The sequence below is a fragment of the Pseudomonas sp. B21_DOA genome, from assembly GCA_030544685.1.
Classification (GTDB): Bacteria; Pseudomonadota; Gammaproteobacteria; order Pseudomonadales; family Pseudomonadaceae; genus Aquipseudomonas; species Aquipseudomonas fluorescens_AO.
Map to the genome: position 1 here is coordinate 2,191,516 of CP086683.1, position 57,671 is coordinate 2,249,186.

General features: G+C 60.1%; 38 protein-coding genes and 15 pseudogenes (2 of these 53 only partly in view). 34 read left to right on the forward strand and 19 right to left on the reverse strand.

The features are described 5' to 3' along the window. The 3 genes from LJU32_09930 to LJU32_09940 all read left to right on the forward strand — a co-directional run. A protein-coding gene (locus LJU32_09930) for a flavohemoglobin expression-modulating QEGLA motif protein (protein ID WKV91076.1) crosses the window boundary here: on the forward strand, nt 1-404 show its final stretch. Its footprint begins 847 nt before the window's first position; 404 of the gene's 1,251 nt are visible here — the last part of the coding sequence; the start codon falls outside the window, past its left edge; it ends in the stop codon at nt 402-404. 151 nt (nt 405-555) lie between these two features. Next, a complete protein-coding gene (locus tag LJU32_09935; protein ID WKV90447.1) occupies nt 556-1,461 on the forward strand; it encodes an alpha/beta hydrolase in 906 nt (301 codons plus the stop codon). Then, nucleotides 1,458-1,787, forward strand: a complete 330-nt coding sequence (locus tag LJU32_09940; protein ID WKV90448.1) for a hypothetical protein — start codon at nt 1,458-1,460, stop codon at nt 1,785-1,787. The genes LJU32_09935 and LJU32_09940 overlap by 4 nt, the downstream gene beginning before the upstream one ends. A 173-nt stretch (nt 1,788-1,960) precedes the next feature. Here LJU32_09940 and LJU32_09945 read toward each other — a convergent pair whose 3' ends face one another. The 3 genes from LJU32_09945 to LJU32_09955 all read right to left on the reverse strand — a co-directional run bounded on the left by LJU32_09945 (nt 1,961) and on the right by LJU32_09955 (nt 3,920). Further along, the gene (locus LJU32_09945) at nt 1,961-2,749 is read right to left on the reverse strand and encodes an OmpA family protein (protein WKV90449.1); all 789 of its coding nucleotides are present in this window, start codon (nt 2,747-2,749) and stop codon (nt 1,961-1,963) included. A 55-nt stretch (nt 2,750-2,804) separates the two neighbouring features. Continuing rightward, nucleotides 2,805-3,209: a DUF4398 domain-containing protein gene (locus tag LJU32_09950; GenBank protein WKV90450.1), complete on the reverse strand. Its 405-nt coding sequence runs from the start codon at nt 3,207-3,209 to the stop codon at nt 2,805-2,807. Nucleotides 3,210-3,575: 366 nt separating this feature from the next. Then, the gene (locus LJU32_09955) at nt 3,576-3,920 is read right to left on the reverse strand and encodes a pilin assembly protein (protein WKV90451.1); all 345 of its coding nucleotides are present in this window, start codon (nt 3,918-3,920) and stop codon (nt 3,576-3,578) included. Nucleotides 3,921-4,132: 212 nt separating this feature from the next. On the opposite strand from LJU32_09955, the gene ppc reads away from it, so the two are divergent. The 7 genes and pseudogenes from ppc (at nt 4,133) to LJU32_09990 (ending at nt 11,469) form a co-directional block, all read left to right on the forward strand. Beyond that, on the forward strand, nt 4,133-6,763 hold the full coding sequence (gene ppc / locus LJU32_09960) for a phosphoenolpyruvate carboxylase (protein ID WKV90452.1): 2,631 nt from the start codon (nt 4,133-4,135) through the stop codon (nt 6,761-6,763). Between the two features lie 300 nt (nt 6,764-7,063). Further along, the gene (adk, locus tag LJU32_09965) at nt 7,064-7,714 is read left to right on the forward strand and encodes an adenylate kinase (GenBank protein WKV90453.1); all 651 of its coding nucleotides are present in this window, start codon (nt 7,064-7,066) and stop codon (nt 7,712-7,714) included. A 94-nt stretch (nt 7,715-7,808) separates the two neighbouring features. After that, nucleotides 7,809-8,305, forward strand: a pseudogene (tsaB, locus tag LJU32_09970) (tRNA (adenosine(37)-N6)-threonylcarbamoyltransferase complex dimerization subunit type 1 TsaB). Between the two features lie 434 nt (nt 8,306-8,739). Next, entirely contained in the window at nt 8,740-9,048 is a 309-nt protein-coding gene (locus LJU32_09975) for a hypothetical protein (GenBank protein WKV90454.1), read from the forward strand. After that, complete coding sequence (locus LJU32_09980; protein ID WKV90455.1) at nt 9,048-9,908, forward strand: DUF72 domain-containing protein; 861 nt, start codon at nt 9,048-9,050, stop codon at nt 9,906-9,908. Before LJU32_09975 ends, LJU32_09980 begins: the two co-directional genes overlap by 1 nt. 29 nt (nt 9,909-9,937) lie before the next feature. Then, a complete protein-coding gene (locus LJU32_09985) occupies nt 9,938-10,774 on the forward strand; it encodes an isocitrate lyase/phosphoenolpyruvate mutase family protein (protein WKV90456.1) in 837 nt (278 codons plus the stop codon). A 2-nt stretch (nt 10,775-10,776) separates the two neighbouring features. Continuing rightward, complete coding sequence (locus LJU32_09990) at nt 10,777-11,469, forward strand: extensin family protein (protein ID WKV90457.1); 693 nt, start codon at nt 10,777-10,779, stop codon at nt 11,467-11,469. Between the two features lie 3 nt (nt 11,470-11,472). Here LJU32_09990 and LJU32_09995 read toward each other — a convergent pair whose 3' ends face one another. After that, nucleotides 11,473-12,093, reverse strand: a complete 621-nt coding sequence (locus LJU32_09995; GenBank protein WKV90458.1) for an energy transducer TonB — start codon at nt 12,091-12,093, stop codon at nt 11,473-11,475. 92 nt (nt 12,094-12,185) lie between these two features. On the opposite strand from LJU32_09995, the pseudogene LJU32_10000 reads away from it, so the two are divergent. Further along, nucleotides 12,186-12,967 (forward strand): annotated as a pseudogene (locus LJU32_10000) (class I SAM-dependent methyltransferase). A gap of 110 nt (nt 12,968-13,077) precedes the next feature. On the opposite strand, the pseudogene LJU32_10005 reads toward LJU32_10000, so the two are convergent. Beyond that, nucleotides 13,078-13,704: pseudogene (locus LJU32_10005) on the reverse strand (TetR/AcrR family transcriptional regulator). Nucleotides 13,705-13,798: 94 nt separating this feature from the next. Between LJU32_10005 and LJU32_10010 the strand changes: the two are divergent. From LJU32_10010 to LJU32_10025, 4 genes and pseudogenes are all read left to right on the forward strand, one after another. Beyond that, the gene (locus tag LJU32_10010; protein ID WKV90459.1) at nt 13,799-14,899 is read left to right on the forward strand and encodes an efflux RND transporter periplasmic adaptor subunit; all 1,101 of its coding nucleotides are present in this window, start codon (nt 13,799-13,801) and stop codon (nt 14,897-14,899) included. A 6-nt stretch (nt 14,900-14,905) separates the two neighbouring features. Continuing rightward, a pseudogene (locus LJU32_10015) lies at nt 14,906-17,971 on the forward strand (efflux RND transporter permease subunit). A 697-nt stretch (nt 17,972-18,668) separates the two neighbouring features. Next, a complete protein-coding gene (locus LJU32_10020; GenBank protein ID WKV90460.1) occupies nt 18,669-19,319 on the forward strand; it encodes a hypothetical protein in 651 nt (216 codons plus the stop codon). Continuing rightward, nucleotides 19,303-20,058, forward strand: coding sequence for a Fic family protein (locus LJU32_10025; GenBank protein WKV90461.1), 756 nt, complete (start codon nt 19,303-19,305; stop codon nt 20,056-20,058). Before LJU32_10020 ends, LJU32_10025 begins: the two co-directional genes overlap by 17 nt. On the opposite strand, the gene LJU32_10030 is transcribed toward LJU32_10025, so the two are convergent. From LJU32_10030 to plsB, 3 genes and pseudogenes are all read right to left on the reverse strand, one after another. After that, a complete protein-coding gene (locus tag LJU32_10030; GenBank protein WKV90462.1) occupies nt 20,055-20,744 on the reverse strand; it encodes a DUF4197 domain-containing protein in 690 nt (229 codons plus the stop codon). The two genes, LJU32_10025 and LJU32_10030, sit on opposite strands and share 4 nt — an antisense overlap. A gap of 26 nt (nt 20,745-20,770) precedes the next feature. Continuing rightward, nucleotides 20,771-21,169 carry a YbaY family lipoprotein gene (locus LJU32_10035; protein ID WKV90463.1) on the reverse strand — a complete coding sequence of 133 codons (399 nt, stop codon included), beginning with the start codon at nt 21,167-21,169 and terminating at the stop codon, nt 20,771-20,773. Nucleotides 21,170-21,288: 119 nt separating this feature from the next. Next, nucleotides 21,289-23,789, reverse strand: a pseudogene (gene plsB, locus LJU32_10040) (glycerol-3-phosphate 1-O-acyltransferase PlsB). Between the two features lie 237 nt (nt 23,790-24,026). Here plsB and LJU32_10045 point away from each other — a divergent pair. Next, a complete protein-coding gene (locus LJU32_10045; protein ID WKV90464.1) occupies nt 24,027-24,236 on the forward strand; it encodes a cold-shock protein in 210 nt (69 codons plus the stop codon). Nucleotides 24,237-24,326: 90 nt separating this feature from the next. On the opposite strand, the gene LJU32_10050 is transcribed toward LJU32_10045, so the two are convergent. The 4 genes from LJU32_10050 to LJU32_10065 all read right to left on the reverse strand — a co-directional run bounded on the left by LJU32_10050 (nt 24,327) and on the right by LJU32_10065 (nt 29,543). Beyond that, entirely contained in the window at nt 24,327-24,704 is a 378-nt protein-coding gene (locus LJU32_10050; protein ID WKV90465.1) for a hypothetical protein, read from the reverse strand. Between the two features lie 75 nt (nt 24,705-24,779). After that, nucleotides 24,780-25,589, reverse strand: coding sequence for a methyltransferase domain-containing protein (locus LJU32_10055; GenBank protein ID WKV90466.1), 810 nt, complete (start codon nt 25,587-25,589; stop codon nt 24,780-24,782). Further along, nucleotides 25,589-26,740 carry a succinyl-diaminopimelate desuccinylase gene (gene dapE / locus LJU32_10060; protein ID WKV90467.1) on the reverse strand — a complete coding sequence of 384 codons (1,152 nt, stop codon included), beginning with the start codon at nt 26,738-26,740 and terminating at the stop codon, nt 25,589-25,591. Before dapE ends, LJU32_10055 begins: the two co-directional genes overlap by 1 nt. Nucleotides 26,741-26,951: 211 nt before the next feature. Continuing rightward, on the reverse strand, nt 26,952-29,543 hold the full coding sequence (locus LJU32_10065) for a glycosyltransferase (GenBank protein ID WKV90468.1): 2,592 nt from the start codon (nt 29,541-29,543) through the stop codon (nt 26,952-26,954). A 220-nt stretch (nt 29,544-29,763) separates the two neighbouring features. On the opposite strand from LJU32_10065, the pseudogene tcdA reads away from it, so the two are divergent. Further along, nucleotides 29,764-30,575 (forward strand): annotated as a pseudogene (gene tcdA, locus LJU32_10070) (tRNA cyclic N6-threonylcarbamoyladenosine(37) synthase TcdA). Between the two features lie 117 nt (nt 30,576-30,692). Here the strand turns inward: tcdA and LJU32_10075 are convergent. The 4 genes and pseudogenes from LJU32_10075 to LJU32_10090 form a co-directional block, all read right to left on the reverse strand. Then, nucleotides 30,693-31,097, reverse strand: coding sequence for a SufE family protein (locus LJU32_10075; GenBank protein ID WKV90469.1), 405 nt, complete (start codon nt 31,095-31,097; stop codon nt 30,693-30,695). Continuing rightward, a pseudogene (locus LJU32_10080) lies at nt 31,094-32,296 on the reverse strand (cysteine desulfurase). The gene LJU32_10075 and the pseudogene LJU32_10080 overlap by 4 nt, the downstream one beginning before the upstream one ends. Nucleotides 32,297-32,426: 130 nt before the next feature. Continuing rightward, on the reverse strand, nt 32,427-33,461 hold the full coding sequence (dapD, locus tag LJU32_10085; protein ID WKV90470.1) for a 2,3,4,5-tetrahydropyridine-2,6-dicarboxylate N-succinyltransferase: 1,035 nt from the start codon (nt 33,459-33,461) through the stop codon (nt 32,427-32,429). Nucleotides 33,462-33,492: 31 nt separating this feature from the next. Beyond that, nucleotides 33,493-33,855, reverse strand: coding sequence for an ArsC family reductase (locus tag LJU32_10090; GenBank protein ID WKV90471.1), 363 nt, complete (start codon nt 33,853-33,855; stop codon nt 33,493-33,495). Between the two features lie 291 nt (nt 33,856-34,146). On the opposite strand from LJU32_10090, the pseudogene LJU32_10095 reads away from it, so the two are divergent. Next, nucleotides 34,147-35,779: pseudogene (locus tag LJU32_10095) on the forward strand (Na+/H+ antiporter). Between the two features lie 44 nt (nt 35,780-35,823). Here LJU32_10095 and dapC read toward each other — a convergent pair. The 3 genes and pseudogenes from dapC to map form a co-directional block, all read right to left on the reverse strand. Then, nucleotides 35,824-37,022: pseudogene (dapC, locus tag LJU32_10100) on the reverse strand (succinyldiaminopimelate transaminase). Nucleotides 37,023-37,241: 219 nt separating this feature from the next. Next, nucleotides 37,242-39,941, reverse strand: a pseudogene (locus tag LJU32_10105) ([protein-PII] uridylyltransferase). A gap of 40 nt (nt 39,942-39,981) precedes the next feature. Further along, the gene (map, locus tag LJU32_10110; protein ID WKV90472.1) at nt 39,982-40,764 is read right to left on the reverse strand and encodes a type I methionyl aminopeptidase; all 783 of its coding nucleotides are present in this window, start codon (nt 40,762-40,764) and stop codon (nt 39,982-39,984) included. Nucleotides 40,765-41,136: 372 nt separating this feature from the next. Here map and rpsB point away from each other — a divergent pair. The 16 genes and pseudogenes from rpsB to dnaE all read left to right on the forward strand — a co-directional run. Further along, nucleotides 41,137-41,873 (forward strand): annotated as a pseudogene (gene rpsB, locus LJU32_10115) (30S ribosomal protein S2). 189 nt (nt 41,874-42,062) lie between these two features. Further along, nucleotides 42,063-42,925: pseudogene (gene tsf, locus LJU32_10120) on the forward strand (translation elongation factor Ts). A gap of 210 nt (nt 42,926-43,135) precedes the next feature. After that, the gene (gene pyrH, locus LJU32_10125) at nt 43,136-43,879 is read left to right on the forward strand and encodes a UMP kinase (GenBank protein WKV90473.1); all 744 of its coding nucleotides are present in this window, start codon (nt 43,136-43,138) and stop codon (nt 43,877-43,879) included. Beyond that, complete coding sequence (gene frr / locus LJU32_10130) at nt 43,876-44,433, forward strand: ribosome recycling factor (protein ID WKV90474.1); 558 nt, start codon at nt 43,876-43,878, stop codon at nt 44,431-44,433. The genes pyrH and frr overlap by 4 nt, the downstream gene beginning before the upstream one ends. Nucleotides 44,434-44,447: 14 nt before the next feature. Beyond that, nucleotides 44,448-45,203: a di-trans,poly-cis-decaprenylcistransferase gene (gene uppS / locus LJU32_10135; GenBank protein WKV90475.1), complete on the forward strand. Its 756-nt coding sequence runs from the start codon at nt 44,448-44,450 to the stop codon at nt 45,201-45,203. Next, nucleotides 45,203-46,009 carry a phosphatidate cytidylyltransferase gene (locus LJU32_10140; protein WKV90476.1) on the forward strand — a complete coding sequence of 269 codons (807 nt, stop codon included), beginning with the start codon at nt 45,203-45,205 and terminating at the stop codon, nt 46,007-46,009. Before uppS ends, LJU32_10140 begins: the two co-directional genes overlap by 1 nt. Beyond that, nucleotides 46,006-47,196, forward strand: a complete 1,191-nt coding sequence (ispC, locus tag LJU32_10145; protein WKV90477.1) for a 1-deoxy-D-xylulose-5-phosphate reductoisomerase — start codon at nt 46,006-46,008, stop codon at nt 47,194-47,196. The genes LJU32_10140 and ispC overlap by 4 nt, the downstream gene beginning before the upstream one ends. Before the next feature lie 55 nt (nt 47,197-47,251). Beyond that, nucleotides 47,252-48,604, forward strand: a complete 1,353-nt coding sequence (gene rseP, locus LJU32_10150) for a sigma E protease regulator RseP (GenBank protein WKV90478.1) — start codon at nt 47,252-47,254, stop codon at nt 48,602-48,604. 74 nt (nt 48,605-48,678) lie between these two features. Further along, a complete protein-coding gene (bamA, locus tag LJU32_10155) occupies nt 48,679-51,069 on the forward strand; it encodes an outer membrane protein assembly factor BamA (GenBank protein ID WKV90479.1) in 2,391 nt (796 codons plus the stop codon). A gap of 45 nt (nt 51,070-51,114) precedes the next feature. After that, nucleotides 51,115-51,618, forward strand: coding sequence for an OmpH family outer membrane protein (locus LJU32_10160; GenBank protein ID WKV90480.1), 504 nt, complete (start codon nt 51,115-51,117; stop codon nt 51,616-51,618). Nucleotides 51,619-51,621: 3 nt separating this feature from the next. Continuing rightward, nucleotides 51,622-52,676 (forward strand): annotated as a pseudogene (gene lpxD / locus LJU32_10165) (UDP-3-O-(3-hydroxymyristoyl)glucosamine N-acyltransferase). A gap of 104 nt (nt 52,677-52,780) precedes the next feature. Further along, nucleotides 52,781-53,221: a 3-hydroxyacyl-ACP dehydratase FabZ gene (gene fabZ / locus LJU32_10170; GenBank protein WKV90481.1), complete on the forward strand. Its 441-nt coding sequence runs from the start codon at nt 52,781-52,783 to the stop codon at nt 53,219-53,221. Beyond that, nucleotides 53,218-53,994, forward strand: a complete 777-nt coding sequence (gene lpxA / locus LJU32_10175; protein WKV90482.1) for an acyl-ACP--UDP-N-acetylglucosamine O-acyltransferase — start codon at nt 53,218-53,220, stop codon at nt 53,992-53,994. The genes fabZ and lpxA overlap by 4 nt, the downstream gene beginning before the upstream one ends. After that, the gene (gene lpxB, locus LJU32_10180; GenBank protein WKV91077.1) at nt 53,994-55,127 is read left to right on the forward strand and encodes a lipid-A-disaccharide synthase; all 1,134 of its coding nucleotides are present in this window, start codon (nt 53,994-53,996) and stop codon (nt 55,125-55,127) included. Before lpxA ends, lpxB begins: the two co-directional genes overlap by 1 nt. A gap of 11 nt (nt 55,128-55,138) precedes the next feature. Further along, nucleotides 55,139-55,764 (forward strand): annotated as a pseudogene (gene rnhB / locus LJU32_10185) (ribonuclease HII). Between the two features lie 76 nt (nt 55,765-55,840). Further along, nucleotides 55,841-57,671, forward strand: a pseudogene (gene dnaE / locus LJU32_10190) (DNA polymerase III subunit alpha) (it continues 1,690 nt past the right edge of the window).

Below are 57,671 nucleotides of genomic sequence, written 5' to 3' on the forward strand. Positions count from 1 at the left end.
CGGACTTCTTGCAGATCTACGAATTCTTCCGCGAGCAAGGTTTCGAAATGGCCGAAAGCTACGGCAACGCCAGCCGGGTGTTCCGTGGGTCGACGCCGACCGGTCTGCCATTCACCAAAGACTTGTCCTACCTCAAGGGCTTCATCATGGTTTACAACTACATTCAGTTGGCCGTGCGCAAGGGCAAGCTTGAGCAGATCCCGCTGTTGTTCTGCGGCAAGACCACCCTGGAAGACATGCGTACCCTGCGGCAACTGGTGGATGAAGGGCTGGTGGTGCCGCCCAAGTATCTGCCGGATCAGTTCCGTGACTTGAATGCGTTGTCGGCGTGGATGTGTTTCTCCAACTTCCTCAACCATTTGAGCCTGGACCGGATTGAGGCGGACTACTCCAATATCCTTTAACCCCAACCCGTATATCCCCTGTGGGAGCGGGCTTGCTCGCGAAAGCGGTCTGACATTCAAAAAAGGTGTCGACTGACACACCGCCTTCGCGAGCAAGCCCGCTCCCACATTTGATCTGCGTTGGTCTCACGTTTTTGCGAGGTTTCACCGGATGAGAATCCTCGGCATTCTTTGCCTGCTCTTGACCCTCGGCGGTTGCAGTTCGCTGCTGTTTTATCCCGAACCGGGTCAGGTCTTCACCCCGGACAAAGCCAAGCTCGAATACCGCACCGTCACGCTGGTCACCGCGGATGGCTTGAAACTCAACGCCTGGTGGCTGCCGGCCAAACCTGGGGTCGAGGTCAAAGGCACGGTCCTGCATCTGCACGGCAACGGCGGTAATCTGCCGATGCATCTGGGCGGCAGTTGGTGGTTGCCGAAGAACGGCTATCAGGTGCTGCTGGTGGACTATCGCGGCTACGGTTTGTCCGAAGGCAAGCCGAGCCTGCCGGCGATCTATCAGGACATCGACGCGGCGTTCGCCTGGCTCGACAACGCGCCTGAGGTCAAAGGCAAACCGCTGGTGCTGCTCGGGCAGAGTCTGGGCGGCGCGATGTCGGTGCATTGGCTGGCGCAGCACCCGGAGCGGCAAAAACAACTCAAGGCTTTGGTGCTGGATGGCGTGCCGGCCAGTTATCGCAGTGTCGGTCAATTCGCCCTCAGCACTTCGTGGCTGACCTGGCCATTGCAAGTGCCGCTGTCGTGGCTGGTGCCGGACGGCGACAGCGCGATCAACTCAATGGCGCAGCTGACGGGCGTGCCCAAGCTGATCTTCCACAGCATCGACGATCCGCTGGTGCCGATGGCCAACGGCATACGCCTGTATCAGGCAGCGCCGCCGCCGCGCGTGTTGCAGCTGACCCGTGGTGGTCATGTGCAGACCTTCGGCGACCCGGTGTGGCGGCAGGTCATGCTGCGCTATCTCGACGATCCGGAACACTTCGACGGCCTGCGCCGCCTCGGCGAAATCCCCAACTATCCGCCGCCCCCGAATTCTGAAGATGAGACCCCGCAATGACTGAAGAACGTAATGCCATCCCGCTGATCATCACCGGTATCTGCAGCATCCTCGGCACCGTCGGGGCGCTGTGGTACTACGGCTACCTGCACTTTGCCAAGCCGGAGGATGCGCTGCTGCTCAATGAATTCACCATGCTCAAGACCGTGCCCGGCGAAGACTACAAAGTCTCGCTGACCCCCGCGCCGCAAGTGGCGCAGTGCATTGATGGCGTGCTGGTGTTGTTTGATACCGAGCAGAAAGGGTTGACCGGGGTGTTGGTCAATGCGCAGAAGAAAGCCGTGCGTTGCATGGGTGAAGAGACCCCGCAGAAGCTTGAGCAGTAACCCCATCAAATGTGGGAGCGAGCCTGCTCGCGAATACGGTTTCACCTTCAACATTGATGTGTATGACACTCCGCTTTCGCGAGCAGGCTCGCTCCCACAAGGAATTTCTGGTCGCGCATGAAAAAGCCCCGCCTGATCAAGTCAGGCGGGGCTTTTGCGTCACCAGGTGAAGCTTAGTTCGAGCTCACCGAAGAACGCGGTGCTACTGGCTGGTTGTCGTTGGAAATGGTCACTTCCACACGACGGTTCATCGCACGGCCCGAGACGCTGCCGTTATCCGCTACCGGGTATTCCTTGCCATAACCCTGAGCGACGATGCGCGAAGGATCGACGCCCATCTTGATCAGAGCCATCTGCACGGAAGTCGCGCGGCGCTCGGACAGCGACTGGTTGTAGCTGGCGGTGCCAGTGCTGTCGGTGTAACCCTCGACGATCACTTTGCGATCCGGGTTTTCCTGAAGGAATTGCGCCAGTTTGTTGATGTTCACCAGACCGCTGGATTTCAGATCAGCCTTGTTGGTGGCGAACAGCACGTCACCGAAAGTTACCAGCGTGCCGCGATCGGTCTGCTTGGCATTGAGGCTGTCCTGCAGCTGTTTGATCTGCTGGTCACGCGCGTCCAGGCGAGCCTGAGCTCGTTGGGCGGCGGCGTTTTTCAGATTGTTTTCAGCGGTGCGCAGAGCGATGGTCTGCTTGGCCACTTCCACGCGCTGGTTGGTCAGGTAAGCCAGTTGATCAACCTTGGCTGCGTCTTCTTTGTCCAGATAAGCCTTGTCGGCCTTGTCCAGGTAATCGCTGGCGTCTTTGGTTTCCAGTGCTGCGACTTTGCTCGCCTGTGGGTTGGCCTGCAGGCCGGCATAGTTGGTGCGCGCCTGTTCCAGGTTCGGGTTAGGCGGGGTGGAGCAGGCAGCCAGGGCAACGCTTGCGGCCAGAAGAGCGGGAATCATCAGTTGCTTACGCATAATTTGTCGTCCTTTCTATCGGTAAGAGTTTCAGCTTTGCGGTCGGGATGCGCGCTTACTGCACGGTGCGCTGGCTTTCCTGACGCAGTTCCTGAACACCTTTCTGGGAATCCTTCACAGCCTGTTCGGCCTTGGCGGCCTGAGCCTTGCGTTCAGCGACGCGAGCGTCCCATTCAGCCTGTTCGGACAGGCGACGGGCTTCGTCATACTTCTTGTCGTGCATGGCGATTTCAGCTTGTTTCAGTTTGTCCTGAGCCTGCTTCATTTCCACCGCGGCGAACTCGGTACCGCCAGCGCTGACGGCGCTGTTTACGGCCGATTGGGTCACGGCGTACTGCTCGGTCGGTGGGTTACCGGCGCAACCGGCCAGTACGAAGCTGGTGCCGATGGCCAGAGCGGCCAGTTTCAGACCGCGCAGGTGGGAAAACGAGGTTTGGGTTTTCATGGTCTTCAACTCCATTAGGCATCTCCTGAAAATACAACTGAATCCATCCTGGCAGAGGAGCCGAAAGCATCGCTTGTTGACGCGAATTGAAACGCTCGTTCCAGGCGTGGTTACCTGTTCCGACCGGCGGCATTTTTGAAAAGTTCAGAAAAGATGGCCTATCGCCAAAAATTAAATTGACCGTTTGGACAAGGCTCTGGGACGGGAACTTTGGCGATTTGAAGCGGTACGCGCGGGTGAGTTTTAAGGTGATATCAGGGATGATCAGCACCCTGTGGGAGCTGGCTTGCCAGCGATGAGGCCATCATGCTCAGCACATCTTTGACTGAACTGCCGCCATCGCGGGCAAGCCCGCTCCCACATTTTTCTCGGTGTCAGGAATCAGTGCTTCTGCTTGTTCTCAGCCGAGGACAAATCATGCAAATGCCGCCGCGACAACGCCAGAAAACGCGGCGTCGGGCCGACATCCTCGTACAACGGATCACCTTCCTCATCCGTCGCCACCACCGTCGAACCCTTCACATACGGCAGGCTCGCTTCGAACTCCTCGAGCGCGGCGCCGATCAGTTCGCCGAGCAGTTCTTCGGGATGGCGCTTGGGATACATCTCGGCAATCGCCGCCAGCCTGGCGGCGGATTCCACATCCAGATGAATCGTGTAGCCGGTGTCGGTCAGGCGACCTTTGGCGTTTTCTTCCCAATGCTGGGCGAGTTCACGAATTTTCATGATGACCTCATTTAGCGCCTGCGGATGGCAGGCCTGGGTGAATGGCCGGCAGCGCCGGCAGCGGGCCGTCGTACGGCTTACTGTTGAGACTGGCTTTCGCGCGCAAGGTTTAAGTCGATTCGTCGCCTGCTTGTAAGAAGCGGCGCAGAGCGGCACTCTCTGGCAAAGCATTCATTTCTGCGCTGTCCCCGATTACCGCTGGAGAACTGCTGATGACCGATATTGATGCACGCTTGCGCGAAGACGTTCACCTGCTCGGAGAGCTGTTGGGCAACACCATTCGAGACCAGTACGGCGAGGCGTTCCTCGACAAGATCGAGCAGATCCGCAAGGGTGCCAAGGCCGACCGGCGCGGTTCGATGGACGCCGAACTCAGCGCCAGCCTCAATCAATTGAGCGAAGACGAATTGCTCCCGGTCGCCCGGGCCTTCAACCAGTTTCTCAACCTGGCCAATATTGCCGAGCAATATCAGTTGATCCATCGCCGCGAGGAGTCACAACCGGCGCCGTTCGAATCGCGGGTATTGCCGGAACTGCTCGCGCGCCTGCGCAGCGAAGGCCACAGCGCCGAATCCCTGGCCCGGCAACTGGCGCGGCTGGAAATCGAACTGGTGCTGACCGCGCACCCGACCGAAGTGGCGCGACGCACGTTGATCCAGAAATACGACGCGATCGCCGCGCAACTCGCCGCGCAGGATCATCGCGACCTGACGAGCGCCGAGCGCGAGCAGATCCAGACCAGGTTGCAGCGCTTGATCGCCGAAGCCTGGCACACCGAAGAAATCCGCCGCACCCGCCCGACGCCGGTCGATGAAGCCAAATGGGGCTTTGCGGTGATCGAGCATTCTTTGTGGCAGGCGATCCCCAACCATATGCGCAAGGCCGATCAGGCGCTGTTCGCCGCCACGGGCCTGCGCTTGCCGCTGGAAGCCGCGCCGATCCGCTTCGCCTCATGGATGGGCGGCGACCGTGACGGCAACCCCAATGTCACCGCCGCCGTCACTCGCGAAGTCTTGCTGCTGGCGCGCTGGATGGCCGCTGATTTGTATCTGCGCGATGTCGATCACCTTGCTGCCGAATTGTCGATGCAGCAGGCCAGCGACGCGCTGAAGGCCAAGGCCGGCGACAGTGCCGAACCCTATCGCGCGGTGCTCAAGCAATTGCGCGAACGTCTGCGTGCGACGCGTAATTGGGCGCACGCTGCATTGACCGCCCCGACCCCTGCACCCGCCGATGTGCTGCACGACAATCGCGACCTGCTTGAGCCTTTGCAGCTGTGTTTCAACTCGCTGCACGAGTGCGGCATGGGCGTTATCGCTGACGGGCCGTTGCTCGATTGCCTGCGCCGCGCGGTGACGTTCGGCCTGTTTCTGGTGCGCCTCGATGTGCGTCAGGATTCGACCCGGCACAGCTCGGCAATGACCGAAATCACCGATTACCTCGGCCTCGGCCGCTATGAGGAATGGGACGAAGAACGGCGCATCAATTTCCTCACCGAAGAATTGAGCAACCGCCGTCCGCTGCTGCCCGCGCATTTCAAACCGTCGGCCGACACCGCTGAAGTGCTCAATACCTGCAAGGAAATCGCCGCCGCACCCGCTGCATCGCTGGGTTCTTACGTGATCTCCATGGCTGGCGCCGCCTCTGATGTGCTCGCGGTGCAACTGCTGCTCAAAGAGTCTGGTGTCCTGCGGCCAATGCGCGTGGTGCCGCTGTTCGAAACCCTCGCCGACCTCGACAACGCCGGACCGGTGATGGAGCGTCTGCTGTTGTTGCCGGGCTATCGCGCGCGCCTGCACGGCCCGCAGGAAGTGATGATCGGCTATTCCGACTCGGCCAAGGATGCCGGCACCACCGCTGCGGCTTGGGCGCAATATCGCGCGCAGGAACGCCTGGTGGAAATCTGCCGCGAACAGCAAGTCGAACTGCTGCTGTTCCACGGTCGCGGCGGTACCGTTGGCCGTGGCGGCGGTCCGGCGCACGCGGCGATTCTGTCGCAGCCGCCGGGCTCGGTGGCCGGGCGTTTCCGTACCACGGAGCAGGGCGAAATGATTCGTTTCAAATTCGGCCTGCCGGACATCGCCGAGCAAAACCTCAATCTGTATCTGGCCGCCGTGCTCGAGGCGACCTTGCTACCACCACCGCCGCCGACGCCTGAATGGCGGCATCTGATGGACGAATTGGCGGCGGACGGTGTCAGCGCTTACCGCCAGGTGGTGCGGGAAAATCCGCAATTCGTCGAATACTTCCGTCAGTCGACCCCGGAGCAGGAATTGGGACGTCTGCCTCTGGGCAGTCGCCCGGCCAAGCGCCGCGCCGGCGGTATCGAAAGCCTGCGGGCGATCCCGTGGATTTTCGGCTGGACCCAGACGCGGCTGATGCTGCCGGCCTGGCTGGGCTGGGAGACCGCACTGAGCAAGGCGCTGGAGCGCGGCGAGGGCGAATTGCTCGGGCAGATGCGCGAACAGTGGCCGTTCTTCCGCACCCGTATCGACATGCTCGAGATGGTTCTGGCCAAGGCCGACGCGGATATTGCGCAGTCCTACGACGAACGTTTGGTCGAGGCGAACCTGCTGCCGTTGGGCGCGCAGTTACGCGACCTATTGTCGCAGGCCTGCTCCGTGGTGCTTGGTCTGACCGGGCAGTCGCAGCTGCTGGCGCACAGTCCGGACACCCTCGAATTCATCCGCTTGCGCAATACCTACCTCGACCCGCTGCATCTGTTGCAGGCCGAACTGTTGGCGCGTTCGCGGCAGCAGGAAGTCGAGCAGGGCAGCCCGGTGGAACAGGCGCTGCTGGTGTCTGTGGCGGGGATTGCCGCCGGATTGCGCAATACCGGCTAAGGTTGCTGAGCAGTTCAGGCGGCATTCGCGATGAGAGTCGGATGTCGCCACCCTTGGCGTAGGAAAGTGCCGCGAGGCGACAGTTAATGTTGGGGTTGCGACTTGGGTTACCGCGTCGCGAGGTCACGGCGGGCGTCGGTTTCTCCGACTTTTGGCGTCTTGTGTGGGCGCAGCCTGCTGTGTATCTTGATCAGCCTTTGGCCGTTTGTGCGGCCACGACCCGTATTTTCAGGATCCGCCGGTTACGAGCGAATCCTTTGTTTTGTAAAGCTTTTATATAAAAAATTGAGGAGCACATCGATGCGCGTCATTCTGCTGGGAGCTCCCGGGGCCGGTAAAGGTACTCAGGCAAAGTTCATCACCGAGAAATTCGGCATTCCGCAAATCTCCACCGGCGACATGCTGCGTGCGGCGGTCAAGGCCGGCACTCCACTGGGCGTGCAAGCCAAGAGCATCATGGATGCCGGCGGCTTGGTGTCGGATGACCTGATCATCGCGCTGGTCAAGGACCGCATCGCTCAACCTGATTGCGCCAACGGTTTCCTGTTCGACGGCTTCCCGCGCACCATTCCCCAGGCTGAAGCTCTGGTCACTGCCGGTGTCGAGCTGGACGCCGTGGTCGAGATCGCTGTTGAAGACGAAGAAATCGTCCAGCGCATCGCCGGTCGTCGTGTTCACGAAGCCAGCGGCCGCGTGTACCACATCGTCTACAACCCGCCGAAACTGGCTGGCAAGGACGACATCACCGGCGAAGAACTGGTGCAGCGCAAGGACGACACTGAAGAAACCGTGCGTCATCGCCTGTCGGTCTACCATTCGCAGACCAAGCCGCTGGTGGAGTTCTATCAGAACCTTTCCGCCAAGAACGGCGGCAAGCCGAAGTACAGCCACATTCCGGGCGTGGGTTCGGTCGATGCAATCACCGCCAAGGTGCTGGCCGCGCTGAGCTGAAAAGTCTGATCGGCTGCATCATCCACGGCCCGCTTGCGGGCCGTAGTTGTTTATACTGACGCACTTTTTCCCCACCCCTGTTTTGGAAACATCGATGAGCACCTTGCTGGCCCTGGACACCGCGACTGAAGCTTGCTCCGTTGCCTTGCTGCATGACGGCAAGGTCACGAGCCATTACGAGGTGATCCCGCGTTTGCACGCGCAGAAGCTGCTGCCGATGATTCAGCAATTGCTCGCCGATGCCGGCACCACGCTGCAAGCGGTCGACGCGATTGCCTTCGGCCGTGGCCCGGGCGCGTTTACCGGTGTGCGCATTGCCATTGGTGTCGTGCAGGGTTTGGCCTTTGCGCTGGATCGACCGGTGTTGCCAGTGTCCAACCTTGCCGTGCTGGCGCAGCGTGCCTTTCGTGAGCATGGCGTAAGCCAGGTCGCGGCCGCCATCGATGCCCGGATGGATGAAGTGTATTGGGGCTGCTACCGCGAGACGGCGGGGAGATGCGCCTGGTCGGCGCCGAAGCGGTGCTGCCGCCGGAAGTCGCGGCGCTGCCGGCTGATGCCGGCGGCGGCTGGTTCGGTGCCGGAACCGGTTGGGGCTACGCCGAGCGCATTGCCGTCAATCTGAGCGGCTCCGATGCGGGCATGCTGCCCCACGCCGAAGACTTGCTGACGCTCGCGCGTTTCGCCTGGGAACGCGGCGAGGCGATCCCGGCGGACGACGCACAGCCCGTCTACCTGCGCGATAAAGTCGCCACCCCCAAAGTCCGCTGACAGACACTTTCTCCTGTGGGAGCGAGCCTGCTCGCGAAGGCTTCTGGTCAGTCAATGCATATGTTGAATGTGCTGGACTCTTCGGGAGCGGGCCCGCTCCCACAGGTTTATTGGTCACATACAAATATCGCCAATCGTCAGTTTCTTCCCGCTCCCTTAAAACCTTTTGCGCTTTCTGTGTTCTAGTTATCACTCGGCGGTTTGCTAAGTCGGTCAAGTGCCGCTAAATTGCCATCATCGATACCGAGCATGACATTATGCGTATAGACGGCGTTTCCACTCAGTCCTACCCCATCAAGCGCAAGCCGCGTAAAGGCAATGCGGCGCTGGATGAATCCGTCGACATCATCGACGGCGAGCTGGAATTCCCGAGCGAAGAGCAGATGGCCGCCCGTGCAGCCCAAGCCACCGCGCAACGCCTGAGCAACCTGCCTGCCCGCCAACAAGACATGATCTACCACCGCGCGATGAAGAAAAGCGTAGCCATGGCCTTGGCCAGCTACCTGAGCACCGCCGGTTTTGTTGATTGGGATGCGGACGTGCTGGGCCTCGATCTGTATATCTGATGAATTTGCCTTACTACCTCGGATGCCCGTCCTGGAGTGAAAATGCCTGGCGCGAGTATCTGTATCCGGTAGACGCAAAAACTTCTGACTTTCTCGCTCTCTACTGCCAGGTGTTCAACGCCGTCGAAGGCAACACCACCTTCTACGCCAGCCCATCGCCAGCCACTGTGCAGCGCTGGGCCGAGATCATGCCGGCGCACTTTCGCTTCACTGCCAAATTCCCCGGCGACATCAGCCACAGTGGCGACTTGCGCGAGCAACTGACCGCTGCCGAAACCTTCCTGCAATTACTCAAGCCGTTAGGCGAACGTGTTTCGCCGCTGTGGCTGCAACTGTCGAAAAGCTTCACGCCGCAGCGTCTGCCGGAGCTCGCGGCGTTTATCGATGCGCTGGATTGCCCGCTCGCGGTCGAGGTGCGCAATGAACAGTTCTTCGCCAAGGGCGAGAGCGAGCGTCTGCTCAATCGTCTGTTGCTGGATCGCGGTGTCGAGCGCATCTGTCTCGACCCGCGCGCGCTGTTCAGTTGCCTGTCGACCGAGTCCTCGGTGATCCACGCACAATCGAAAAAGCCGCGTGTACCGACGCGTCCCGCGGCGTTTACCCAGTTTCCGCAGGTGCGCTTCATCGGCCATCCCGAGCTTGAGGCCAACGATGCGTTTCTCATGCCGTGGGTGGCGAAGATTGCTGAATGGATCGAAGAGGGGCGCACGCCTTACATCTTCCTGCACACCGCCGACAACCTGTTGGCAGCGAAACTCGCGCAACGTTTTCACGCCCAGCTGATGCAACGTTTGCCTGGCTTGCCCACGTTGCCTGAGCTATACAGAGAACCCGCCGTCGAGCAGCTTGGCTTGCTCTGAGGCGGTTTTTTCTGCCCGGGAGCTCGTCGATGAACGTCGAAGTCAGTCCACAGCAACTCCTCAAAGCCCAAGCCTTCAAGGCCCTGCATGATCGCCAGGGGATCTTCGTCATTCCCAATCCGTGGGATGCCGGCTCGGCGAAGATGCTCGCCAGTCTCGGCTATCAGGCCTTGGCCACCACCAGTGCCGGTTACGCGTTTTCCCAGGGCAAGGCTGATGGTGCGCTAAGTCTCGACGAGACCCTGGCCAATGTCCGGGCGATTGTCGCAGCGACGGATCTGCCTGTGGCGGTGGATTTGGAAAACGGTTTTGCCGATGATCCGCTGGAGTCCGCGCAGAGTCTTCTGCGCGCCGCCGAAGCGGGCGCGGTGGGCGGGTCGATCGAAGACGCGACAGGGCGCCCGGACGCACCGATCTATTGCTTCGAACACGCCGTGGCGCGCATTGAAGCCGCTGTCGCGGCGGTGCGCACGCTGCCGTTTCGCTTCATCCTCACCGCTCGAGCGGAAAACTACCTGCACGGCAACCCTGACCTCGACGACACCGTTCGCCGATTGCAGGCATTTGCCGAAGCGGGTGCCGACGTCCTCTATGCACCGGGTTTGCGCAGCGCCGAGGAAGTACGCGCAGTGGTGCAAGCGGTGGCGCCAAAACCGGTCAATGTGTTGATGTCTGGCGGTTTGAAACTGACCGTGCAGCAACTTGAGGAAATGGGCGTACGCCGCATCAGCACCGGCTCGGCACTGGCGCTGGCGGCGTTCGGCGAGTTCTTCCGCGCGGCTGAAGAAATCCAGCAATCCGGCACCTTTGGCTTCACGTCACAGTCGATGCCGTACGCCAGGGCCAATCAATTCTTCAAGGACTGAGCATGGGACGTTGGCTGTTCTGGGGGCTGTTGCTCGCGATGGGTGGTGCAGCGGTAAGTGTCTGGCGCGGCTGGCTGGAGGTGCCGCCACAGTGGAACCCGTGGGCGCCATTGGACATAAAAAACGCGCCCAACTGGCTGACCGGTTACAAACTCATACGCCTGCGCAGTGATCCTGAATTGTGCGCACAGGCATTGAGCAGCTCGGATTTGCGCTACAGCCGTCAGGCCGACAGTCCCGGGGCCAAGTGTCCGCTGATCGGCGCTCTGCGGGTGCAGGGCGGTGAAGTGGCACTGAGCAGCAGTTTCATCGCCAGTTGCCCGCTGGCGGTGGCCTACGCGATGTTTGAACACCACACCCTGCAACCGGCGGCGCAATCGGTTTACCGCCAGAAGATCGCGCGGGTCGATCACTTGGGCAGCTTTGCCTGTCGCAATGTCTACAACCGTGAGAACGGTGCGCTCAGTCGACACGCCAGTGCCGACGCGCTGGACATCGCCGGTTTCCGCCTGTCTGACGGGCGCACGATCAGCGTGCTCAAGGATTGGCCCAAGCAGAATCAGGACGCAGAGTTTCTGCGCCAGCTGCGTGACGGCGCCTGTGAGTCATTCAGTGTGGTGTTGAGCCCGGATTACAACGCCGCTCATCGCAATCACTTTCATGTCGATGTCGGGCGCTGGAGCGTGTGTCGCTGAGAATCAGGCGGCGAGGCGCAGGTTCTGCAGAACGATCGGGCGCGCCCAGCCATTATCGAAGTCCAGAGCTTTCTGTTGCTCGACGATTTCTTCCGGCGGGAACGGCGGGTAAGGCTTCTGCAGCAAGTCTAGGTCGAACTCGGCAATCGGCAGGTACAGCGGACGTTTCTGCGGAGCAGGGCCTGGCTCCGGCACTGGCTGGCCATTGTTGATCACAATCGGGCGCACCCAGCTGCTGTCGAAATCCTGTTGCTCTTGCTGGGCTTTGAGTTCTTCTGGCGGGAACGGTGGGAACGGCTTGTCCAGCAGCTCCATTTCGAACTCGGCGATCGGCAGGAACAGTGGCTCTGGCGGGCGAACCTGGGTTTCGACCACATCGCACTCACGCTGGCTGACGATGTGCGCGTGCAGCTCGCTGCCAACGGTTGGTTCTTCCGGGCTGTTCAGGTCAACCGGTGGAAACGTGCCACAGGCAGGCACCACTTCACTCGTCTGTTCGGCCAGGGCCTGGGCAAAGAAATCCTGCCACAGGTGACTGACGCCGCTCAGTGCTTGAGTGTTATGACGGCTGAAGTCGCCGTGGGGCGAAACGTAGCCAATCGATGTGGGAAGAATGCCTGACATTTTTTTCGGTTGACGCTCAGCTCTGGCAAAATGCGCGTTGAATGGTTTATCGGCGGTTTTTGTCGATCCTTAACTTTTTTGAGCGTTTTTTCATGATCGAGTCACCCGCGGCCTGCCGCATCCATGTCCAGGCCCTCGCCCCGACGTTTCAAGCGCAAGCCGAACACTGGGCCGAACGTCTCGGCCTGCCGCTCGGCGAGGCGGACGGCGAGTTCGCCTTGCAGGTCGGCGAGCAGGGTTTGCAGTTGCAGCAGCTCGGCCCGGATGCCCCGGGCCCGGTGCGGGTCGACTTTGTCGAGGGCGGCGCGGCGCATCGTCGTTTGTATGGTGGCGGCAGCGGCCAGATGATCGCTAAAGCGGTCGGCATCGCCCAAGGCGTGCGCCCGCGGGTGCTGGATGCCACGGCAGGCCTGGGCAAGGACGCGTTTGTGTTGGCCAGTCTCGGTTGTGAAATGAGCCTGATCGAGCGTCAGCCGCTGATCGGCGCACTGCTTGAGGACGGCCTGGCCCGAGCGGCAGAAGATTTCGATGTAGCGCCAATCGTTGCGCGGATGAAATTGCTCAAAGGCAATTCCATCGAAGTGATGCGCAGTTGGGAAGGGAGCCGCCGCAGGTGATCTATCTCGACCCGATGTTCCCGCATCGTGAGAAAACCGCGCTGGTGAAAAAGGAAATGCGCCTGTTCCGCCCGCTGGTCGGCGATGACCCGGATGCCCCTGCCTTGCTTGAAGCCGCGCTGGCGCTGGCCACGCACCGGGTGGTGGTCAAGCGTCCGCGCAAGGCACCCTGCATCGAAGGGCCGAAACCGAGCCATGCGCTGGATGGCAAATCGAGCCGGTATGACATTTATCCGAAAAAAGCGCTGAAGTCTTAAAGGCAGCTGCAAGCTACAAGCTACAAGCTACAAGCTACAAGCCAGAGCCAATTCACTGCTTTTGCTTTTTCTTGCAGCTTGTAGCTAGAAGCTCGCAGCTGCTCCTCCCCATAGGCCCTCATAAACAACCCCACCACCTCGCGCACATGCCGTTCCGCTGCCTCTCCGGTCAGCGGCTCGCCGCAGCCGTACAACAAACGAAAATTTCCCGCGCCTTTGATCAGGCAAAAGAAGTGCTCAGCAGCGTTGCGTGGCTGGTCGATGCTCAGCGCTCCGGTCGCATGGATCTTCGTCAGCAAACCTTCCATGCCGCTGACTACGCGCTCTGGACCAGCCTCGAAGAAGATCAGCGACAGCTTCGGATCCTGGCTGCCCAGCGCCATGATCAGACGATGCAGGTTTACCGATTCATCGCTGTTGATCAGTTGGTGGAAGCCCCGGGCAATGTTCAGCAATACATTTTCCACCGGGATGTTTTCCGGCAATTCGAAAAACAACGGTGGCAATTGCTCCTCGCATTTCGCGACGACGGCAGCGGAAAACAGCGTCTCCTTGTCGTTGAAATGGCTGTAGACCGTCAGCTTCGACACGCCGGCCTCGCTGGCCACCGCGTCCATGCTGGTGTTGGCGTAGCCATGGCAGAGAAACAGGGTTTTTGCCGCATCCAGGATCGCCTGGCGCTTGGCCAGATCCTTGGGACGACCCGGACCGTTTGGAGCTGAAAGATTGTTCGACATTCTTCGCTTTTAATACTGGACTGGTGAGTTTGCTATTAATACCATACCCGCCAGTATAAATATTCCAAGCCTCATTCGCGAAAGGTCCGTCACCATGTTCCGCCATGCGTTGTCCTTTGCCGTGCCAGTCAGTCTGGCGTTCCTGTTATCGGCGTGCGGTCAGGAAGAGGTGACCAAAGTCACCGTGCGACCGGCCATGGTGGTACAGCCCGAGCCTTCGGCGCAGGCGATGGAAAGTTATCCGGGCGAGGTGCGAGCCCGTTATGAGCCTGATCTGGCGTTCCGCATCGGCGGCAAAGTCAGCCGACGACTGGTCGACGAAGGCCAGCGCGTCAAGGCCGATCAGCCATTGGCCGAACTCGATCCGCAGGATGTGCGCCTGCAACTGGAAGCCACCCGCGCGCAGGTTGCTGCCGCCGAGGCCAATCTGAACCTGGTGCGCGCTGAGCGCGATCGCTACAAAACCCTGATGGAGCGGCAGATGGTCAGCCGCTCGGCCTACGACAACGCGGAAAATCTATATCGCTCCGGCGAAGCGCGCCTTAAACAAATCAAAGCCGAATTCAACGTTTCGACCAACCAGGCCAGTTACGCGGTGCTGCGTGCGCCACAGGACGGTGTGGTGGCCAAGCGTTCGGTGGAAGTCGGCCAAGTGGTCGCTGCCGGGCAAACCGTGTTCACCCTCGCCACCGATGGTGAGCGCGAAGTGTTGATCAGCCTGCCGGAGCAAAGCTTTGGCCGCTTCAAGGTCGGTCAGCCAGTGACCGTGGAGTTGTGGGCACAGCAGAATCAACGCTTCGCCGGGCAGATCCGCGAGTTGTCGCCGTCCGCCGATCCGCGTTCACGCACTTTTGCCGCGCGCATCTCGTTCACCAGCGGCAAAGTCCCGGCCGAATTGGGGCAAAGCGCCCGGGTGTTCGTGCAGTCGGCCGACAGTGTCTCGTTGTCGATACCGCTTTCCGCGCTGACCGCTGAAAACGGCGCGACCTACGTCTGGGTGGTCAACGGCAACAACACGTTGAAGAAAACCCCCGTGCGGGTCGGTCCGTTCGGCGAGAAAAGCGTGGCGGTGCTCGAAGGCCTGAATGCCAGCGACTGGGTAGTGGCTGCCGGTGTTCACGTATTGCTCGACGGCCAGCAGGTGCGACCAGTGGATCGTTCCAACCGTGTGGTCAATCTGGCGAACAAGGAGTAAGCCCCGATGCGCTTCAACCTCTCCGAATGGGCGTTGCGTAATCGCCAGATCGTACTGTTCCTGATGCTTTTGCTCGCCGTTGTCGGCGCGTTGTCCTACACCAAACTCGGCCAGAGTGAAGACCCGCCGTTCACCTTCAAGGCGATGGTCATTCAGACCCGCTGGCCCGGTGCGATCGCGCAGGAGGTCTCGCGCCAGGTCACCGAACGCATCGAAAAAAGCTGATGGAAACCGGCGAGTACGAACGGATCATGTCGTTCTCTCGCCCCGGTGAATCCCAGGTCACTTTCATTGCTCGCGATTCGATGCACTCCAAGGACATCCCCGACCTCTGGTATCAGTTGCGCAAGAAGGTCGGCGATATCCGCCAGACCCTGCCGCCGGGAATCCAGGGGCCGTTCTTCAACGATGAGTTCGGCACCACTTTCGGCAATATCTATGCGCTGACGGGCGACGGTTTCGACTACGCCGTGCTCAAGGATTACGCCGATCGCATCCAGATCCAGCTGCAGCGGGTCAAGGACGTTGGCAAGGTCGAACTGCTCGGCCTGCAGGACGAGAAAATCTGGGTCGAGCTGTCCAACGTCAAACTCGCCACCCTCGGCTTGCCGCTGGCGGCGGTGCAGCAGGCGCTGGAAGAGCAGAACGCGGTGTCCACGGCAGGGTTCTTCGAGACCGGCAGCGAGCGCTTGCAGTTACGTGTTTCGGGGAATTTTCAGACAGTCGATGAGATAAAGAGCTTTCCGATCCGCGTCGCCGATCGTACGTTCCGCATCGCCGATATCGCCGATGTGCGTCGCGGTTTCAGCGATCCACCGGCGCCGCGCATGCGTTTCATGGGCGACGATGCGATCGGTCTGGCCGTGGCAATGAAGGACGGCGGCGACATTCTGGTGCTAGGCAAAGCGCTGGAAGGCGAGTTCTCGCGAATCCAGAAAAACCTTCCGGCCGGCATGCAGCTGCGCAAGGTGTCCGACCAGCCGGCAGCGGTCAAAACCGGCGTCGGCGAGTTCGTTCAGGTGTTGGTTGAGGCGCTGGCGATCGTCTTGCTGGTGAGTTTCTTCTCCTCGGCGTGCGCACCGGCATGGTCGTCGCGCTAACCATTCCGCTGGTGCTGGCGATGACCTTCGCCTGCATGTATTACCTCGGGATCGGCCTGCACAAGATTTCCCTCGGTGCGCTGGTGCTTGCGCTGGGTTTGCTGGTGGACGACGCGATCATCGCTGTGGAAATGATGGCGATCAAAATGGAGCAAGGCTTCGACCGCATTCGCGCCGCGAGTTATGCCTGGACCAGCACCGCATTCCCGATGCTCACCGGCACGTTGATCACCGCCGCCGGTTTCCTGCCGATTGCCACTGCGCAGTCCGGCACCGGCGAATATACCCGCTCGATTTTCCAGGTGGTGACCATTGCCTTGCTCGCGTCGTGGGTCGCGGCGGTGATGTTCGTGCCGTATCTGGGGAAAAACTCCTGCCGGATCTGGCGAAAATTCACGCGGCAAAACACGGTACTGGCGATGGTCAGCCTGATCCGTATGCCACGCCGTTCTATCAGCGCGTGCGGCGTCTGGTGGAGTGGTGCGTGGCCCATCGCAAGACGGTGATCGTGCTCACCGTCGGCCTGTTTATCGCCTCGGTGATGTTGTTCCGCTTCGTCCCGCAGCAGTTCTTTCCGGCTTCGAACCGGCTGGAGTTGATGGTCGACCTGAAATTGGCCGAAGGTGTTTCGCTGGCCAATACCACCAGCGAAGTCAAACGCCTCGAAGCGCTGCTCAAGGAGCACGCCGGCATCGACAATTACGTGGCCTATGTCGGCACCGGTTCGCCACGCTTTTATCTGCCGCTGGATCAGCAACTGCCGGCGGCGAGTTTTGCCCAGTTCGTCGTGTTGGCGAAAACCATTGAAGAGCGTGAAGCGCTGCGCAGCTGGTTAATCGAAACCCTCAACGAACAGTTCCCGGCCCTGCGTTCGCGGGTCACTCGTTTGGAAAACGGCCCGCCGGTTGGCTATCCGGTGCAGTTCCGCGTCACTGGCGAGCACATTGAAGAAGTCCGTGCGTTGGCGCGCAAAGTCGCAGCGAAGGTTCGCGAGAATCCGCATGTGGTCAACGTGCATCTGGACTGGGAGGAGCCGAGCAAAGTTGTTTATCTGAACATCGATCAGGATCGCGCTCGCGCGCTTGGCGTAAGCACGGCCAATCTGGCGAAATTCCTGCAGAGTTCACTGGTCGGCTCGACGGTCAGCCAGTACCGCGAAGACAACGAATTGATCGAGATTCTGCTGCGCGGCACCGTGCATGAACGTACTGAGTTGTCGCTATTGCCGAGTCTCGCGGTGCCGACGGATAACGGTCGCAGCGTGGCGTTGTCGCAGATTGCTACGCTGGAATATGGCTTCGAAGAAGGCATCATCTGGCACCGCAATCGGCTGCCGAACGTGACCGTGCGCGCGGACATTTATGGCAAGGAACAACCGGCGACGCTGGTCAAGCAGATCATGCCGACGCTGGACCCGATTCGCGCTGAATTGCCCGATGGTTATCTGCTGGATGTCGGCGGCACGGTGGAGGATTCCGAGCGCGGGCAGAAGTCGGTGAACGCCGGGGTGCCGATGTTCATCGTCGTGGTGCTGACCTTGCTGATGGTGCAGCTGCGCAGTTTCTCGCGTACGGCGATGGTGTTTCTCACCGCGCCGTTGGGCTTGATCGGGGTGACCCTGTTTCTGATGGTGTTCCGCCAGCCGTTCGGGTTTGTGGCGATGCTGGGGACGATCGCGTTGTCCGGGATGATCATGCGCAATTCGGTGATTCTGGTTGATCAAATCGAGCAGGATATTGCGTCTGGGCTTAAGCCCTGGCAGGCGATTATCGAGGCTACGGTGCGGCGCTTCCGGCCGATTGTGTTGACGGCACTGGCGGCGGTGCTGGCGATGATTCCGCTGTCGCGCAGTGTGTTTTTCGGGCCGATGGCGGTGGCGATCATGGGCGGGTTGATTGTGGCTACGGCGCTGACGCTGTTGTTTTTGCCGGCGTTGTATGCGGCCTGGTTCAGGGTTCGTCGGGAGGGTTGATCCTTGGCGGCCTTCGGGCCGACCAGGCTGTTGGGGTTTTGCGCGAATATCCGTTGCTGCGGTAGCGGCTGCTGGCGGTTTCGCCTGACGGCGACTTACTTTTTACAAGCGCCAAAAAAGTAAGCAAAAAACGCTAGCTCCTACGTTCGGCCCTCGCAGGCTCGGGTCCCTTCGCTCCGGGACTGATCCGGGCGCAGCGGCTACGGTTTGCTTCGCTGCACCTCCTTCCGCTGTGTCTGGCTGCGCCAGACGGTCGCTGCGCTCCCACGCCCGGATCAATCCCTCCACTCAGCCTTCCGACGTCGCCGGTGGATCAAGATCAAGAGCACTCGAGCTTGCGCTCATTGTTGAGTGGTGCGGCTTCGCCGCGGGCAGCTGCGCTGCTTGCTTTTCTGTGGGAGCGAGCCTGCTCGCGAAGGAGGCCTGACAGCTGACCTGATTTCGCGGGTGTACCCGATCCAATTGTAGGAGTGAGCCTGCTCGCGATGCCGCCCTCTCGGCCAACCATTCTCCATCAGATGTACTCGATCTCCTGTGGGAGCGAGCTTGCTCGCGAAGGCGGTCTGACAGCCAATTCATTTCGAATCGCCAATTCGCGCTGTCTTCCTACAGTTTTTTCAGAATCCTCCGATCTTGAGGCGCTGGCCGTCGAATGCTGTACTCCGGGTTCTGTTTTCCGAGTCCTTGAGTCTGTCCGATGAAGAAACCACCGCCATTAGCCGGCAGAACGGATCCTGTTTTCGACCTGTTGGCCCGCTCGCCCCACAAGCAACGACTAGCGGATTATCTGGCGCTTCTCAAGCCGCTGGATGACCAGGGGCGCTATCTGCCATTCGAGGCGTTGCGCTATCGCTGGGCGGGAGGGTTGGACGCGAATCTTTGTTGGGCGTTGGTGAAAAAGGCGCGGGCGGCCCAGTACATTCATTTGTTGCCGTTGGGCGAGCCGGTGCAGTGGGGCAAATACGTGCCGACGCCGTTGGCGCAGAAAACCTTGTCTGTGGTGGATCGTTACGCCAGTACGGCCGCGCTGGAGTACATGACCAGTCAGATCGGCGAGCGGGCGCATTTCTGTTGTCTGCTCAATGACTTGATCGAAGACGAGGCCATCGCCAGTAGCCAGTTGGAGGGTGCGGCGACCACGACTCGTGTTGCCAAGGACATGCTCAAGCATCAGCGCCAGCCGCGGACGCCGGATGAGCGCATGGTCATGGGTAATTATCGAATGATGAATTTCGCTTGGGAAAAGCGTTATGAACCTCTGAGCATTGAGCTGATTGCAGAGATCCATCGAGTGGGTGTGGAGGGATCGATGACGAGCAGTACTCCCCGGATTGTTTCGGACCAATGATGAGGTGGTTGTTCAGGATGGTTCAGGCAACACCGTGCACCGACCACCTCCTGCTGCAGGATTGGTTGCGCGGTTGGCGAGGCTGTCCGCCTGGATCAACCGGCCCGCTGCCTCGATTCTGGACAAAAATTATCTGCATCCACTGATCAAGGCCGTGACGCTGCATTTCGCCATGGGTTATGAACATCCATTTCGCGACGGTAACGGGCGGGTCGCGAGAGCCTTGTTTTACTGGTTCATGTTCAAACATGAGTTCGCGGCGTTTCGCTACATTGCGATCAGTCTGCTGCTGCGCAATGCACCGGTGAAATACGGACGCTCCTACCTACACACCGAGGCGGATGAGCTGGATCTGACTTATTTCATCGAGTTTCAATGCGCGGTAATTTTGCGAGCCGTGGTCGGTTTTACAACTGTGTACCGCAAGAGTCTGGCTGATACTCAGGACTTTGAGCGCTGGCTGACGAGCTCTGGCGTAATTGCCCAACTGACGGAACGGCAGCGCGCGTTGTATCAAGTGGCTAAAAGCGGGGAGGCGAAGGAGTTTACGGCGAGCAATGTCGCGGAAAATTTTTCCTGCTCGGGTAGCGAGGCGGCGTCGATTCTGGAAGGGCTGGAGCAGTTGCAGATATTCGTCAAAAGAACGTTGGGCAGGGAGACGGTGTTCTTTTTGCGGGGGCTTTTAGGAGGAGAAGAACATCGGGGCGAATTAATTCGCCCCGGTGTGATGACGTCCTAAAGCGTACCAAACACCTTCTTCGCCAGACTCGTCGCAGCAGCGGCCGGGTTCTGACGTATCGTCTCTTCCTGTTTGCCGATCATCTCGAACAAACCATTGAGTGCCTGTTCAGTAACGTAGCTCTCAACGTTCGCGCTCTTCGCATCGACTACGCCGAAGGCCGCAGCTTGACCTGCAAAAGCGTTGTATTTCTGCGCGACGCCGACCTTGTCGGTGGCTTGTTTGACGATGGGCAGGAATTTCGCGCGGATCTGTTCGCGGCTGGATTTGTTCAGGTACTGGGTAGCGGAATCATTGCCGCCGCTGAGGATGCCTTTGGCGTCGGCGACGCTCATTTTCTTCACCGCGTCGACGAGGATGGGCTGGGCCTGGGTCACTGCGGATTCGGCGGCTTTGTTCATCGCGGTTTCCAGTTCTTCGACCTGGGCGCCCATGCCGAAGGCTTTCATTTTGCTGGCGGCTTTGCCGAGTTTGCCCGGCAGTTCGATTTTCACTTCGGGGTTGTTGCTGAAGCCGCCCGGGGTGCCGAGTTGTTTCACGGCGATCTGGGCGCCTTGGGTCAGGGCGTCCTTTAGGCCGCCGGTGGCGTCTTGCTGGGACAGGTCGTTGAGCGACAGTGCCAAGGCGTTGGCGGAGATCAGCAGGCCGGCGCAGGCGGCGGCGAAGCGAAGGGTAGGGCGGCGCATGGCGGCTTCCTTGTGGCGAAAGTGGATTAACGAACGGCGTCGACGCGGATTTTCAGCGGCTGCGGGTCGTTGCCGTCGAGTTGCACGGCGTGGTTTTCGGTGGTGATGAACATCAGCTCGCCGTTGACTTCAATGCGTGCGCTGATGGAGTAACGGTGGCCGGATTTGACCTGCGCCGGATCGTAGCTCAAATGAAACGGCAGCGGCACCTGCCCTTTGATTGGGCCTTTCTGTTGGTCGAGGACGACGGCTGGCGCATCGGCCAGCGACACATCCTGCAGGCTCACGCTCAAAGTCGCGCTCGGGGGCAGGGCGATGCGTTGCAGGTAGAAGACTTCGCCGTCGAGGCTGGCCTTGCCGGCAGGGGTGGTTGATTGGCAGGCGCTGAGGAGGGTGGCGGCGGCGAGGGTCAGCAGTTTTTTCATGGGTGAATCTCCTTTCAATGTGGGAGCGAGCCTGCTCGCGAAAGCGCTGGGTCAGTCAAACTAAATCTCGACTGACATTCCGTCTTCGCGAGCAGGCTCGCTCCCACAGGGGTAAGGCTTCAAGCCTCAGGCTGTGGCGTGATCTGATCCGCCGCATCTTCACTGCGGTGCAGCGCGACCTGGCGGATCGACAGGCGAATCTCCGCCGGCAGGACGCGTTTGGCCGCGCCTTCGGCCAGCTCGCCGAGCAGTTCGTGGTAGCTGAGCTTGCCGGCTTCGTCGCGGCGCAGGACGTCGAGGTCGAGCAGGGTCTGGATGAAGTGGCGGAACAGGCTCTTGTCAAAGAACTCTGGAGCGTTCAAACCGTGGAGGATCGACAGGCGCTGGGCCATGACCGTGCACAGGTCTTCCAGCTCTTCGGCGCTGATGCTGTTCTGGCCGCTGTTGAGCAGCAGGGACACGGTCATATAGAACCGCTGCAAGGTCTGCGCGATGCTTTTCGACAGCAACGTCAGCAGCACGAAATGCCGCGAACTCGGCGCCGGACGCAGATACAGATCTTTCTCGAACCGCAACAAACCCTGCTCGACGAACGCTTCCAGCCACTGATCGATCACTGCGTCGAGCTCATCCAGGCTCCAGCGGATGAACAGCTCCGATTGCAGGTACGGATACAGCGCGCGGGTATAGCGCAGGATCTGCTCGCGGCTCATGCGCGAGGTGCTCTGGAAGAAACTCGCGAGCAACGAGGGCAGGGCGAAAATATGCAGGACGTTGTTGCGGTAGTAAGTCATCAGGACCGCGTTCTGCTCGTCCAGATACAGAATCTTGCCCAGCGCATCGTTCTGCTCGGCGAGCAGATCCATGTCCTTTACATGCTCGATCAGCGCACGGCCATCGCCTTCCGGCAAGGTCGTGTGCGGCGAATACGGGACTTTGCGCAGCAATGCCAGATACAGATCCAGCACCCGCGCCATGGCCCGATCGTCCAGGGCCAGACGCGTGGTCGACAGCAGGGCCAGCGCCACCAGATTCACTGGATTGATTGCCGCCGCTTCGTTCAGATGCCGGGCGACTTTTTCGCCGAGGCGGTTGGTGGTTTCGTTGAGCCACGCCGGTTTGAACTGCGGGCCGAGCTCCTGCTGGCGCCAGTCCGGTTGCTCGGCGTCGAGGAATTCCGCGAGTTTGATCGGCTCACCGAAGTTGACCGCGACCTGACCGAAACGCTGCTTGAGCGCGCCGATGACTTTGAAAATATCGAAGATCGATTCTTTTTCTTGCTCGCCCCGCGCAGTTCGCCGAGGTAGGTGCGGCCTTCGAGCACGCGCTCGTATCCGATGTACACCGGCACGAACACGATCGGCATCCGCGACGAACGCAGGAAACTGCGCAGGGTGATCGCGAGCATCCCGGTCTTCGGTTGCAGCATGCGCCCGGTGCGCGAGCGCCCGCCCTCGACGAAATATTCGACCGGGAAACCTTTGGTGAACAGGGTGTGCAGGTATTCGTTGAACACCGAGGTGTACAGCGGATTGCCCTTGAAGGTGCGGCGCATGAAGAACGCCCCGCCACGCCGCAGCAGGCTGCCGATTACCGGCATGTTGAGGTTGATCCCGGCGGCGATGTGCGGCGGGGTCAGGCCATTGCGGAACAGCAGATAGGAAAGCAGCAGGTAATCGATGTGGCTGCGATGGCACGGTACGTAGATCACTTCGTGACCCTGCGCGACATTCTGCACGCCCTCGATGTGGTTGACCTTGATGCCGTCGTAGATCTTGTTCCAGAACCAGCTCAGCACCACTTCGAGAAAACGGATCGCGGTGTAGGTGTAGTCCGAGGCGATCTCGTTCCCGTAGCGCAGGGCCTGGGCCTTGGCTTTCTCCGGGGAGATTTTCTCGCGCTCGGCTTCGTCGAGGATCGCCTGTTTGACCAGCGGCTGGTTGAGCAGGCCTTTGACCAGATTGCGCCGGTGGGAAATGTCCGGGCCGATCACCGCTGCTTTCAGATTGCGGAAGTGCACGCGCAGGATGCGCTGGGCCATGCGCACGGTGCGCTCGTGGCCCTTGTTGTGATCGATCAGTTCGCGCAGGTGGATGGGGGCGGAAAACTGCACGCGGGTTTTACGCCCGAGGACGATGATGCTCAGCAGTCGGCGCAGACGACCGGTGACCGCCCAGCTGTCAGCGAACAACAGTTTCCACGGGCTGTTTTCGCTGTCTGGCGACTGGCCCCAGAACACGCTGACCGGAATGATTTGCGCGTCTTCGGCAGCGTTCTGCGTCAGCGCGCTGACCAGACGGGTGAGGGTCGGCGGCGCGCCGCGTTTGTCTTGGCGACCTAGCCAGTCCGGGTCCGGCGTCAGGTAGAAAAACGCCGCCGGCTCTATCAGCGAACCCACCGACACCGCCAGCACCGGGCGCGGCAGGCCGGCCTTGGTGCATTCGGTGTCGACCACCGCCAGATCGGTCAGCGATGGGTTTTGCAGGACGTAGAACACCGGACGACTGCGGTCGAGGTTAAGAGTGAACGACGACTGATTGATGGTCTCGGAGCGAACCCAGAGATACAGCAGGCGGCGCAGGGTGCCAAACACAAGACGGCGGAACGGGGAACGGGTCATACGGCTTCTGCGTGAGTGAATAAAACCGAGCAGGCGCTCGGGCGGTCGATAGTGTGACGGATTCGCTGAAAATCGGCAAAAAAGCGCCGAAGTAATCTCCTGTTGAGAGTTTCTTCACCTGTCATATACTCGGCGCTCTGTTGCCGGTGCCCTGTTATGGACGTCGGACGCAGGCTGACGTTCCTCGAAGGCTTTCCTGCGAAAAGCCTGTTCAATAATAAAAAGGAGTATGAACCGATGGCAACACGCGAAACCGGCAACGTGAAGTGGTTCAACGACGCCAAAGGCTACGGCTTTATCCAGCGCGACGACGGCGTGGACGTGTTCGTGCACTACCGCGCGATACGCGGCGAAGGGCATCGTTCGCTGACTGAAGGCCAGCAGGTCGAATACGCGGTGATTACTGGCGAGAAGGGATTGCAGGCTGAGGATGTTGTAGGCCTGTAACAGCAGCTTCAAGTTTCAAGCTGCAAGCCACAAGCTATAAGCAGTTGCGCTTGAGGCTTGCAGCTTGCAGCTCGTAACTTGCAGCTGCTTTTAAGCCGTTTTCCAGGTGATTTCTTCTTCTCCGTCTTCGCTGATGCGAATCCAGCGATCGGCGGTTTCTTCACCTTCTTCTTCGACCCACGTCCCCGGTGCGCAGCGCACCTCGACGTTCAGTGCGGCAAAGGCTGCACGGGCGCAGGCGATGTCGTCGTCCCATGGGGTCTGGTCGCTTTCCAGGTACAGACTGTTCCACTTGCCCACGGCTTTCGGCAGCCAGGTCACTGGCACGTTGCCGGCCTTGCACTTGTAGGTCTGGCCTTTCTGCACCCAGTCGCTGCACGGGCCCAGCGCTTGGCTGAGCCAGGCGGCGATGGCCTTGTGGTCGACGTCGGCGTCTTTCAGGTAAATCTCGATGTCCGGTTGGCGCATGGATGTCCTCACTGCGGGTCTGAAAAATCCATTCGCGGATTTAGCCGGCCCCGGGCCTGTGCCCGAGACCAAAAGTTATTGAAGAACGAAATAATCGTAGCGCATCGACACGGTGGTCTCGAACGGCTCGGCCTGTTCGATCACTGCCGCACGACGCTCGGCACTGGCACGCCAGCCGTGAGGCGTCATCGCCAACAGGTTGGCGCGGTCCTCGGGCTTGTCCAGAGTCAGCTTGAATTCCAGGGTTTCGCTGTGCGCCAAGGCCATGCCTGCCGGCACCAGAGCCAGGTGCTTGTCGTCGGTGTACTCGCGCACTTCGTCGTACAGGCGCTCGCGCAATTCCATCAGATGGCCACGGGTCGGGCCGACTTTCATCAGCCCGCCGCCGACGCTAAGCAGACGCTTGGCTTCCTCCCAGTCCAGCGGACTGAAGACGCTGGCGAGAAACTGGCAACTGCCTGACGCCAATGGCACGCGGGCCATGCTGGCGATCAACCAGGTGATCGCCGGATTGCGTTTGCAGGCGCGCTTGACCGCTTCGCGGGATATATCCAGCGCATAGCCGTCAGCGGTCGGCAAAGCCTCGGCGATTTGCGCGGTGTAGTAGCCCTCGCCACAACCGATGTCGACCCAGCGCTCTGGCGCATAGCTCGCCGCCAGTTCAGCCAGACGCCTGGCCACCGGCGCGTAATGCCCGGCGTTGAGGAAATCACGCCGCGCCTCGACCATGGCCTGATTGTCGCCCGGGTCGCGGCTGTTCTTGTGCTGCACTGGCAGCAAATTCAGGTACCCCTGACGCGCACGGTCGAACCGATGTCCGGCGGGGCAGACCACGCCGTTATCCACCGCGTTCAGCGGTTCACTGCAGATCGGGCAAGCAAGCATCAGGCGAGCAACTTGATCATTGTCTGGTAGTAGATCTCGGTCAGTACGTCGAGATCCGCCGCCAGCACGCGCTCATTGACCTGGTGGATGGTCGCGTTGACCGGGCCCAGTTCAACCACCTGCGTGCCCATGGTCGCGATGAAACGGCCATCGGAGGTGCCGCCGCTGGTCGATGCTTTGGTCTCGCGACCGGTGATGTCTTTGATGCTCGACGACACCGCATCGAGCAGCGCACCCGGTTCGGTGAGGAACGGCAGGCCGGACAGCGCCCAATCGATGTGCCAGTCCAGGCCATGCTTGTCGAGGATATCGGCAACGCGCTTCTGCAGGCCTTCGACGGTCGATTCGGTGGAGAAGCGGAAGTTGAACACCGCCACCAGATCACCGGGAATCACGTTGGTCGCGCCGGTGCCGGAATTGAGGTTGGAAATCTGGAAACTGGTTGGCGGGAAGAAGTCGTTGCCGTGGTCCCAATGCTCGGCGGCAAGTTCGGCCAGCGCCGGAGCAGCGAGGTGAATCGGGTTCTTCGCCAGATGCGGGTAGGCCACGTGGCCCTGCACACCTTTGACCGTGAGCTTGGCACCGAGGGAGCCGCGACGGCCGTTTTTCACCACATCGCCGACCAGCGTGGTACTCGACGGTTCGCCAACGATGCACCAGTCCAGACGCTCGTTGCGCGCGACCAGACGCTCGACCACAGCCTTGGTGCCGTGATGCGCCGGGCCTTCTTCGTCGCTGGTGATCAGGAAAGCGACCTTGCCTTTATGGTTCGGGTAATCGGCAACAAAGCGTTCAGCGGCGACGGTCATCGATGCCAGGCTGCCTTTCATGTCCGCCGCGCCACGGCCGCAGAGCATGCCGTGTTCGTCGATCATGGCGTTGAACGGATCGATCTGCCATGCGGTAACCGGGCCGGTCGGCACCACGTCGGTGTGACCGGCGAAGCACAGCACCGGGCCGTCGTCGTTGCCATGAGTGGCCCAGAAGTTATCCACATCTTCGATGCGCATCGGCTCCAGGGTAAAACCGGCATCGCCCAGGCGCTGCATCATCTGCTTCTGGCAGTCAGCGTCGACCGGGGTCACGGAAGGACGGCGGATCAGGTCGATGGCCAGTTGAAGGGTCGGCGATAGGTCGGCGTGGGCCGTCATGGAAAACTCCGGGATCATGAATTTGAGCGAGGGCCAATGTGGGAGCGAGCTTGCTCGCGAAAGCGGTGTATCAGGCAACATAAGGGTTGAATGTTACAAAGCCTTCGCGAGCAAGCTCGCTCCCACAGGGATAGGAGAGCGCCCGCAAAATGGCGGTTATCTTAAAGCAAAACGGCGACCATTGGCCGCCGTTTAGTGCTGCGTTGCGGATTTAGACGACCGGCACCGGCTCAGCTTTGGCCGCAGGTTTGGGCAGCGACGACAGGAACGCCATGATCAGCGCCGCCAGATACGGCAGCGACTGCACCAGCAACATGGTCACCCAGAAGCGCATGTCATTGCTCGGAATGCCCTGCACCAGGAAGATCCCCAGCGCCGCGCCCCACAGCAACAGCATAATGAACAGCTCTTCGCGAGCCTCGCTGATCGCCACCCAGAAACCGTGGTTGTCGGCGTTTTTCGGCGTGCGGAAAAACGGAATGCTGCTGGTGAAGAAACCGTACAGCACCGCTTTGGCGATGGTGTGCGACAACGCCAGGCCGGCCAGTGCTGCGCAGAACGCATCCTTCAGATTCACACCGACGGCGCGACGGTAGAGGAAGATGATCTTGCCAACCTTGAACACGAACAGCGCCAGCGGCGGGATCGCGAAAATCAGCAACGGCGGATCGACCCGTTGCGGCACGATGATCATCGCCGCCGACCACAGTAACGCGCCGACGGTGAAGAAGATGTTCATGCCATCAGCGACCCACGGCAGCCAACCGGCGAGGAAGTGATAACGCTGACCGCGAGTCAGTTCGGTGTCCTTGCCGCGCAGCAGGCTGCGGGTGTGGCGCTTGATGATTTGGATCGCGCCGTAGGCCCAACGGAAACGCTGTTTCTTGAAGTCGATGAAGGTATCCGGCATCAGGCCCTTGCCGTAGCTGTCGTGGTAATACGCCGCCGACAGGCCTTTCTCGAACACGCGCAGACCGAGTTCGGCGTCTTCACAGATGCACCAGTCAGCCCAGCCCAACTCTTCCAGTACCGAACGGCGGGTCATGGTCATGGTGCCGTGCTGAATGATCGCGTCACGGTCGTTGCGGGTGACCATGCCGATGTGGAAGAAGCCTTTGTATTCGGCGTAGCACAGTTTTTTGAAAGTGCTTTCGTTCTGGTCGCGATAATCCTGCGGCGACTGCACCACGGCGATTTTCGGGTCGGCGAAGTGCGGCACCATGTGCTTGAGCCAGTTCGGATGCACGCAGTAATCGGAGTCGATCACGGCAATGACTTCGGCATCCTTGGCGGTGTGCGGAATCAGGTAATTCAGCGCGCCGCCCTTGAAACCGGCCAGCGGCGAAACGTGGAAGAACTTGAAGCGCGGGCCGAGGGTTGCGCAGTAATCGCGTACCGGTTCCCACACCGCCGGGTCCTTGGTGTTGTTGTCGATTATCAGGACTTCGAAGTCCGGATAATCGAGTGCGGCGAGGGCGTCGAGGGTCTGTTTGACCATCTCTGGCGGCTCGTTGTAGCAGGGCACGTGGATCGACACTTTCGGTCGATAATCGGAATCGCCCAGCACTGGCAGGAATTCCCGACGGCGCTTGTGAATCCACACCGCTTCGGCCAGTTCATGGGCCTCGGTGAGCAGCACGATGAAGACCCCGAGCGCACCGAGCGCCAAGAGGAATCCGACCGTGAGGCTGAACCACGTGCTGTATTGCTGGCTGTAGTCGTAGCCGATGTACACCAGCACCGAACCGCAGAGGAACGCGATAAAGGTCAGAAACGTGCGACCGCGCTGGCGCAGCGCCGAGCCGTCGATCATCAGCAGGGTCAGCGACAGCAGCGCCAGCACCACCGAGCCGATGGCCAGCACGCGCCATTGCGGAATCGCCACCACCGGGCCTTCGAAATTGAATTTCTGCTGGCGCGCGGCATTGAACACGCCCCAGTAGGCGCCGACCGAACCTTCATCGCTGGCCTTCCACGGCTGATCGAACGCTTCGATCACGAAGTAGTTGAAGCCTTGGCGATTGAGCTTGTTAACCAGCGTGCGCAGATAAATTGCCTGATCCGCCGGCGAGGCATCGGCGCCACCGCGCATGCGACCGTTGCTCGGCCAGCCGACCTCGGAGAGCAGCAGCGGTTTTTTCGGAAACAGTTTCTTCAGATCGCGGGCGCGGTCGAAGACGAACTGGCCAGCCTTGTCGACCGGAATGAATTCCCAGTAGGGCAGGACGTGGGCGGCGATCAGGTCAACGTGCTTGGCCAGTTGCGGATATTTCTCCCAGATGTGCCATTGCTCGGAGGTGGTCACCGGTACTTTGACCGCAGCGCGCACCCGATCCAGCAGAACGATCAAGGCCTCAGGGGTGATCTCTTCGCGAAACAGCGCTTCGTTGCCGACCACCACGCGCACGACGCTGCGCGAGGTATTGGCCAGTTCGATGGCTTTGGTGATTTCCCGTTCGTTGCGTTCCTGATCCGGGCTGATCCAGATACCGAGGGTGACACGCAGGCCGAATTCCTCCGCCAGTTTCGGGATGTCTCCCAGCGAACCGTCGACCGAATAGATCCGGATGTTGTCGGTCAGCTTGCTCATGATTTCCAGGTCACGGCGCATTTCATCGTCAGACGGATACTGATCCTTCTGAGGGAATTGCCCCTGCTGGAATGGCGAATACGAGAAGCCGGAGATTTGCTGCGGCCAGTTCGGCGCCGTGACCGGGCGATTGACCAGCGCCCAGAAACCGGTGAACAAGGCAGCGATGGCCAGCACCACCACCAGGTTGAGTCCAAATTTACGCGATGACATAGCTGTTTCGGGTTCCAAAGGCTGTGGAACGAAGGATCGGTCGGATAGATGCCCGAGGGGCGCGCATCCTACACCGGCAGTTAACCAGTCGTACAACTGACGGGAAAATGCCTGACATTGGGCAGCCGTCTCTGACTTAAGTTCTTACACTTGTCGCTTGCAGCTTAAAACTTGTCCCTGCGTGGCCCTATAATGCGCGCCGGTTTTTGGGGTAATGGTCATGAGTACAGAAGATCCGCGGTTTGCAGGCATCGCCCGTTTGTATGGCATCGAGGGCCTGGAACGCCTGCGCGCCGCCCATGTGGCAATCGTCGGCGTCGGCGGCGTCGGTTCCTGGGCGGCGGAAGCCATGGCCCGTTGCGGGGTTGGCGAGATCTCGCTGTTCGACCTCGACGACGTCTGCGTCAGCAATGCCAACCGCCAGTTGCACGCCTTGGACAGCACTGTCGGCAAACCCAAGGTCGAGGTGATGGCCGAGCGTCTGCGCGGGATCAACCCTGATTGCACGGTGCACGCCGTGGCCGATTTCGTTACCCGCGACACCATGGCCGAATACATCACGCCGAACATCGACTGCGTGATCGACTGCATCGATGCGGTCAACGCCAAAGCGGCGCTGATCGCCTGGTGCAAGCGCCGCAAGATCCAGATCATCACCACCGGCGGCGCCGGCGGGCAGATTGACCCGACGCTGATTCAGGTTTGTGATCTGAACCGCACCTTTAACGACCCGCTGGCTTCGAAAGTGCGCTCAACCTTGCGCCGGGACTACGGCTTTTCCCGCACCGTGACCCGCCACTACAGCGTGCCGTGTGTGTTTTCCACGGAACAGCTGCGCTACCCCAAACCGGACGGCAGCATTTGCCTGCAGAAGAGTTTTGTCGGCGACGGCGTGAAGCTCGACTGCGCCGGCGGGTTTGGCGCGGTGATGATGGTCACGGCGACGTTTGGTATGGTCGCGGCGACCAAGGCTGTGGACAAGATTGTGGCGGGGTGCGGCGGCCGGCTGACAGAGTTAAACCTCAGGTTTGAGCTGTGTGGCTGCTGGCCTCATCGCTGGCAAGCCAGCTCCCACAGATATTTCAGTGAGCTCACTGTATCTGTGAACACCATGGAACCCTGTGGGAGCTGGCTTGCCAGCGATGGCGATCAGCCTGCCAACTCATTCATCCGCTGGAGCACCGCATTCAGGCCATTGCTGCGCGAAGGCGACAGCTGCCGCGACAAGCCCAACTGATTGAACCACTCCGGCAAATCCACCTGCTGCAACTCCGCCGCCGACAACCCGTTGACCCGCAACAGCAACAACGCCACCAATCCGCGAATCATCCGCGCATCGCTGCTCGCCTTGAACTGCCAATGACCGTCGCGCAAATCACCGACCAGCCACACCTGGCTCTCACAACCATGCACCCGATTGGCCTCGCACTTTTCAGTGTCATCCAACGCCGGCAAGCGATCGCCAAACTGCATCAGCAGCCGCGCCCGCTGTTCCCAGCCAGCCGCGTTCTGAAAGATCTGCAGCGCCTCTGCCGCTTCCACCGGCAGGCTCATCGCAACATCTCCAGCGCCTGATCCAGCGCCTCGAAAAAGCGCTCCAGATCTTCCGAATCGTTATACAGCGCCAGCGACACGCGAATCGCGCCGGCCAGTTCGAAGCTCTTCATCAGCGGCATGGCGCAGTGATGCCCCGCACGCACGGCAATGCCTTGTTCGGTCAGCAAGTGCGCAAGATCGGCGTTGTGCACGCCTTCGACGACAAAACTGGCCAGCGCCAATTGCGGCTTGCCGAGCAGGCGAATGCCATTGCGTGCGGCGAGGCCGTGCAGCAGATAGTCGTGCAGTGCCGCTTCGTGGGCAGATACGGCGTCCTGATCCAGACCGGCCAAGTAGTCGAGGGTTGCTCCGAGGCCGATGACGCTGGCGATCGGGGTGTGCCCGCCTCGAACCCCAAAGGCGCCGGCCGGAAGCGCGAATCCTGATAGTTGGCGTCGAGCACCATCTCGCCGCCGAACTGCCAGTGCTGCAATCGCTCCAGCGCAGCGTTGCGCCCGAACAGCACGCCCAGACCATCCGGGCCGTAGAGCTTGTGGCTGGAAAACACATAGAAGTCGCAACCCAGCGCCTGCACATCATGCCGGCCGTGCACCACACCTTGCGCGCCATCGACTACCGTGAGCGCGTTCTGCGCCTTGGCCATGCCGAGCAAAGCGGTCAGTGGCTGCCAGGCGCCAAGCACGTTGGACAACTGGCTGACCGCCAACAAACGTGTGCGCGGGCCGATCAGATGCACGGCAGCGGCGAGGTCGATCAGGCCGTCGGCATCCAGCGGCAGGATCACCAGTTTCAGCTGACGGCGTTGCGCCAGTTGCTGCCACGGCAGCAGGTTGGCGTGATGCTCCAGAGCGCTGATGACAATCTCATCGCCCGGCTGAAACAGAGGCTCCAGACCATAAGCCAGCAGATTCAGCGCGCTGGTGGCACCATGCGTGAAGATGATTTGCCCGCTGTCACCGGCATTCAGCCATTGGCCAACCTTGCGCCGACTGTCTTCGAACGCTTGTGTCGCGTGGGCACCGGGCAGGTGTTGCGCACGATGTACATTGGCCGCGCCGTTGGCGTAGTAATGCGTCAGTGCGTCAAGTAGGGCTTGTGGTTTTTGCGTGGTGGCGGCGCTGTCCAGATAGGTCTGGTCTTGCCGTTGCAGAGCGGCGATGGCCGGGAAATCGGCGCGCCAGGGGAGGGATCATCATGAGTTCAGCCCTGTGAAATTGGGCGGGGTGTACGCCAAACCTTGTGGGAGCGAGCCTGCTCGCGAAAGCATCCTTGAGGACGCCAGAAGCTTCGCGAGCAGGCTCGCTCCCACAGAGATCAACGCGCTGCTTAGTTGTGAGCGTGCAGCGCTTCGTTCAGTTCGATCGCCGATTTGTGGGTTTTGCACTCCACAGCACCGGTTTCCGAATTGCGACGGAACAGCAGGTCAGTCTGACCGGCCAATTCACGCGCCTTCACCACCTTGACCAGATTGTTGTTTTCGTCGAGCAGCGCAACCTTGGTGCCAGCGGTCACGTACAGGCCCGATTCCACAGTGTTGCGGTCGCCCAGCGGAATGCCGATGCCGGCGTTGGCGCCGATCAGGCAGCCTTCGCCGACCTTGATCACGATGTTGCCGCCGCCCGACAGGGTGCCCATGGTCGAGCAACCGCCGCCCAGGTCCGAACCCTTGCCGACGAAGACGCCAGCGGAAACGCGGCCTTCGATCATGCCCGGGCCTTCGGTGCCGGCGTTGAAGTTGATGAAACCTTCGTGCATGACGGTGGTGCCTTCGCCGACATAAGCGCCCAGACGCAGACGTGCCGCATCAGCGATACGCACGCCGGCCGGTACTACGTAGTCGGTCATTTTCGGGAACTTGTCCACCGAGAACACTTCCAGCAGCTCGCCGCGCAGGCGTGCTTCGAGTTGCATTTCCGCCAGTTCGCTCAGGTCGATCGCGCCCTGGCTGGTCCACGCCACGTTCGGCAGCAGCGGGAAGATACCGGCGAGGCTGACGCCGTGCGGCTTGACCAGACGGTGCGACAGCAGATGCAGCTTGAGGTAGGCCTCAGGCGTGGAGGTCAGTTGCGCGTCTTCGGCCAGCAAAGTGGCGACCAGCGGCTTGTGGCTTTCGGCCAGGCGGGTCAGGAGCTTGCCTTGCACGGCGTCGATGCCTTTGACGGCTTCAGCCAGTTGCGCAGCCTGGGCGGTGGTGAAGGTGATGGCCTGGTTGCCTTCGGTGTAACCGAGGATCGGTGCAACAGCCGCGACCAGTTCGGCCGAAGGATTGAGCAGTGGCTGGGCGTAGAACACTTCCAGCCATGCGCCTTGACGGTTCTGGGTGCCGACACCAAAGGCGATGCTGAACAGGGAATTGGACATGTGAATACCTCTACAAAGGGTGACGGGCTGCTTACTTCAGAGCAGCCGCGTAGATATCTGGCTTGAAGCCAATCAGGGTTCGATCACCGAGATCGAGCACCGGGCGCTTGATCATCGAGGGTTGCGCGAGCATCAGTTCGATGGCTTTCGACTGGTCGAGATCGGCTTTGCGTTCGTCGTCGAGTTTGCGAAAGGTCGTGCCGGCGCGGTTCAACACGGTTTGCCAGCCGTGCTCGTCGCACCATTGGCTCAGGTGCTCACGGTCAATGCCGGCGGTCTTGTAATCGTGAAAGTCATAGCTGACAGCGTGTTCATCAAGCCAGGTGCGCGCCTTTTTCATGGTGTCGCAGGCTTTGATGCCGAAAAGGTGCAACGTTTTACTTGAAACGGCCAAGGAATCGCCCCCTTTACAGGTGCTGGAAAAAATGGTGACGGATTATGCCATGACCGGACGGTTTCGTCGGCCACGGTTGTCGTAACGCTGTAAAACCTGTGGGAGCGAGCTTGCTCGCGAACGGGGCCTGTCAGTCAACTTCTGTGCTGAATGACACACTGCATTCGCGAGCAAGCTCGCTCCCACATTTAGTCCGGCGTCCAGGCGTGCGACGTATGTGCAACGGTCAGCCACAGCCTAAGGCGCTAATATGGCAGTTCAACGCTGTCGATCGCCTGAGATTCTGGTTTTATGCAAACTGCTTACACCGTCCTGATCCTGCTGATGCTGGTCAGCCTCTCGCGCCTGGTCGGGCGGGTCATCCCGCTGCCGTTGCCGCTGGTGCAAATCGCCGCCGGTGCCTTGCTCGCCTGGCCGACTTTGGGCCTGCACGTCGCCCTCGATCCCGAGTTGTTCCTGTTTCTGTTCCTGCCGCCGCTGCTGTTTTCCGATGGCTGGCGCATGCCCAAACGCGCACTCTGGCAACTGCGCGGGCCGATCCTGACGCTGGCCGTCGGCCTTGTTCTGTTCACCGTAGTCGGCGCCGGTTATTTCATTCATTGGCTGTTGCCGACGATTCCGTTGCCGGTGGCCTTTGCTTTGGCAGCGGTTTTGTCGCCGACCGACGCCGTCGCAGTTTCGGCGATTTCGCAGAACCGCTTGCCAACGCCGCTGATGCACATGCTGCAAGGCGAGGCGCTGATGAATGACGCCTCGGGCCTGGTGACCTTCAAGTTCGCCCTCGCTGCGGCGGTCACAGGCGTGTTCTCACTGACCAATGCCAGCCTGACGTCTCGTCGCGGTGGCGCTGGGTGGTCTGGCGGTCGGCGTGGCGTTGAGCTGGCTGGTCGGGCGCCTGCGCGCGTGGATGATCGCCCGGGGCTGGGACGATCCGGCCACTCACGTGGTGTTCATGTTGCTGCTGCCGTTCGCCGCTTACGTATTGGCCGAACGTTTGGGCGCTTCAGGGATTCTCTCGGCGGTAGCGGCAGGGATGATGCAGAGCTGGCTCGACCTGTTGCCACGCCAGACCAGCACACGCTTGCTCAACCGCAGTGTCTGGGCGCTGCTCGAATTTGCCTTCAATGGCTTGATCTTCTTGCTGCTCGGCCTGCAGTTGCCAGACATCATCAAGGCCGTGGTCAGCCACGAACCGACGGTCTGGCCGACCCTGTTCTACCGCTGCCTCGATGTACTGGCGATTTTCGTTGCGCTGGTGCTGCTGCGCTTCATCTGGGTGCAGAGCATCTGGCGCTTGTCGGTGTTGCTGCGCCGAGTGCGCGGCAAGGGTGAGCTGACGCAAGTGCCGACGGCGCGTTCATGCTGGTTGCTGACGGTGGGCGGTGTGCGCGGGGCGGTGACGCTGGCGGGCGTGATGTCGGTGCCGATGCTGATCGGCGCCGAGGCTTTTCCTGAACGCGACTTGCTGATTTTCATTGCTGCCGGGGTGATTCTGCTGTCGCTGGTCTCGGCCTGTATCGCGCTGCCCTTGCTGCTGCGCGGCATCGACAAAAGTCCCGACGACAAGCGTCGTCAGGAAGTGCGCGACGCTTGGCGCAAGACTGCCGAAGCGGCGATTCACTCGCTGGAAAGCGAAGAAGTGGTCCCACAGGATGCCGCTCAAGCGGCGCTGGCGGCGGAACTCAAGGCGCGGATCATGTCCGAATATCGCCATCAACTTGATGTGTTCAACGATTCCGCCGAAGCCCAGGCGCTGGCATTCCAGATGGATCTGCTTGAACGGCGTTTGCGCTTGAAAGCACTGCGCGCGCAGCGTCTTGAGCTTTACAGTCTGAGCCGTCAGCACCAGATCGGTGATGACGTGTTGCGAGAAGTGCTCGGGGAACTGGATTTGAGCGAGGCCAATCTGGGGCAGGTCAAATAATCGCTTGAGCGCTTGCAGCAGTGGCTGCCGCAAGCGCTCCGCAATCACTTCTGGCGGGTGATGAAGTCGCGAATACGTTCGGCGGCTTCAACGCACTCAGCCAGCGGCGCAACCAGCGCCATGCGTACCCGGCCGGCCCCGGGTTGACGCCATCGACATCGCGAGACAGGTACGAGCCCGGCACAACGGTCACATGCTCCTGCTCGAACAGATCACGGCAGAACGCCGCGTCATCGCCTTTTACATTCGGCCACAGATAGAAGCTGCCATCCGGGCGCTGTACGTCCAGCACCGGGCTGAGGATGTTCAGCACCGCATCGAACTTCTCGCGATACAGCGCACGGTTGGCGCGCACATGCACTTCGTCATTCCACGCGGCAACGCTGGCCAGTTGAGTCTGTACCGGCATCGCGCAGCCGTGGTAAGTGCGATAGAGCAGGAAACCCTTGAGGATGTCGGCATCGCCGGCAACGAAGCCTGAACGCAGGCCCGGCAGGTTGGAGCGCTTGGACAGACTGTGGAAGACCACGCAGCGCTTGAAGTCATTGCGACCCAGTTCGACGCAGGCGCTGAGCAGGCCCGGCGGTGGGGTTTGCTCGTCGAAGTACAGTTCGCTGTAACACTCGTCGGCGGCAATCACGAAGTCGTACTGATCAGCCAGGGCGATCAGCTTCTTCAGGGTCTCGACCGGAATCAGCGCGCCGGTCGGATTGCCCGGCGAGCACAGGAACAGAATCTGGCAGCGCTGCCAGATCTGCGGCGCTACCGCGTCGAAGTCCGGGTTGAAGCCGTTTTCATCCAGGCATGGCAGGTAATGCGGCTTGGCCCCGGCGAGGAACGCCGCGCCTTCGTAGATCTGATAGAACGGGTTGGGGCTGACCACCAGCGCATCGTCGCCACGATTGACCACGGTCTGGGTGAAGGCGAACAGCGCTTCACGGGTGCCGTTGACCGGCAGCACATTGCGCGCCGGATCGATCCAGCCGTTCGGCACACCGAAGCGCCGCTCGCACCAGCCGGCGATGGCTTCGCGCAGAGCCGGAATGCCGAGAGTGGTCGGATACACGGCCATCTGATCCAGATTATTCGCCAGCGCTTCGGCGACAAAACCCGGCGAACGGTGTTTCGGCTCGCCGATCGACAGGGCGATCGGGCGTTTGTCCGGGTTCGGCGTAACACTGCCGAGCAGGGCACGGAGTTTTTCGAACGGGTACGGCTGGAGCTGGTTCAGAGCGTTGTTCATGGGGGCCTCTTTTAAATGCTCAAGAGCTTTCTGTGGCGAGGGATTTATCCCCGTTGGGCTGCGCAGCGGCCGCAAAACCATTCACTGCGGTTCAACTGAATGTCCGCATACACAGGTTTTACGACTGCTTCGCAGCCGAACGGGGATAAATCCCTCGCCACAGGGATTGTATGTACCGGAGGAAAGCATGGGCTGCATTCACAGGGATAAACGGGTGATTCAGATACTGATCCGCGAAAGTTTGATATCCGGTTCCTGATTGACGCTCAGCTGTTCGACGATCGCATCCTGCAAGCGGCTGCACAGCAGCGGATCGGACAGCGGCTGGTTGTGCGCGTCGGTGATGAAGAACACGTCTTCCACGCGTTCGCCCAGGGTCGCAATCTTGGCGTTCTGCAGCGACAGGTCGAACTCGAGGAAAATCCCCCGACCCGCGCCAGCAGGCCCGGCCGGTCGGGCGCGGTCAGCTCCAGCACGGTTACCGGACGCTGGGCATCGTTGTGAATGGTGACCTGCGGCGCAAAGGCAAAATGCTTGAGCTGGCGCGGCACGCGGCGCTGGATGATCGTCGGGTAATCGTCCGGGTTGCGCAGAGCTTCGGTCAGACCTTCGCGGATCTGCTTGATCCGCGCCGGGTTGTCGCCGATCGATTCGCCTTCGTTGTCGAGCACGATGTAGGTGTCGAGGGTGAACTGGCTGCTCGAGGTAATGACCCGGGCGTCGTGAATGTTCAGGTTGAGCTGGTCCATCGCGGCCACGGTCACGGCGAAGAAGTCGTGCTGGTCCGGTGCATAAATGAAGATCTGCGTGCCGCCCTCGAACTCGCGCTGGGTGGTTTCCTTGATCAGCACCAGCGGCCCGCCATCGACCGGTTGCTGCAGGATCGCATCGCTGTGCCAAGCTACATCGCCGGCGGTATGACGCAGAAAATAGTCATCGCCCAGTTGCGCCCACAGCTGCTCGACATCGTCCGGGTCGGTACCGCCGCGCACGAGGATGTCCAGCGCCGCGCTTTGCGTCTGACGGATCTGTTCTTCGCGGTCCACCGGATTTTCCAGACCGCGGCGCAGGGCCCGTTTGGTTTCGGTGTAGAGCTGGCGCAACAGGCTGGCGCGCCATGAATTCCACAGCGTCGGGTTAGTCGCATTGATGTCGGCCACGGTCAGCACGTAGAGGTAGTCGAGGCGGGTTTCATCTCCGACCGCCTGGGCGAAATCGTGGATCACCTGTGGGTCGGACAGATCCTTGCGCTGCGCAGTGGTGGACATCACCAGGTGGTTCTGCACCAGCCAGACGATCAGGCGGCTGTCCCACACCGGCAACTGGTGACGCTGGCAGAACGCTTCGGCATCGACTGCGCCGATCTCCGAGTGATCGCCGTGCCGGCCCTTGCCGATGTCGTGGTACAGGCCGGCCATGTAGATCAGTTCAGGCTTGGGCAGTTTGGCCATGAGCTTGGCGGCCAGCGGAAATTTCTCCGAAACCTGGGTGTACTGCAGTTTGCGCAGGTGCTTGATCAGGTTCAGCGTGTGCGCATCGACCGTATAGATGTGGAACAAGTCGTGCTGCATCTGCCCGACGATAAAGCCGAACTCCGGCAGATAGCGCCCGAGAATGCCGTAACGGTTCATCCGCCGCAGATTGCGGTGGATGCCGATCTTGCACTTGAACAATTCGATGAACAGGCTGGTGTTGCGGATATCGTTGCGGAAGTTGTCGTCGATCAGGTGCCGGTGTTCGCGCAGCAGACGAATGGTGTCGGCGCGCACCCTTTGATTTCCGGCTGCTGGGCCATCAGCACGAAAATTTCCAGCATGGCGAACGGCGTGCGCCTGAACACGTTGTCATTGCGCGCTTCGATGTAGCCGTCATGCAGCTGGAAGCGCGAATTGATCGGTTGTGGCGGCGCTTCGTCTTCCGGGGCGAGGATGACTTCCTCGAAGTGCTGGATGATCAGGTCGCTCAACTGGGCGATGCTCATCACCGTACGAAAGTATTGCTGCATGAAGTTTTCGACCGCCTGTTTGGCGTCGTCACCTTCAAAACCGAGCAGGCCGGCAATGGTGCGCTGGTGATCGAACAGCAAGCGGTCTTCGGAACGACCGGCGAGCATGTGCAAGGCATAACGCACTTTCCACAGGAATTCCTGCGACGAGGCGAGCAGGGCGTTTTCGCTTTCGACCAGGAACCCTTCGCCGGCGAGGGCGCGCAGGTTCAGGGTGCCGTACTGACGGCGGGCCACCCACAGAATGGTCTGAATATCGCGCAGGCCGCCGGGCGAGCCTTTGACGTTCGGTTCAAGGTTGTATTCGGTGTCGTTGTATTTGTGGTGACGTGCTTTTGTTCGGCACGCTTGGCGAGGAAGAACTCCTTGGCCGGCCACATGTGCGCGGTGCTGGTGACATCGAGCATGCGCTGACGCAGACGCTCGGGGCCGCAGATGGTGCGGCTTTCCATCAGGTTGGTGACCACGGTCAGGTCGGCGCGGGCTTCTTCTGCGCATTCGTCGACCGAGCGCACGCTCTGGCCGACTTCCAGGCCGATGTCCCACAGCAGGGTCAGAAAGCGCTCGATGGAATCGCGGAAAACTTCATGGTCAGCGCTGTCGAGCAGGATCAGCAGATCAATGTCGGAGTAAGGGTGCAGCTCGCCGCGACCGTAGCCGCCCACCGCCACGAGAGCGATGTCGGCGTCTTCGCTCCAGTTGAATTGTTCCCAGGCCTTTTGCAGGATGTTGTCGACGAACCAGGCGCGGTCTTCGATGAGGCGGCGGATATCGCGGCCATTGCGAAAACGCGTGTCGAGGACCTCGCGGGCCTGGCGGATCGCCTTCTTGAACGCCGCGATGGGGCTAGCTTTGAGGGCCAGTTCAGCCTGGAACTGGCCGCGGTCGAAGAGTTCGGGATCCACCTGCGGCATCGATTGGCTTTCCTTCTGTAGGCTGGGAACGTACTGGGTCTCAGGCCGAGATGCGCGGGATGGTGTCATCGCTGCGCAAGGTGAAGATCTCGTAGCCGGTGTCGGTCACCAGCAGCGTGTGTTCCCACTGGGCCGAAAGCTTGCGGTCCTTGGTGATTGCGGTCCAGCCGTCGCCGAGTACCTTGGTGTCAGCCTTGCCCTGGTTGATCATCGGCTCGATGGTGAAGGTCATGCCAGCCTTCAGTTCCATGCCAGTGCCGGCGCGGCCGTAGTGCAGGATCTGCGGTTCTTCGTGGAAGACCTTGCCGATGCCGTGGCCGCAGAACTCACGCACCACCGAGAAGCCGTTCTTTTCCGCGTGCTTCTGGATCACTTCACCGATATCGCCAAGGCGGCAGCCGGGTTTGACGATCTCGATCGCCTTGTACATGCATTCCTGGGTGACTTGCGACAGGCGCTCGGCCCAGACCGGCACTTCGCCGACGTGGAACATGCGGCTGGTGTCGCCGTGGTAGCCGTCCTTGATCACCGTGACGTCGATGTTCAGCGTGTCGCCGTTTTTCAGCGGCTTGTCATTCGGGATGCCGTGGCAGACCACATGGTTGATCGAGGTGCAGATCGACTTCGGATAGCCTTTGTAGTTGAGCGGGGCAGGGATGGCCTGCTGCACATTGACGATGTAGTCATGGCAGATCTGGTTGAGCTGATCAGTGGTCACGCCCGGTTTGACATGTTCGGCAATCATTTCCAGCACATCGGCGGCCAGTTTACCGGCGACACGCATGCCAGCGATGTCCTCGGGTGTTTTGAGGTTGACGGTCATACAGGCTCTCTCTGCGCTCGGCGGCGCTTACGGATACGAATTGGGTGGCAAGCGTACATTTTGCGACCCTGAAAAACGCGATTCTACCAGACGGGAGGCGCAAATCCGCGCCTGCATGTCCGGCTTCTATCTATACAATGGTGCGCATCGAGCCGATTCCAAGGGGCTGCGCCCATGTCCCTGGTGCGAATACAGATTCCGGGTTCCGTTTCTGCGCACCCTGTGGTATAAAATGCGCCGCTTTCCGGGGATGCCCCGAAAAGCTTAAATCCACACACGTGTCGACACGATGACCTGGGTGCCTTGGGCTTTATGCCTCTGGTTGGTCATTGGGATACGTGGAGGCCAAACCCGACTTATCAAGGAACTATCATGTCCCAAGTCAACATGCGCGATATGCTGAAGGCCGGTGTGCACTTCGGTCACCAAACCCGTTACTGGAATCCGAAAATGGGCAAGTACATTTTCGGCGCGCGTAACAAGATTCACATCATCAACCTTGAAAAACCCTGCCAATGTTCAACGAAGCTCTGACTTTCGTAGAACGTCTGGCCCAGGGCAAAAACAAGATTCTGTTCGTCGGCACCAAGCGTTCCGCTGGCAAGATCGTTGCTGAAGAAGCAGCACGTTGCGGTTCGCCGTACGTCGATCACCGCTGGTTGGGCGGCATGCTGACCAACTTCAAGACCATTCGTGCTTCCATCAAGCGTCTGCGTGACCTTGAAGTTCAAGCCGAAGACGGTACTTTCGCCAAGCTGACCAAGAAAGAAGCGCTGATGCGTTCCCGTGATCTTGAGAAGCTGGATCGTTCGCTGGGCGGCATCAAGGACATGGGTGGTCTGCCGGACGCACTGTTCGTGATCGACGTTGACCACGAGCGCATCGCGATCACCGAAGCCAACAAGCTGGGCATCCCGGTCATCGGCGTTGTCGATACCAACAGCAGCCCGGAAGGCGTTGACTACATCATCCCAGGCAACGATGACGCCATTCGCGCTATCCAGCTGTACATGGGTTCGATGGCTGACGCAGTTATCCGCGGTCGCAACAATGTTGCTGGCGGTACTGTTGAATTCGCAGCTGAAGAAACTCAGGCTGCAGCTGAGTAATCGACGCCCCTGGCGTTGACTCAGTAAGCAAAAAGGGGCTTGGCCCCTTTTTGCCACCTCGAAAACCATTTGTCGGCGCCCACGTCTGTATTTGTCATGTGCGGCAGCCAACATGGGTGGTTCGGGAAGAATTGAACGCCCGTTCGATCGGGTGGAATGGTTGAAAACCTATCCAAGAGGAATTTGAAAATGGCAGCAATTACTGCAGCGTTGGTCAAAGAACTGCGCGAGCGTACCGGCGAAGGCATGATGGATTGCAAGAAAGCCCTGGAAAAGGCTGACGGCGACATCGAAAAAGCCATTGATGACATGCGTGCTTCGGGCGCCATCAAGGCTGCGAAAAAGCTGGCAACGTTGCCGCTGAAGGCGCAATCGCCATCAAATCGAATGACAAGGCAGCCGTGCTGCTGGAAGTCAACTCGCAGACCGACTTCCTGGCTCTGCAAGACGACTTCAAGAACTTCGTTGCTGCCAGCGTAGAAAAAGCTTTCGACGAAAAACTGACCGACGCAGCTCCGCTGATCGCCGCTCAGGAATCGGCTCGTGAAGCTCTGGTTGCCAAAGTCGGCGAGAACGTCAACATCCGTCGTCTGGTACGCGTAGAGGGTGACGTTGTCGGCACTTACCTGCACGGTAACAAGATCGGTGTTGCTGTTGTCCTGAAAGGCGGTGACGTCGAGCTGGCCAAAGACATCGCTATGCACGTTGCTGCAAGCAACCCTGAGTTCCTGCTGCCTTCGCAAGTCTCCGACGAAGCGATCGAGCGCGAGAAGGCTGTGTTCCTGCAGCTGAACGAAGAAAAGATCAAAGGCAAGCCAGAAAACATTGTTGAGAACATGGTCAAAGGCCGTATCAGCAAGTTCCTGGCAGAAGCGAGCCTGGTCGAGCAGGCGTTCGTCAAGAACCCTGAAGTCAAGGTTGGCGAGCTGGCCAAGAAAGCCGGCGCAGAAATCGTTTCCTTCACTTACTTCAAAGTAGGCGAAGGCATCGAGAAGCCGGTCGACAACTTCGCTGAAGAAGTTGCTGCCCAGCTGGCTGCCGCCAAGCAATAAGACGGTTTTTCAACTGTCGCCCGAAAGAGGCTGCCCGCTAACGCGCGCAGCCTCTTTTCAGATGGGGTACCAATTTTTTATTTGGTTTCCACCCGGAACTGACTTACAAAGCCATGTTCCGATGGCGCTGCAGCAGCGCCAAGCTAGAGTGAACGCCAGCTGTAAACAGCTCGCAAAGAATTTTTAAATACGCCGCAGGAGAGATTCGCAATGGCTCAGCAGGGCAGTGGTTATCAGGCTCGCTATAAACGCATTCTACTCAAGCTTAGCGGCGAGGCCCTGATGGGCTCGGAAGAGTTCGGGATCGATCCGAAGGTGCTGGATCGCATGGCACTGGAAGTCGGCCAACTGGTCGGCATCGGCGTTCAGGTCGGTCTGGTGATCGGCGGTGGCAACCTGTTTCGCGGTGAAGCCCTGAGCAAAGCCGGTATGGATCGGGTAACAGGCGACCACATGGGCATGCTGGCCACTGTGATGAACGCTCTGGCCATGCGCGATGCGCTGGAACGTGCCAATATCTCGGCCATCGTCATGTCGGCCATTTCCATGGTCGGTGTGACCGATCACTACGATCGCCGCAAAGCCATGCGCCACCTGAACTCCAAAGACGTCGTGATCTTCGCGGCCGGTACCGGTAATCCGTTCTTTACCACGGATTCGGCAGCCTGCCTGCGTGCAATCGAAATCGACGCCGACGTTGTGCTCAAGGCCACCAAGGTTGATGGCGTCTACACCGCAGACCCGTTCAAAGACCCGCATGCCGAGAAGTTCGATCATCTGACTTATGATGAAGTACTGGATCGCAAGCTGGGCGTAATGGATCTGACTGCTATCTGCCTGTGCCGCGATCACAAGATGCCGCTGCGCGTATTCAACATGAACAAGCCCGGCGCCCTGCTGAACATTGTGCACGGCGGCGCTGAAGGGACTTTGATCGAGGAAGGCCAACAATGATCAACGAAATCAAGAAAGACGCCCAAGCGCGTATGCAGAAATCCCTGGAATCTCTGAACCACGCGTTCGGCCAGATTCGTACCGGCAAGGCTCACCCGAGCATCCTCGGCAGCGTCATGGTGCCTTACTACGGTACTGACACTCCGCTGAGCGGCGTTGCCAACGTCACCGTGAAAGATTCGCGCACCCTGCAGGTCGTGGCCTTCGAGCGCAACATGCTCGCTGCCGTCGACAAGGCGATCCAGAGCGCCGGGCTGAACCTCAACCCGACCAACCTGGGCGAGTTGCTGCTGATCCCGATGCCGGCCCTCACCGAGGAAACGCGCAAAGGTTTCACCAAGCAGGCCCGTAGCGCAGCGGAAGACGCGCGCGTTGCTGTGCGCAACATCCGTCGTGATGCCTTGGGCGAGCTGAAGAAACTGGTCAAGGACAAGGAAATCAGTGAAGACGAAGAACGTCGTGCCATCGCTGATATCGACAAGCTGACCAAAGAATCCGAGGCCCAGATCACCAAGGCCACGGACGAGAAAGAAAAAGACCTGATGGCCGTATAAGGGTCGAGCTTTAAATGGACAAGACCAAGCAGACTGCGCCGTCCGCGGTGCCGCGCCATGTCGCGATCATCATGGATGGCAATAATCGCTGGGCGAAAAAACGCTTTATGCCGGGTGTCGCCGGGCATAAAGCGGGCGTGGATGCTGTGCGGGCGGTGATCGAGGTGTGCGCTGAGGCCAAGGTCGAAGTCCTGACCCTGTTCGCTTTTTCCAGTGAAAACTGGCAGCGCCCGGCCGATGAAGTCAGCGCCTTGATGGATCTGTTTTTCAAGGCCTTGCGTCGTGAGGCCAAGCGCCTCAACGACAACAACATCAGCCTGCGCATCATTGGCGATCGCTCGCGCTTCCACCCTGAGCTTCAGGCGGCGATGCGCGAGGCCGAGGCCATGACCGTCGGTGCCAACCGCTTTGTCCTTCAGATCGCCGCCAACTATGGCGGTCAGTGGGATATCGCGCAGGCCGCGCAGCGTCTGGCGCGTGAAGTCCAGGCCGGGCATTTGCGCCCGGAAGACATCACTCCGGATCTGCTGCAAACCTGTCTGGCCACCGGCGATCTGCCGCTGCCTGATCTGTGCATCCGCACCGGTGGCGAGCATCGCATCAGCAACTTCCTGCTGTGGCAGCTGGCCTACGCCGAGCTGTACTTCTCCGACCTGTTCTGGCCGGACTTCAAACACGAAGCCATGCGCACTGCGCTGGCCGATTTCGCTTCGCGCCAGCGTCGCTTCGGTAAAACGAGCGAACAGGTCGAAGCTGGAGCCCGGGTTTAATGCTTAAACAACGAATCATCACTGCACTGATCCTGCTGCCGATTGCCCTGTGCGGGTTTTTCCTGCTCAAAGGTGCCGGCTTCGCGCTGTTCATTGGCCTGGTGGTGAGCCTCGGTGCCTGGGAATGGGCGCGTCTGGCCGGCTTCACCGCGCAATCGTTCCGCGTCGGCTTTGCGGCTGTGGTCGCATTGATGCTGTTCGTCATGTATGTGCTGCCAGGCCTTGCGCCTTGGGTGCTCGGTGCATCGGTGATCTGGTGGGCGATTGCAACTTATCTGGTGCTGACCTATCCACGCTCGAGTGCGCACTGGTCCACTGCGGCGACCAAGCTGCTGATTGGCCTGCTGATCCTGCTGCCTGCGTGGCAGGGGCTGGTGCAGATCAAACAGTACCCGCTGGGTAACTGGTTGATCATGGCGGTGATGGTGCTGGTCTGGGGCGCGGACATCGGTGCTTATTTCTCCGGGCGCAAGTTCGGCAAGCGCAAGCTGGCGCCGCACGTCAGTCCGGGCAAGAGCTGGGAAGGCGTTTACGGTGGTCTGGCGCTGAGTCTGGTGATTACCGCGATCGTCGGGCTGGTACGCGACTGGGCCGTGGCCGAGCTGCTCAAAGGCCTGATCGGCGCTGCAGTGATCGTCTTTATTTCCGTGGTCGGTGACCTTACCGAAAGCATGTTCAAGCGCCAGTCCGGCATCAAGGACAGCAGTAATCTGCTGCCCGGCCATGGTGGCGTGCTGGACCGCATCGACAGCCTGACCGCAGCCATTCCGGTGTTCGCCGTATTGCTCTGGATGGCCGCACCGTGAGTCGTCCCCAGCAGATTACCGTGTTGGGTGCGACCGGTTCGATCGGTCTGAGCACTCTGGATGTGATTGCCCGTCATCCTGAGCGTTATCAGGTTTTTGCATTGAGTGGTTTCTCGCGCCTCAGTGAGTTGTTCGCGTTGTGCGTGCGCCATGTGCCGCAATTTGCCGTGGTGCCTGAAGTGACCGCCGCGCGCGGTTTGCAGGATGACCTACGTGCAGCCGGTTTGCCGACTCGCGTTCTCGTAGGCGAGGAGGGCCTGTGTCAGGTTGCCTCCGCGCCTGAAGTCGACGCGGTCATGGCGGCCATTGTCGGTGCGGCGGGTTTGCGTCCGACACTGGCTGCGGTCGAGGCGGGCAAGAAGATCCTGCTGGCCAACAAGGAAGCGCTGGTGATGTCCGGTGCTCTGTTCATGCAGGCCGTGCGCAAAAGCGGCTCGGTGCTGCTGCCGATCGACAGCGAACACAATGCGATTTTTCAGTGCATGCCAGCGGATTTTGCGCGCGGCTTGAGCTCGGTGGGTGTGCGGCGGATATTGCTCACAGCCTCTGGCGGTCCTTTCCGGCAGACGCCGATGGTCGAACTGGCAGATGTTTCGCCTGAACAGGCTTGCGCGCATCCGAACTGGTCCATGGGGCGCAAGATCTCCGTGGATTCGGCAAGCATGATGAACAAGGGCCTTGAGTTGATCGAAGCCTGCTGGTTGTTCGATGCCAAACCGGCTCAGGTCGAAGTGGTGATTCATCCGCAAAGCGTGATTCACTCTCTGGTCGATTACGTCGATGGCTCGGTCCTGGCGCAGTTGGGTAATCCGGATATGCGCACACCGATTGCCAACGCATTGGCCTGGCCGGAGCGTATCGATTCCGGCGTACCGCCATTGGATCTGTTTGCCATTGCGCGACTGGATTTCGAGGCGCCCGATGAAAGCCGCTTCCCCTGCCTTCGTTTGGCTCGTCAGGCGGCCGAAGCCGGTGATAGCGCGCCGGCGATGCTCAACGCGGCCAATGAAGTGGCCGTGGCGGCGTTTCTCGACGGACGGGTTCGCTACCTGGAAATCGCGAGTATCATCGAGGAGGTCTTGAACCTGGAGCCGGTGGTAGCGCTGAACGACCTCGATGCCGTGTTTACGGCGGACGCGAAAGCGCGAGTGCTGGCCGAGCATTGGTTGAGTCGGCACGGCCGATAGTTTCTTGTAACGCAACGGCGACACGCGACACTGAACAGGATTGCGGAGAAAGTAGATGAGCGCGCTCTATATGATTGCCGGCACCCTGATCGCCCTGGGTGTGCTGGTCACCTTTCACGAATTCGGCCACTTCTGGGTCGCGCGCCGCTGTGGCGTGAAGGTTCTGCGGTTCTCCGTGGGCTTCGGCATGCCACTGCTGCGCTGGCACGACAAGCAAGGCACCGAGTTCGTGGTCGCCGCGATTCCGCTGGGCGGCTACGTCAAAATGCTCGACGAGCGCGAAGGCGAAGTGCCGGTTGATCAACTCGATCAGTCGTTCAATCGCAAATCAGTACGTCAGCGCATCGCCATTGTCGCCGCCGGCCCGATTGCCAACTTCCTTCTGGCGTTAGTGTTCTTCTGGGTCTTGGCGATGCTCGGCAGCGAGCAGGTACGCCCGGTCATCGGCGCGGTCGAATCAGGCAGCATTGCCGCCAAGGCTGGTCTGAACGCCGGTCAGGAGATCGTCTCGATCGATGGCGAGCCAACGTCGGGCTGGGCTGCGGTCAATCTGCAGCTGGTGCGTCGTCTCGGTGAGAGCGGCTCCATTCAATTGCTGGTGCGCGAGCAAGGTTCGACCGCCGAGTCACCGCGCACGCTGGCACTGGATAACTGGCTCAAAGGTGCCGACGAGCCGGATCCGATCCGCTCGCTGGGTATCCGTCCCTGGCGTCCGGCCTTGCCACCGGTGCTTGCCGAGCTCGATCCGAAAGGCCCGGCCCAGGCGGCGGGGCTGAAAACCGGCGATCGCTTGCTGGCGCTTGATGGCCAGCCGCTGGAGGACTGGCAGCAAGTGGTCGATACCGTTCGTACGCGTCCTGATACCAAAATCATGCTGCGCGTCGAGCGCGACAGTGCTCAAATCGACGTCCCTGTGACCCTGGCCGCGCGCGGCGAAAGCAAATCGCCAAGCGGTTATCTGGGGGCTGGCGTCAAAGCCATCGACTGGCCGCCGGAAATGATCCGCGAGGTCAGTTATGGGCCGCTGGCCGCGATTGGCGAGGGCGCCCGGCGCACTTGGACCATGAGCATTCTGACGCTGGATTCGCTGAAGAAAATGCTGTTCGGCGAGCTCTCGGTAAAAAACTTGAGTGGACCGATAACCATTGCTAAAGTGGCGGGCGCTTCTGCCCAGTCGGGCGTCGCTGATTTCCTGAATTTCCTTGCTTATCTGAGTATTAGCCTGGGCGTTCTGAATTTGCTGCCCATTCCTGTACTGGATGGGGGGCATTTGTTGTTTTATCTGATCGAGTGGGTGCGTGGTCGCCCCTTGTCGGATCGGGTGCAAGGTTGGGGGATACAGATCGGTATCAGTTTGGTGGTCGGGGTGATGTTGCTTGCTCTGGTCAACGATCTGGGTCGACTGTAACGCTTCGCTGAATTGCGAATCTGCCGCATTTTGCGGCAGTTTGTTTATTGCCAGTTGGAATAAGAAAGGACTTCATGAAACGTCTGCTGCTAACTGCGGTTCTCACCGTATTGATGATCGCCGAAGTTCACGCCGAGTCCTTCACTATCTCTGATATTCGCGTCAATGGCCTCCAGCGGGTCTCCGCGGGTAGCGTCTTTGGTGCCTTGCCGTTGAACGTCGGCGAGCAGGCGGATGATCGTCGCCTGGTGGAATCCACTCGTGCGTTGTTCAAAACCGGTTTCTTTCAAGATATCCAGCTGGGCCGCGAAGGCAACGTTCTGGTCATCACCGTGGTCGAGCGTCCATCGGTCGCCAGTATCGAGATCGAAGGCAACAAAGCCATCTCTACTGAAGACCTGATGAAGGGCCTCAAGCAATCCGGTCTGGCCGAAGGCGAGATCTTCCAGCGCGCCACCCTCGAGGGTGTGCGTAACGAACTGCAACGTCAGTACGTCGCCCAGGGTCGCTATTCGGCTACCGTCGATACCGAAGTGGTCTCGCAGCCGCGTAACCGCGTGGGTCTGAAGGTGAAGATCAACGAAGGTACGGTTGCCGCCATCCAGCACATCAACGTGGTAGGCAACACGGTTTTTCCTGAGGAAGACCTGACCGACCTGTTCGAACTGAAAACCACCAACTGGCTGTCGTTCTTCAAGAACGATGACAAATATGCCCGCGAAAAACTCTCCGGTGACCTGGAGCGTCTGCGTTCCTACTATCTGGACCGCGGCTATATCAACATGGACATCGCTTCGACCCAGGTGTCGATTACCCCGGACAAGAAGCACGTCTACATCACCGTGAACGTTACCGAGGGTGAGAAGTACACCGTTCGTGACGTCAAGCTCAGCGGCGACCTGAAAGTCCCTGAAGACCAGGTAAAGTCGCTGTTGCTCGTGCAGAAGGGCCAGGTGTTCTCGCGCAAGCTGATGACCACCACTTCCGAGCTGATCACCCGTCGCCTGGGTAACGAGGGCTACACCTTCGCCAACGTCAACGGCGTGCCACAGCCGCATGATGACGATCACACCGTGGACGTCCTCTTCGCTGTCGATCCGGGCAAGCGCGCCTACGTCAACCGCATCAACTTCCGTGGCAACACCAAGTCCGAGGACGAAGTGCTGCGTCGTGAGATGCGTCAGATGGAAGGCGGCTGGGCTTCGACCTACCTGATCGACCAGTCCAAGACCCGTTTGGAGCGTCTGGGCTTCTTCAAGGAAGTCAACGTTGAAACCCCGGCCGTGCCAGGTGTCGACGACCAGGTGGACGTCAACTACGCCGTTGAAGAACAGGCTTCCGGTTCGATCACTGCCAGCGTTGGTTTTGCCCAGAGTGCCGGTCTGATTCTCGGTGGCTCGATCACCCAGAACAACTTCCTCGGTACCGGTAACCGCGTCAGCATTGGCCTGACCCGCAGCGAATACCAGAGCCGCTACAACTTCGGTTACGTTGACCCGTACTGGACCGCCGATGGCGTGAGCCTGGGTTACAACGCGTTCTACCGCACCACCGATTACGATGAACTCGATGCCGATATTTCCAGCTATGCGGTAGACAGCCTCGGTGCCGGCGTGAACGTCGGTTACCCGATCAGCGAGACTTCGCGTCTGACGTTCGGCCTGTCTGCCCAGCAGGACAAGATCAACACCGGTCGCTACACCGTTGACGAGATTTTCGATTTCGTCGAGAAAGAAGGCGACAACTACCTGAACTTCAAGGCCTCGGCCGGCTGGTCCGAGTCGACTCTGAACAAAGGTGTACTGCCGACACGTGGTCGTTCCCAGAGCCTGACCCTGGAAACCACGCTTCCTGGCAGCGACCTGTCGTTCTTCAAACTTGATTACCGTGGTCAGTTGTTCCAGCCGATCACTGAAAACTACACCCTGCGCCTGCACTCGGAACTCGGTTATGGCGACGGTTACGGTTCGACCGACGGCTTGCCGTTCTATGAAAACTACTATGCGGGTGGCTTCAACTCCGTACGTGGCTTCAAGGACAGCACGCTGGGTCCGCGCAGTACACCGAGCCGCGGTGCAGATGTAACGGGTAATACGGGGACTCTTCGTGACCCGGATCAGGATCCGCTGCCATTCGGTGGTAACGTGTTGATTCAAGGTGGCGTTGAAGTGTTGTTCCCGCTGCCGTTCGTGAAAGATCAGCGTTCGCTGCGGACCTCGGTGTTCTGGGACGTGGGTAACGTATTCGATTCCAAGTGCGACAAGACGACCAACGCTAGCGCGGGTTCTACGTCCAGCACTCAGTGCAACGACATCAGCCTGAGCAACATGGCCAGCTCCGTCGGTGTGGGTGTGACCTGGGTCACCGCACTGGGACCGTTGAGCTTCGCCCTGGCGATGCCGGTCAAAAAACCGGATGACGCTGAAACTCAAGTGTTCCAATTCTCCCTCGGCCAGACGTTCTAAGCGTCTGACCCAAGACAACGACAATGGATTTTGTAGGAGTGCATCGTGCGTAAGTTGACTCAATTGGTTCTCCTGGCCTCCGTACTGGTGGCAGGCCCGGCGTTCGCCGACATGAAAATTGCCGTGCTGAACTATCAGATGGCGCTGCTGGAATCCGACGCGGCGAAGAAGTACGCCGTGGATGCCGAGAAGAAGTTCGGTCCGCAACTGACCAAGCTGAAAACCCTGGAAAGCAGCGCCAAAGGCATTCAGGACCGTCTGATGGCCGGTGGCGACAAGATGCAGCAGGGCGAGCGTGAGCGTCTGGAGCTGGAATTCAAGCAAAAGGCCCGTGACTTCCAGTTCCAGTCCAAGGAACTGAACGAAGCCAAGGCCGTGGCTGACCGTGAAATGCTCAAGCAGCTGAAGCCGAAGCTGGACAGCGCTGTGGAAGAAGTCATCAAGAAGGGTGGTTTTGACCTGGTGTTCGAGCGTGGCGCAGTCATCGATGTCAAACCTCAGTACGACATCACGCGCCAGGTTATCGAGCGCATGAATCAGCTGAAGTAACCCATGACCGTGACTATCAGGCTCGGCCAGTTGGCCGAGCACCTCGGCGCCACTCTGCGTGGCGACCCCGAGACGCAAATTACTGGGCTAGCCACTTTGCAAGAGGCTGGCCCAGCTCAGTTGAGCTTTCTGGCGAATCCCCAATACCGAAAATACCTGGCCGGTTCGCAGGCGGCAGCGTTGCTGCTTAAAGAGGCTGATGCCGAAGGTTTTTCCGGTAACGCACTGGTGGTGCCAGACCCTTATCTGGCCTACGCGCGTATTTCGCACCTGTTCGATCCAAAGCCGAAGGCTGCTACGGGTATTCATCCGACAGCGGTGATCGCGGCAGATGCGGTGGTTGATCCGAGTGCAAGCATCGGCCCGTTCGTGGTGATCGAAGCCGGCGCGCGCGTTGCTGCACAGGTGACGCTGGGCGCGCATTGCGTGGTCGGCGCCCGCAGCGAGATCGGTGAAGGCGGCTGGCTGGCTCCGCGCGTGACGCTGTATCACGATGTGCGCATCGGCAAGCGTGTGGTTATTCAGTCCGGCGCAGTGATCGGCGGTGAGGGCTTCGGCTTCGCCAACGAAAAAGGCGTATGGCAGAAAATCGCCCAGATCGGTGGCGTGAGCATCGGCGACGATGTCGAGATTGGCGTAAACACCGCCATCGACCGCGGCGCCCTGGCCGATACCGTGATCGGCAACGGCGTGAAGCTCGACAACCAGATTCAGATCGCACACAACGTCCAGGTCGGTGATCACACCGCCATGGCTGCGTGTGTCGGCATTTCCGGCAGCACCAAAATCGGCAAGCACTGCATGCTCGCCGGCGGTGTCGGTCTGGTCGGCCACATTGATATCTGCGACAACGTTTTCCTCACCGGAATGACCATGGTGACCCACTCGATTACCGAGCCGGGCGCCTATTCTTCCGGCACAGCCATGCAACCGGCGGCCGAATGGCGCAAAAGCGCGGCCCGTATCCGTCAGCTCGATGACATCGCGCGGCGGTTGAAACAGCTGGAAAAGCGCGTAGGGAAGTGACCCCTGACGGCAATGCTTCATCTGATGGCTGATACCATTTCCATATCAAGTGTGCACAGCCTCTAGACTGCCTCCTTGATTTGCTAGAGGAGTGCGCGTCAGTCGCGCTCCCAATCTTTACATAGGCTTTCCCTGAATGATGGACATCAACGAGATTCGCGAATACCTGCCTCACCGTTACCCGTTCCTGCTGGTGGACCGGGTGGTGGAACTGGACACTGAAGGCAAGCGAATTCGCGCCTACAAGAATGTCAGCATCAATGAACCGTTCTTCAATGGTCACTTCCCTGCGCATCCAATCATGCCGGGCGTGCTGATCATCGAAGCGATGGCTCAGGCTGCCGGGATCCTCGGTTTCAAGATGCTCGACGTCAAACCGGCTGACGGCACCCTGTATTACTTCGTCGGTTCCGACAAGCTGCGCTTCCGCCAGCCAGTCAAGCCGGGCGACCAGTTGATCCTTGAAGCGACCTTCATCAGCTGCAAGCGCAAGATTTGGAAGTTCGAGTGCCAGGCTTCGGTGGACGGCAAGCCGGTCTGCTCGGCAGAAATCATCTGTGCGGAACAGAAAGTATGAGTTTGATTGACCCTCGTGCAATCATCGATCCGTCCGCCATTCTGGCTGACGGCGTCGAGGTCGGCCCGTGGTCGATCATCGGCGCAGGTGTGGAAATCGGCGAGGGTACCGTGATCGGGCCGCACGTGATCCTCAAGGGGCCGACCCGCATTGGTAAGCACAATCGCATCTACCAGTTTTCCTCGGTAGGCGAAGACACCCCGGATCTGAAATACAAAGGTGAGGAAACTCGCCTGGTGATCGGTGACCACAACGTCATCCGCGAAGGCGTGACCATCCACCGTGGCACCGTGCAGGACCGTTCGGAAACCACCCTGGGTGATCACAACCTGATCATGGCCTATGCCCACATCGGCCATGACAGCGTCATCGGCAACCACTGCATTCTGGTCAACAACACTGCGTTGGCCGGGCATGTACACGTTGACGACTGGGCAATCCTCTCCGGTTTTACCCTGGTGCATCAGTACTGCCACATCGGCGCGCACAGCTTTTCGGGCATGGGCACGGCGATCGGCAAGGACGTTCCGGCGTTCGTCACCGTATTCGGCAACCCGGCCGAAGCGCGCAGCATGAACTTCGAAGGCATGCGCCGTCGCGGTTTCAGCGAAGACGCGATCCACGCCTTGCGCCGTGCCTACAAGACAGTCTACCGCCAAGGCCTGACGGTCGAGCAGGCGCTGGCCGAACTGGCCGAGCCGTCTGCGCAGTTCCCCGAAGTCGCCGTGTTCCGCGATTCGATCCAGGCGTCGACTCGCGGCATCACCCGCTGATCATGGCCAGTCTGCGTATTGCGCTGGTGGCGGGTGAGGCTTCCGGTGACATTCTCGGCGCTGGCCTCATGCGCGCACTCAAGGCACAGCACCCGGCGGTCGAGTTCATCGGCGTCGGCGGTCCGCTGATGCAGGCCGAAGGCCTGACTTCGTACTTTCCCATGGAGCGCCTGTCGGTCATGGGCCTGGTCGAGGTTCTCGGTCGCCTGCGTGAGTTGCTCAAGCGCCGCAAGGACCTGATTGCCACGCTGATCGCCGCGAAGCCGGACGTGTTCATCGGCATCGATGCGCCGGATTTCAACCTTAATATCGAACTCAAGCTGCGTCAGGCCGGGATCAAGACCGTGCATTACGTCAGCCCGTCGGTGTGGGCGTGGCGGCAGAAGCGCGTGCTGAAGATCCGCGAAGGCTGTGATCTGATGCTGACCCTGTTGCCGTTCGAAGCGAAGTTCTACGAAGAGAAGGGCGTGCCGGTGCGTTTCGTTGGTCACACTTTGGCCGATACGATTCCGTTCGAGGCTGACCGAGCTGCCGCGCGCGCCGAGCTGGGTTTGCCTGAAGGCCCATTGGTGGCGCTGATGCCGGGCAGCCGTGGCGGTGAAGTCAGCCGCCTCGGCGCGCTGTTCCTTGATACTGCCGAACGCCTGCGCGGCATGCGTCCGGGCGTACGCTTTGTGATTCCCTGTGCCAATCCTGAACGTCGCGTGCAACTCGAAACGCTACTGGTCGGCCGCGATCTGCCGGTGACATTGCTCGATGGTCAGTCTCATCTGGCCCTCGCCGCGTGTGACGCCGTGTTGATCGCCTCCGGCACTGCTACCCTTGAAGCGCTGCTGTACAAGCGGCCAATGGTAGTGGCGTATCGGTTAGCGCCGCTGACATTCTGGATTCTCAAACGCATGGTCAAGAGCCCTTACGTGTCGTTACCCAACTTGCTCGCCCAGCGCTTGCTGGTGCCAGAGTTGTTGCAGGATGATGCGACTGTCGACGCGTTGGCGCAGACCCTGTCGCCATTGATCGAAGGCGGTGAGGAACAGACCCGCGGCTTTGACGAGATCCACCGCACGCTGCGGCGCGATGCTTCCAATCAGGCGGCGCAAGCCGTCCCTGACCTGATCGGCAAACCACAATGAGCAAGACAACCATGCAGATGGGCCTGGATTTCACGCTGGTCGCCGAAGTCGAAGAACTGGTCGCCGGTGTCGATGAAGTCGGCCGGGGCCCGTTGTGCGGTGCGGTGGTGACGGCGGCAGTGATTCTCGATCCGAACCGGCCGATCCTCGGCCTCGACGATTCGAAAAACTCACCGAAGCCAAGCGCGAAAAGCTCTATGACGAGATCTGCGAAAAGGCCCTGAGCTGGTGCATCGCCCGCGCCGAAGTCGAAGAAATCGACGATCTGAATATCCTCCATGCGACCATGCTGGCCATGCAGCGCGCGGTCGCCGGTCTGCACATTCAGCCGAAACTGGCGATGATCGACGGCAACCGCTGCCCGCATTTGCCGATGCGCGCCGAGGCGGTGATTCAAGGTGACGGCAAGGTACCGGCGATCGCTGCGGCGTCGATTCTGGCCAAGGTCAGCCGTGACCGCGAGATGGCGGCATTCGAATTGATCTACCCGGGTTACGGCATCGGCGGCCATAAAGGCTACCCGACGCCCGTTCATCTGGAAGCACTGGCGCGGCTCGGCCCGACGCCGATTCACCGCCGCTCGTTCGCCCCGGTACGCCTGGCTTACGAGGCGCGGGAAAGCCTGACGCAGGTTTAGGCCCAAGGCTGATGTTTTATTCGAGGCCCGGTACAATCCGGGCCTCGTTGTCTCTATGTAACTGGACAGGATCACTATGCCGGCTTCATTCGTTCATCTACGCCTGCACACTGAATACTCCCTGGTCGACGGGCTGGTGCGGATCAAGCCGCTGGTCAAAGCGCTGACCGCCATGAACATGCCGGCGGTCGCGGTCACCGATCAGAACAACATGTGTTCCCTGGTCAAGTTCTATAAAAACGCCATGGGTGCCGGGATCAAGCCGATCTGCGGCGCCGACCTGTGGCTGGCGAACAAGGATCCGGATGCGCCGCTCAGCCGGCTCAGCCTGCTGGTGATGAACGCTCAGGGTTATCGCAATCTCACCGAACTGATCTCGCGCGGCTTCATCGAAGGCCAGCGCAACGGCATGGTCATCGTCGAGCGCGAGTGGGTGGCCGAGGCCAACGAAGGTTTGATCATGCTGTCCGCCGCCAAAGAAGGCGAGATCGGCATGGCCATGATCGGCGGCAACCCGGCGGAAGCCGAAGCGCTGGCGCGCGAGTGGATGGCAGTGTTCCCGGATCGTTTCTATCTGGAAATCCAGCGCACCAACCGCCCCAACGATGAAGAGCAACTGCACGGCGCCGTGGCCCTGGCCGACAAGCTCGGCGCGCCGCTGGTGGCGACCAACGATGTGCGCTTCATCAAGCAGGAAGACTTCGCCGCCCACGAAACCCGCGTGTGCATCGGTGAAGGCCGCGCCCTCGATGATCCGCGTCGTTCGAAGAATTACAGCGATCAGCAATACCTGAAAAGCGCCGAGGAAATGCTCGAGCTGTTCAGCGATATTCCCGACGCCATCGAAAACACCGTCGAGATCGCCAAGCGCTGCAACATCGAAGTGAAGCTGGGCACGCACTTCCTGCCCAACTTCCCGATTCCTGATGGCATGACCATCGACGAATATTTCCGCAAGGTGTCTTTCGAAGGTCTCGAAGAGCGCCTGGCAGTGCTGCTGCCCAAAGACACCACCGAAGACTACGAAGCCAAGCGCCAGGTCTACGTCGACCGCTTGAATTTCGAGCTGGATATCATCATCCAGATGGGCTTCCCCGGTTACTTCCTGATCGTGATGGACTTTATCCAGTGGGCCAAGAACAACGGCGTACCGGTAGGTCCGGGCCGTGGGTCGGGTGCCGGTTCGCTGGTGGCTTACGTACAGAAGATCACCGACCTCGACCCGCTGGAATATGACCTGCTGTTCGAACGGTTCCTCAACCCGGAACGGGTCTCGATGCCCGACTTCGACGTCGACTTCTGCATGGACGGCCGTGACCGCGTGATCGACTACGTGGCCGAGAAATACGGGCGCAACGCGGTGAGCCAGATCATCACCTTCGGTTCCATGGCCGCCAAGGCTGTGGTCCGTGACGTGGCGCGGGTGCAGGGCAAGTCCTACGGCCTGGCGGATCGTCTGTCGAAGATGATTCCGTTCGAAGTCGGCATGACCCTGGAAAAAGCCTACGAGCAGGAAGAAATCCTGCGTGACTTCATCAAGGTCGATGAAGAAGCGGCGGAAATCTGGGAGATGGCGCGCAAGCTCGAGGGCGTGGTGCGTAACGTCGGTAAACACGCCGGTGGCGTGGTGATCGCACCGACCAAGCTGACCGACTTCTCGCCGATCTACTGCGACGAGGCCGGCGACGGTCTGGTGACCCAGTTCGACAAGGATGACGTTGAAGCGGCCGGTCTGGTGAAGTTCGACTTCCTCGGCCTGCGCACGCTGACGATCATCGACTGGGCACTGAAAACCATCAACCGCGACCGCGCCAAGGTCAACGAGCCGCCGCTGGATATCGCTTTTATTCCGCTGGACGACAAGCCGACCTACCAGTTGCTGCAAAAAGCTGAAACAACGGCGGTGT

Bases quoted from the DNA above. Each gene is read 5' to 3' on its own strand.
- lpxA (WKV90482.1), top strand. From the start codon at position 53,218: ATGAGTTTGATTGACCCTCGTGCAATCATCGATCCGTCCGCCATTCTG.
- LJU32_10140 (WKV90476.1), top strand. From the start codon at position 45,203: ATGCTTAAACAACGAATCATCACTGCACTGATCCTGCTGCCGATTGCC.
- frr (WKV90474.1), top strand. From the start codon at position 43,876: ATGATCAACGAAATCAAGAAAGACGCCCAAGCGCGTATGCAGAAATCC.
- dapE (WKV90467.1), bottom strand. From the start codon at position 26,740: ATGACGGCCCACGCCGACCTATCGCCGACCCTTCAACTGGCCATCGAC.
- LJU32_10010 (WKV90459.1), top strand. From the start codon at position 13,799: ATGTTCCGCCATGCGTTGTCCTTTGCCGTGCCAGTCAGTCTGGCGTTC.
- LJU32_10065 (WKV90468.1), bottom strand. From the start codon at position 29,543: ATGTCATCGCGTAAATTTGGACTCAACCTGGTGGTGGTGCTGGCCATC.
- LJU32_09990 (WKV90457.1), top strand. From the start codon at position 10,777: ATGGGACGTTGGCTGTTCTGGGGGCTGTTGCTCGCGATGGGTGGTGCA.
- uppS (WKV90475.1), top strand. From the start codon at position 44,448: ATGGACAAGACCAAGCAGACTGCGCCGTCCGCGGTGCCGCGCCATGTC.
- bamA (WKV90479.1), top strand. From the start codon at position 48,679: ATGAAACGTCTGCTGCTAACTGCGGTTCTCACCGTATTGATGATCGCC.
- LJU32_10035 (WKV90463.1), bottom strand. From the start codon at position 21,169: ATGAAAAAACTGCTGACCCTCGCCGCCGCCACCCTCCTCAGCGCCTGC.
- LJU32_09985 (WKV90456.1), top strand. From the start codon at position 9,938: ATGAACGTCGAAGTCAGTCCACAGCAACTCCTCAAAGCCCAAGCCTTC.
- LJU32_09975 (WKV90454.1), top strand. From the start codon at position 8,740: ATGCGTATAGACGGCGTTTCCACTCAGTCCTACCCCATCAAGCGCAAG.
- LJU32_09950 (WKV90450.1), bottom strand. From the start codon at position 3,209: ATGGAGTTGAAGACCATGAAAACCCAAACCTCGTTTTCCCACCTGCGC.
- fabZ (WKV90481.1), top strand. From the start codon at position 52,781: ATGATGGACATCAACGAGATTCGCGAATACCTGCCTCACCGTTACCCG.
- adk (WKV90453.1), top strand. From the start codon at position 7,064: ATGCGCGTCATTCTGCTGGGAGCTCCCGGGGCCGGTAAAGGTACTCAG.
- dapD (WKV90470.1), bottom strand. From the start codon at position 33,461: ATGTCCAATTCCCTGTTCAGCATCGCCTTTGGTGTCGGCACCCAGAAC.
- map (WKV90472.1), bottom strand. From the start codon at position 40,764: ATGACCGTCAACCTCAAAACACCCGAGGACATCGCTGGCATGCGTGTC.
- LJU32_10045 (WKV90464.1), top strand. From the start codon at position 24,027: ATGGCAACACGCGAAACCGGCAACGTGAAGTGGTTCAACGACGCCAAA.
- LJU32_10020 (WKV90460.1), top strand. From the start codon at position 18,669: ATGAAGAAACCACCGCCATTAGCCGGCAGAACGGATCCTGTTTTCGAC.
- LJU32_09995 (WKV90458.1), bottom strand. From the start codon at position 12,093: ATGTCAGGCATTCTTCCCACATCGATTGGCTACGTTTCGCCCCACGGC.
- pyrH (WKV90473.1), top strand. From the start codon at position 43,136: ATGGCTCAGCAGGGCAGTGGTTATCAGGCTCGCTATAAACGCATTCTA.
- ppc (WKV90452.1), top strand. From the start codon at position 4,133: ATGACCGATATTGATGCACGCTTGCGCGAAGACGTTCACCTGCTCGGA.
- LJU32_09945 (WKV90449.1), bottom strand. From the start codon at position 2,749: ATGCGTAAGCAACTGATGATTCCCGCTCTTCTGGCCGCAAGCGTTGCC.
- LJU32_09940 (WKV90448.1), top strand. From the start codon at position 1,458: ATGACTGAAGAACGTAATGCCATCCCGCTGATCATCACCGGTATCTGC.
- LJU32_09980 (WKV90455.1), top strand. From the start codon at position 9,048: ATGAATTTGCCTTACTACCTCGGATGCCCGTCCTGGAGTGAAAATGCC.
- rseP (WKV90478.1), top strand. From the start codon at position 47,252: ATGAGCGCGCTCTATATGATTGCCGGCACCCTGATCGCCCTGGGTGTG.
- LJU32_10055 (WKV90466.1), bottom strand. From the start codon at position 25,589: ATGCTTGCTTGCCCGATCTGCAGTGAACCGCTGAACGCGGTGGATAAC.
- LJU32_09955 (WKV90451.1), bottom strand. From the start codon at position 3,920: ATGAAAATTCGTGAACTCGCCCAGCATTGGGAAGAAAACGCCAAAGGT.
- LJU32_10075 (WKV90469.1), bottom strand. From the start codon at position 31,097: ATGAGCCTGCCGGTGGAAGCGGCAGAGGCGCTGCAGATCTTTCAGAAC.
- LJU32_10030 (WKV90462.1), bottom strand. From the start codon at position 20,744: ATGCGCCGCCCTACCCTTCGCTTCGCCGCCGCCTGCGCCGGCCTGCTG.
- LJU32_10050 (WKV90465.1), bottom strand. From the start codon at position 24,704: ATGCGCCAACCGGACATCGAGATTTACCTGAAAGACGCCGACGTCGAC.
- LJU32_09935 (WKV90447.1), top strand. From the start codon at position 556: ATGAGAATCCTCGGCATTCTTTGCCTGCTCTTGACCCTCGGCGGTTGC.